This window comes from Methanococcoides vulcani, assembly GCF_900111645.1.
Classification (GTDB): Archaea; Halobacteriota; Methanosarcinia; order Methanosarcinales; family Methanosarcinaceae; genus Methanococcoides; species Methanococcoides vulcani.
Genome location: NZ_FOHQ01000001.1, coordinates 113,829 through 171,499, shown reverse-complemented (window position 1 = coordinate 171,499; position 57,671 = coordinate 113,829). Strand labels below are relative to the sequence as shown.

Below are 57,671 nucleotides of genomic sequence, written 5' to 3'. Positions count from 1 at the left end.
GACTGCATCCACCCGAAATGGCTCGATGACATTAAAACGGCAGCTACGGATGATGAGACAATTCTCATCAATGACACTTATTTTATTCCTACCACAGAGATCGAGGATAAGAACCGCGTCCACCATCTCCTGATCCTGCCATCCATCTCAAAAGCCGAGGAGCTGGCAGAGACCATGTCAAAATATGCCGACCTGGCAGTGGATGGCAGACCCACGGTCAAACTCGACGGCAGTGAGATCGCACAGATAGCAAAGGACGTCGGTGCACTGATCGGACCCTGCCATGCATTCACCCCCTGGACAGCCCTGTATGCATACCATGACTCGCTCAAAAGCTGCTACGGAGATCTGACAGACTACATCTCTTTCGTGGAACTGGGACTCAGCGCTGATACTGATTATGCAGACCGCATCAGTGAGCTTCACAGGCTCACCTTCCTGACCAACTCGGATGCACATTCACCCTGGTCCAACAAACTCGCACGCGAATTTACCCGATTTGAAGTCCCTTCGGTCGATTTTGAAGGACTGGAAAAAGCGATCCTGCGCAAGGAAGGTTACAAAGCCACCCTGAACGTGGGATTCTTCCCCGAAGAAGGAAAGTACAACGAATCCGCATGCATCAAGTGCTTCACCCACTACAACCTTGAGGAAGCTATTCAGAATAACTGGCGATGCCCCCAGTGCAGGGGACAGGTCAAGAAAGGCGTATCCGACAGGGTGAACGAGCTAGCAGACCTGGAAACCCCGGTACACCCCGACCACCGTCCTGACTACCTCCACCTGGCACCCCTTGCAGAGATCATCATGATGGCATTGGGCCATTCCAGCATCACGACCAAAGGCGTAAGAACAGCATGGGACACCCTTGTGGAAAAGTTCGGCAACGAGGTTGCGGTACTGCTGGATGCCAGACCGGAACAGCTCGACATAGTAAACCCGAAAATAGTCGATGCCATAATGGCATTTAGAAACGGCGAGGTCATTATCCACCCCGGAGGCGGAGGCCAGTACGGATGGATAGAACTTCCGGACTCAGAAAACAAGCCAAAGCAAAATCCGGCAAAGCCCAAGAACCAGAGTTCCCTTTTCGACTTCTGATCCGCTTTTTCGACACCTATATAACCCATAAACACCTTCAGAAACAACAATGCCGGGGTGGCAGAGCGGACTAATCCAACGGTGAATTTACAGCCGCGGAGTCTATACGCGGCAGGCTCGAGACCTGTTTCTCCTAACGGAGTGCTTGGGTTCAAATCCCAACCCCGGCGTGCTATTTTAGGGTTATAGGTATCTCGTAAAAATGCCACTTTTCTAAAAATTTAATTTTTCATGGGTTCGAATCTTACCCCTCGCATGATCTTCCGGGATATATACAACTGAAATTATGGCAACGGGGTTTTGCACATAGGTCGCACAATCACACAATCAGACAAGTTGAAACTTAGCTATTTTATTTCGCCAATCCATTTCAAAAACATTACTTCTGGATATCATTGATTTAGACAATGATACAAAGTATACTTGAAAATAAGATAAACAAAAAAAATTATGTTTAATTCAATTGGATAACTGAATTAAACAGATTCTAGCATGGTTCTTATGTTAAGATAAGCTCTTCCATTTTGTAAATCATTGTTTGAACTCTCTTTCACTTTTTCAAGAGCCTGCTTTAATACTTCACTTGTAGTATTTTCTTCTAAATTCGATAGAACATTTCTAAATCGAAGTGCTCGATCCGGGTCTTCAAATGCAATAGTAAACTCTTTGTCTTTTAATAGCAACAATAATTCGACAATTTCACTGTCATTGAACCTATCAATCATTTCATCATAATAAGTTTCAGCCCCGTAAGAGTATCCATACCAATTTCCTAATTTACAAGTTAAAATAGAAGAAACATATATTGAACGGACATTTTCAGGTATATTTGGATTATCACGTATGTAGAAAAAGATTATTTTCGCATGTGGTTCTTCATTATAGAAATTGTTACGGCTAAAATGCGCCGTTTGGAGTGCTTCTAAACATTCTCTTAATTCTATACTTCTTTGATCATCCGTTAAATATGATAACCCATCAACTAAAATTAAAAAATCGTTGGCTAACCTTTTTCGAGCAACTTGTGCATTTGCTGAAAAATGTGAATACCTTAAACCAATATTTTTTTTGCTTTTTAGGTCTGATTTCTGCCAAGCGGTTTTTGCAATATATGCAATATTTCTTCTTGCACTAGTTTCAACATCTTCTTTTGTATACATCCCAAATAATGCTGATAATAATGAATTTGCTAGATCCTGTGGAAGATGTTCAATATTTGCATTTATTGGGGCAGCATCTGATTCTGTCAATATCTCATTTCTAATACTCGGCAATAGCTTTTTGATTTGTAAAGCAGAAGTAGAGGGTTCTTTTGAAAGCACTTCCAAGATACATGTTTCTAGCCAAGCTGACAACATCAAACCAGTCAACTTAGTGTTATTTGGATGAGCAGCACTTGCAAAATTTCTCATATCTCTTATATAATCTAAATGTTTGTATCCAATATCAGAAAGGATACCTACTTTTTGGCAACCACTAATTAACTCCCAATCTTCAATTTCGTTAAATCGTCTGCATCATTATAATTTTCTTTATTTAATGCATCAAAGAAGTAATTTAGATCAAAAAGTATAATTTTTTGCCTTAAATTTACAATTGTTTCATTCCAAAGATAGTTCAAAGCTGCATCAAATAAACCAACACCACAAGAAGCAATAAATTTAGAAATATAATATGCTTCTTCCATATTTGAATTAGGCAATGATTCAATGACGTCAGGCATGTTTGCAATGACTTTTTGCCTTTGTTTAATTTCAGCAAGAACATTCTTGGCAGGCAATCCTAAAGATGTGAGATAGAATTCTAGTGCTTTGGAAAATCCATCAACATCTCTGTCGATTTCATAATCTTCAGATGGAACTATTTCAGCATTTACTTTGATTATTTCATTATCAACCATAAAAATCACATTTTATCTTAAAATATGTAAAAAGTATACACTAGATACTATAAATATTTTGACACTTTCAATAAAAAAGCAACTAGCAGAATAGCAACAAACTTTTAGATGAGAATTTTTGTTGAGTAATCAATCAACATCTTTACCGAACCTTTTTCATAATTCAATTTCTTTCCATTATGTATAACTGATAGCAAGAATCTTCTTTCTGATATCATCAGAATCCTGTCTTCAATCGTGTAAGTGGGTGCCTTGAAGTCAATTTTCCTCTTTTTTCTCAGGCAATTCATCGATTCTCTTTCTAATTAATCCTGCAAGTTTTAATGTTAATTTATTTAGTGTCCTATAGGATTCTGTTAAATCTTTAGATCCATATACAGACCAATGATAATCGCCACCTTTCGTCTTTTTTGAGTGAACTAGTTTATTTCGTATGGAGATTGCCTTGATAGCATCCTTTATCTCATTTGGTTTTAAAATCTCATCACCGTCAAAAAACAAAAATGGCAATGTAGTAGTAAGCAGTGTCACACCAAGATTCAATCCAAATTTATTAATACTTGTTTCAATATATTTTTCTGTCAATATTTTTTTTTCAGTATCATCTGTGAGCGAATCCTTGACTTTTAAAATCTTTTTTCTGAATTCGAAATCAAGAATCAACCAAATAGCACTTTCAAAAGCCATTGCCATTTGAATAAAGGCAGATCGCCAGTCCTGTGCTCTTGCTTTACAATTTGCCTCGAATAACAATTCATATAACAACATCCTATCTAAATACTTGGTGAGGATTTCCTGGACATCTTGTATGACTTCGTCGTTTTCCATCTGCACACTACGAGTCCAGCTATCCAATCGCTGCCTTCTAGTTGGAACAGAACTTAAGATAGTCTCGGCTTGTTTTGTGGATAACGAGGATCCTTTCGGAGAAATGATAATATATTCTGAATGTAAAAATTCGTTAAACAATTCTTCAATGGGTATTTTCTCATACATTCTTCCGCTGAACATGTGAGGGCTTGCGCCGTTGCAGGCAATCATAAGACGATCTAATGCCGAAATTGCTACTAGATACGTATACGTTTCTTCTATCTCTGATTGTGTCTGATTTGTTTTGACACACTCGACTATTTTAGTAAAATCTTCGTTCTCTATCGTTGGATTCTTAAAATGAATCAGCAATTTTGATGTTAATCGATTCAAGCCCGAATCTAATGGTTTAATTGCCTCAAGAAATGACTGGGAATCTGGAAGGTCAGACGATACCTCATTATATATCCATATATCAATGATATTTTTCCCAAAAGAACAATTATATTTAATAATTTTACCAATTTCGAATCTAAATGGGAGATAATAGATGGAAGCAAATCCAATATCCTCTCGGTTCTCTGGGCCTAGAGATATTCGGTTTTTCAGATTAATAATTTCTTTTGTCATCATTAATGCTCCAACAATGGTATCTTCTTGCACTTATGTACAGTTTAGAGAAACAAACAAAAATGCTCGTGGTCTTGAGAAAAAAGAAAATAAATAATTCAGTAATTTTAGTGATGGATCGGAATTTTATTTACCTGTTTAATGATAAATTTATGTTTTCTAATGGTGTATTTTTAAAAGTGTCACGCTCATCTTCATAATTGTCACCCTTGCTTTCATAAGTCACATCATAGGATTTTTCATGTCGATTTTCAATTAAGATCGTAAAACTATCTATCCACTCAAGTAGTTTCTTATCAATAGGATTTCCACTACAAATTAAAGAAAAATTGTAACCAAGTCCATTGGCAAGAATTTTATATTCCATATTTTTAGAACGATCATTTTTTAAATCACGTTTAAGTCTATATAACATTGAAGCAAAATCATCGATGATTAAACAAATTTCATTTCTTTTCCTACCATGACCTTCTAATTTTAATAGAAGACGATGTAAATCACCATCACTTAAAGTTTCAATGTTAATATATTTTTGAAATGGTTTTCTTTCATAAAGTAAATCAAAGTTTTCAATACTGCCATCATAAACTGATAAATCAGGAAATCCCCATATAGGACTACTCAAGCATAGACTTTTAAAACGATTAAATGAATCATTATCTGATAAAATCAAAACAGATTTTTCACATATGTTTGCATATTTTCTCACAAAATAAAGTTGATCATCGTTGGAAAAAGTCTGCAAATAAATGATTTTCGGTTTCAAATCACGATAATTCACTTCAATTTTACAATTTTCACGAGAGTTAAATATTTCATACATACATTTTTCATTACTCTCATAAGTATAAAAGCATATCTTGTATTTACAACAACTACTGATGAAAATGCTATCTATCGTCCCACTTGTTCTATCTTACACTATGACAGTATTTTACATTTAAGTAATAAGATAGTGAATTATCAATTAATGTCTCCCCAAATTTCCATCCTCTCCTTCACATGAGCATTGAGAGCAAACGGATTATCACTTCTGGCATTCTGTTTCATGTAATGTAAATTACCTTTGGAGAATCCCATCTTCTTCCATTCAGTGTGAGGCATGTCAATGATCTTCTTCCTCAAAAGATCTGAATCATCCCTTTCAGCCACATAAACAGATTTTGTGCAAATCTTCAAAATAACCAACGATTAGAAAACAGAAGTTATCCTCTCCTTACCTTCTCCGATTATTGGAATTGATTCTCCACAGATGGGACATTTTTTATCTTCGGTAATCCGATAGGAAACCACATCGAATATGGAGCGTTCAATCAAAGGTTCATTGCAATTAGGACAATAGGTATTATCATACCTGTGATCTGGAACATTGCCCACATAGACGTAATTCAATCCCTCTTCCTTTCCAATATGCCATGCCCTTTCAAGTAATTCCACAGGCGTCCTTCCCCTAAACAACCCGATCTCGATGGCTTTGTAGGCAGGATAGTACTGGGTTACATGCCACGGTGTGCTCTCGCCCAGTTCCCTCCTGATCCTGCTGGCAATGCTTCGCAAACACTCCTCATCCTCATTAACACCGGGGATGATCAGAGTTGTTATCTCAACCCATACCCCCTGTTTCTTTGCCTGCGAAGCATTCCTCCAGATTTTGTTGACATCCACACCGCCACAGTATTCCCGGACTGCCTCATCATCACCCTTGATGTCGATATTCATCGCATCCAATCCGTGTTCTATCAGCAGTTTCAGGGCTTTAGGCGTCATATAACCGTTTGTCACATAGGTGTTATAGAACCCTTCCTCCTTTGCAAGATCAAAAACATCCAGGGAATACTCAAGAAGCAAAGTTGGCTCGTTAAAGGAGATGCTGGTGCCCTGACAGTCATAAGCTTTCACCAGTCCGATGAAATCCTCAGGACTCAGGTAATTGCACCTCTCGGGATCAGGCGGACGTGTGCTCATATGATAGTTCTGGCACCAGGGACACCGGAAATTGCAACTCCAGGTACCCACTGTAAGGGCAAAGCTTCCTGGCCAGAAATGGTAGAAAGGCTTCTTTTCCATTGGATTTGCACTGATAAACGAACCCACATCACCGTATTCCAAAGTATAGAGTTTCCCATCGATATTCTTGCGTGTTTTGCAGAAACCAAGTTTATCCGGAGCAATCTTGCAGAGTCTTTCACATGTCTCGCATCTGACCCCGGAATCAAGTTTCTTGTAAAGCAGTGCCTCTTTAATACAAGGATTTGTTAGTTTCATACTCCCCATGAATAATGGGTTTGCCGGATTCTTAAAGCTTTTCTTGAAAAAGGGTTTGCCCAACAGTTTCTGAAAATTCAATCCAGCTTCCCGTAATGGTTCTTCCACCTGTCAGCTCTTTTAATGAATTCCCCGTACCCTTCCTTTCGGATGAATTCAATCGATTCCCTGCATTTACCGCGCTGGTAGCCTTTACTGTACCATTCCTGAACAATATCGCATGATTCCCATTCCGGGCAATCGGCACAGGTCTCATACTTCCTGTCCCTGAAACAGCACAGCTTGATCTTGCACTTCGCCCGATCGATGTCCCTTTCCCCATCCTCATAGCCCAGCTTGCATCCGCGGCAGTTCTTGTTCTTTAATTCGCGACAGGTCTTGCAACACGCCCCACAGCAACCGATCTCGATTTCAGACATTGATACCCACATACTAATTTTAGACCAGATGCTGCAAATAGCTTTTGGAAGAGAAAGTTGCTGTGATACAGACATCGCTCAGGAAATGTATGACTTTATCAGATGAGAACTCGAATGTTCCCTGAAGAAAAAAGAAGAGGAAGAAGAACGATCTATCTGAAAAAAATGAGGTTTTCCTTAAACCTCACTCGATCACATTGTCAACAGTAAACTCGAAAGTGTCCGTCACACCGTTCACATCCACCGTATAGACACCTGCTTCAAGACCATACACATCCAGAGGGATGTTCACTTCAAAGGGCACAAGTGCCTGGGTACACATGGCATCTGCCGGTCTTTTGGTCTTCAGGGCTACATTAAAGGTATTTCCATCCCTTATGACCTCGATGTTGTCCTCATCGATGACAGTGCATCCATCAGGAAGGTTTCCTACAGCATTCACACTTACCTGCAGTGGGAATGATTCCATTATGAAGATCTCGATGTCATCGACCACAGCATCACCAATGATGTACTCAGTGTCATCTTCATCCGCGATCGTATCATCTCCATCGGGATCAGGTTCACCTTCAGCAAGTACAGTTACTGTCATGCTGAAGGTATCTTCCTCGCCGGTAGTGTTTTCCCAGGGTCTCTTGTAGATCGCAGAGATCTCATAGGTCCCTTCGGTTTCTGCCTGGAGCTTCCATTCATGGATGCCACCTGCTCCCACCAGATCTTCATCCTCCGGAGCAATTACAAAATCATCTCCGACCAGGGTCAGACCTTCAGGAACTGTGAGATTCCAGGAATAGCCTGTTGTAGGGTTCTCTTTAAGCTTCAGCACAATGAGATCATTTTGTTCCATTGTAACCTCACTTGCATTTGCATCCTCAGTGAACACTGTTCCCGACTCGACAATCTCCACCTCGTCGGCAAGATCAATTTCCCCGTTTTCCGTGCAACCCATAGAAAAAGCAGCCATGGTAACTGCCACAATCGTTATCAGGACCAGAATGCCCATACCTGTATATTTTGACATGATAATTTATCTCCTGTATCTATACAAATGAATGGGCCGTAGCTATATAGCCATTACTTAAGCTACGAATTGATTTGAAGTCATCCAATAACGATTATACAACACAGGAAGCACAAACACTCATTTGTGCAGACGCTTCTGGACAGCTTCACTTGTAAGCTCTTTTAGTGCATCAGTGCCTATCCATCTGGCACTGGCCAGATTCGAGCCGGTAAGTCTTTGTGAAACTTCAATGGCTTTTTTGTTCAACTCGATATTGCGTTTGCCGATCTGCCTCAAAGCCCAGTTGACGGCTTTTTTCACAAAATTGCGGGCATCTTTGGATTCCCTTTCGATCAACGGGAAGAAGTCCTCGAAAACTGAATCATCCGCCTTCTTGTCCGCCACAGCCATCCTTGCCATAAGGACAAAACCCGAGCGTTTTACAAACTCCTCTTTGCGGGAACTCCACTCGATAGCTTTCCTGTAAGAGTGAGGGGTTTTCTGGAAGAGGTTCATACAGCACTGATCACATATTTCCCAGTAATCAAAGTCCCTGACCCACGCCTCCATCTGCTTCTCTGTGACCTGCTTTGGATCATCCACCATGGAAGCAAGTATCATCGTCTCCCTGTAGCCCGTATCCCACAGCATGAGAGCCAGTTTATGATCCTTACCGGTATCTTTTGCAAGGTGTCTCAGCTCCGGAATTGATACACCATAGCACTTTTCAGGAGTGATCCAGAAAGTTGCCATGCCTTCTATAGCCTCAGGATCGCTCAGTTCTTCCAGTTTAGTGATGATCTCATCAAAGATTTCTTCTGTTGTACCCACAAGAACAGTCCCCATGTTTTTAATTTGTTATATAGTACATTGTGTGGATGGTTTTTAAATATGATTAGAAGATACTTTTTTATTAAGTAAGAAGGGGAAACAACATGAAGAACGGAATAAATAAACTGGTTATCTTTGTTCTGATAATACTGTTCGCAACAACAGCCCTTGCATCAGCGAACACCGGGAATGATGCTGATACAATGATCGAGATCGAAGAGATATACAGCAGCATTGATTCCTGTGATATCGCACTTTCATCTTCTTCAACATTAGAAGACCTCATCCTTGAAGTGCAGCTTGTACGTGAAGACAGGATCATCGACAGTGCCACCATCCCTGTTGACAGTATCAGCGTGAATTCCAGGGTCATAAAAATTATCCAGTGGGAAACAAAGACCGCCGAGGATGGTGCCTATGAAGTACGTGTACAGGTCCTTAACGATGAAAAGGAGCTCAGTTCCACCGAATATGAGTTCGTTCACGGCAGGCAGGTAATTCCGGAGGTCGTAATAGAAGGTACTATCGCCAATTCCGAAGGTGTGACCGCAGTCATAAGACCTGTTGATGCAACCCTTGTAGATATAGAATACATGCTTGTGGACGGTTTTGATGTCATCTACATTGCAAAGGACGAGAAAGTATCCGTGCATACAACCCCCCTTACAGTTCATAAGAGATGGAACACCCTTCTTTTGAACAATAAGGAATACACCGGACTTGTAAAGGTCAGGCCATCCAATGAAAAAACTGCTATTGTGGTAACAGACGCATTCATTTCACGGGATGATGCAAAGATCACCGATGTGTACAAAGATGAGATCGGTGCAAGTGCTACCATTGCAGGAAATTCCCAGGTACCTTTCGACGGTTATGTACAATTCACAGTTTATGATGAGAATGGGGAGAATGTCGTCGAATCCGCGATCATGAGATCACCCATACTGCTCACAGATGATGACGAAACAGTAGAAGCCATCTGGGAGAACAGGCTCCAGGAAGGCAAATACAAACTTGTGATCGAGATCATAGGCAATGATGGAGACGGCCTCGACATCCAGGAAACCATTATCGATGTGGAAGAAAGTGTGACCATATCAAATGATGTTCCTGAAGAAGCGGAAGAGGACAACAGCATACCATCATTCCTGATCACACAGGCAGCATTTGTTCTTGCTACTGTGGCATTTGTGCTCCGCAGAAGAGATGCATGATAAAGGGTAATTCAAATGCCATACGAGCTGTTCATTGCCCTGAGACATCTCAAAAGCAGGCGTCGTCAATCGCTCATATCCATAAGTGCCATTGGGATTGCGGTCACGATACTCGTGATCTCGAACGCTTTTATGGCAGGATTTACAGAAGAGATCTATGATGTGACCGTCGAGAACCTGCCTCATGTGGTCGTAACTCCTGGTGAGGAACAGGAATATATCCATTTCTACAATAGCATCATTCCACGTATAGAAAGTATTGAGGGGGTGGTGGGAGCCTCGCCTGCACTGGATGGGGAAGCTACACTTCGATACAAGGAGCAGACACTCAACGTCTTTATGCGAGGGATAGAACCCGAGAAGGAAGATTCTGTATCCCACATCTCAGAGGATATAGTAGAAGGAGATCTCTACAAGCTTATCCACTCCAAGAATACAATTGTGATCGGTGACAGCCTTGCAGAGGATATTGATGTGAAGATTGGCGATAAGCTATCCGTAAACTTCCCCACAGCAAACCCGGCCTCTTATGAAATAGTAGCGATCTTTGATACAGGAACACCTGCAGATGATATCCTTACATACACATCCCTAAAAACAGCACAGGAATTCTATGATACTGGTGATGCCATAAATGTGATCAACATCCGTCTGGCAGACTATAACGAAGACAAAAATATCGCAAAAGAGATCGAAGCTCTCGGTTACGAAGCATCGGGCTGGACAGGGACAAATCCTGAGATCCTCCAGACCATCACCATTGAAACAACGTCCAATAACATAATACTCGCACTCATACTCCTGATAGCATCGTTCGGGGTGGTCAGCACACTGAACATGGTGGTAATGGAGAAGGTAAAAGAAATAGGTGTCCTGATGGCCATGGGAGCACCTGCTTCCGTCATACGCAGGATATTCATTCTGGAGAGCGGCATCCTGGGATTGATCGGTGCGGTCATCGGATCCATACTCGGAGCTGCCATTGCCCTGATGATAGGGAGTTATCCGGTTCCTGCTGAGTTTTATGGCATAGAGAAGATACCAGTGATCATCAACATATCAGATATACTTATAACTGTTGTCGTCGTATTTGCACTTAATCTCATTGCAGGTGTTTACCCTGCTCAGCGCGCAGCCGGGCTGGATCCGGTAGAGGCAATTTCAACACATTGAGAAGAAATAAATTATCAAGCTCTTTTTTGCCATAACATATTCTCAAAAGGTGTAGTCTTGATAAGAAAATACATTAAAAGAAACTTTTCTGCCGCAAAGTGTATATACAATTACTAAGTAGTACTCATTGCGTAATGAGCGGGACCCTAATTTCTTTTCAAGTACCCCCACTCCCCAACCCGCTCATACCACCTTTCATGAATTATTTATGAAATAAACTGTTTTTCTGAAGATGTTAACAGGGATACTTTAATGCATTATTGTATGCCGGACATTTATATAAATTTTAGATAGTATTGAAAATATCGATGATACTTTCTGCAAGATCCTTGCTTATATCCACCGATCTCATCAAAGTATCCTTAAAAAAGACTTCAATTCCCATGTCCTTTATGGCATCCCCTGCTGCTTCATCCCTTACATCAAGGACCATAGCATCAAGGATATCATTGTAGCACTCTGCAACTCCTGCTGAAGAAACATCGAGCCCGCATGCACTCATTAGTTTTCCTGCCGGGCCACTTATGGGTTCCCGTCCTATAATAGGACTTACTGCAACTACTTTTTTTTCTTTGAGGATCTTGCGCATACCAGGCAGGTTAATGATCGGACCAATACTTGTGATCGGATTGCTGGGTCCTATCAGAACCTCATCCTCCTTTTCAAGAGCTTCAATTACCCCCGGAGATATGGATGCGTCCTCGATGCCATCCTGTGAAACCTCTGACACATCTGACTCACCATGTTGTTTTACCCAGAAATCCTGAAAATGTATCCTGCCGGATGATGTTGTTATCATTGTAGATACAGGATCATCCGACATTGGCAATATACGGGACCTGATCCCGAATGAAGAGGTCATTTTCCGTATAGCTTCTGTAAGAGAGAGATCCTGCCTTAGCAATTCAGACCGCATGATGTGAGTGGCCCTGTCAAGATCGCCTATCATCATTCCCTCGTCATGACCGGCAAGCTTCATTGCTTCATGGGTACTGAAGGTATCATTTCTTACACCCCACCATTTCTCCTTATCGATCCTGTCAGATAGTAAATAGAGCACAGTATCAATATCAGGAGTGATCAGATTTCCAGATACCCACAGGTCTTCAGCTGTGTTCACGACCACCGTTATATCTTCTTCAGGAAGGACATGTCTTAAGCCATCAAGCAATTTGGGAGTTCCGGTTCCACCCGATAATACGATCATACAACAACCTCGGTTTCCTTCAAATAACGGAACATCATTATACAATGAACACTATTTAAAGCATATGAAAGTCATTCGGGATCCGGTACACGGGTACATAGAACTGGACCAGCTTGTATTGTCATTGATAGATACACCTCAAATGCAGCGTTTAAGGAGAATTCAGCAATTAGGTCTGTCCAATCTTGTATATCCCGGAGCTAACCATACTCGTTTTGAACATTCCCTTGGAGTAATGCACCTTGCAACTACCCTGACATCCCAACTAAACTCGATCGAGAAAGATGAAAAGGATGAGATTCGTGCAGCTGCACTTCTTCATGACGTCGGCCACGGGCCACTGTCACATGTCACAGAGAGTATCATAAAACAGTATACTCGCCAGAGACATGAAGATGTGAAACCCATCCTCAAAAAAGGCGAGATCGCAGAAATACTGGACGAACATGGACTTGATCCTGTGACCATTGCAGACCACATAAAGGGTGAGACCTCACTGGGAAAGATCGTGAACAGCGAGATCGATGTTGACCGCATGGACTATCTGGTAAGGGATGCCCATTACACAGGTGTTGCGTTCGGACTTGTGGACCATGCACGCCTGATACATGAAATGCAGTTCTATGAGGACAATCTGGTTGTCGGACTGGGAGGCCTGAAAGCTGCAGAATCACTTCTCGTCTCACGTTTCCTTATGCACCCATCGGTCTATTACCATCACGTATCCAGGATAGCCGAAACGATGTTCACGAGGGCGGTCCAGGACCTTATCAACAAGAAGACACTCGACCCGTTCAAACTGCGCCAGATGGAAGATGCCAGATTGTTCGAGATGATCAGGGCGGACGATGGATACGCAGGTGAACTTGGAAAACGACTTGATGAAAGAAGGCTTTACAAACGTGCCCTTCATGTCGGTATTGATGTTGTTGGTGAGAACGTCCTGCGTTACAGGGGAAAGGTCGACCGGGTGGAAAATGAGATCGCTGAGATGGTTGGTATCGACAGCAGCGAGATACTGATCGATATCCCAAAGAGACCAGAGATCGCAGAAATGAAGGCATTGATCAAGGTTGACGGGAAGATGCTGAGGCTTGATGAAGCCTCCAATATTGTGGCAACGATAGAGAATGCACATCAGGATAACTGGAGAATGGGTGTATACACTATTAAGGAACACAGGGAAACTGTCAGGAAGGCTGCACAGGAGTTCTTTGACACAAAGAAGGGAACAAAGCAGTTCAGACTTACAGACCTATGAGGTGATACTTTGCAGGAAATGAGAACACAAACAAGCAGAGGAGAACTTTTACTTGAACATCGGATCATCGGTGAAGACCTGGTGATAACACTTACAGGCGGTAAAGGTCACATTGGAGCAGTAGCGGTGGGATACTATGACAGAGTACCTGGACATGCATCCTCATCGGTGATCACCCTTCCATCCCACAGAGATGACGCTATCGCTCTTGATGCTGCAAGGCGTATAAGCTCGGTCACTCATAGCACAACAGTTGTTACCGTAGGAATAAATTTCGAGAATATTACAGTTGAAGAGATCGAAGAAGTGTTATCCGCTTCGAACGAACTGATAGATGAGTTCATGGGATCGCTTAAGGAGAAATAAGAATGGAGATCGTTATCGGGATAAGTGGAGCCTCCGGTGCACAATATGGTATCCGGTTGCTTGAGCTTCTGGCAGATATGGATATAGACACTCATCTGATACTCACAAAGGCTGCAGAGAAGATCATCGAAGTGGAGACCGACCTTACACCTGAAGGAATAAAGGAACTGGCAACATCGGTCCATGATGAGAATGACTTCACCGCACCCATAGCAAGTGGATCACACCCCTTCGCAGGCATGATCGTAGCGCCCTGCAGCATGAAAACACTTGCATCAGTGGCAAACGGAACCTCAGACAACCTCATTGCACGCACAGCGGATGTATGCCTTAAGGACAGGAGAAAGCTCATCCTCATGACCCGGGAAACCCCGCTCAGTGGCATCCATATCGAGAATATGCTGAAAGCACATAATGCCGGAGCTATCCTGCTACCCGCCTGTCCTGCATATTACAACCGGCCGGGATCCATCGACGACCTCATCAATTTCATGGCAGGACGAGCACTCGACCTCATGGATGTCGAGAATGATGCCTACAAACGCTGGAAGTGAATTTTCACATATCCGGCCCAGGTAAGGGATATTGATCGAACATGACATCCGCATCAATAACAACTAAACAACATTCGTACAAAGATCACTGAAATTAAGCAATAAATTGCCAAAGATTCGCCCACGGATAGTTAAGTATATCTACTATGACTTCTATTTAGGGGAACGTGCTTCCAAAGGCACTGCATGCGAGGTATTTTGCATGCAATGAACATGATGGGATAGTAGGGTAGCCTGGTCGATCCTCGAGCGTTTGGGACGCTTGGACTGCGGTTCAAATCCGCGCTATCCCACCAGATTTCAAACTTTTTTAATTAACACTTATCATTAACATTTACAACATGCTACTGAGAAGTCATTTTTGACGTATTTGGATTAGTTTTATTTAATATGCAGTAGTCAGAAATTCTCATGGTTATGGCAAAAATAAAGTTATTTGCAAATCTCAGGGAATCAGCAGGAGAATCTGAAATGGAGATGCAAGGAGAGAACGTACAGGAGATCCTTGATGGCCTTCTCACAAGATTCCCACAGCTTCAGGAACTGATCTTCAACGATGTCGAAGGGAACAGGGAACTTCGAAGCTACATCAACATACTCATAAATGGAAACAACATCCTGCATCTTGAAGGGCTGGATACCATTGTCAATGATGACGATGAGATCGCAATATTCCCACCGGTATCAGGTGGCTGATCTTCTTAAGACGCTTCCTGCATTGAACTTCAATTTCATAAATGACACTCCCGGAACAAACACAGGACCTGGCAAGTATAGCATTCGGAGGATTTTTAGGTGCTGTATCCAGATATGCAGTTTCATCCAGCACCATTTCACCCAATGGAACACTGGTTGTGAATGTATTTGGAAGCCTTCTTCTGGGAATGATGATGTATGATTATGATTACCTTGGCCACATAAGCCAGAGAACACGACTGACATTTGGCACAGGTTTTATGGGGGCTTTCACGACCTTTTCTACTTTCGCCGTTGAAACCTACACGCTTGGAGGGACCTCTGCGATCTTTAATATCGGAAGCAATCTCGTACTGACCCTATTGGCAGTGTTCCTCGGAAGAGGCATTATCGTCTACCTGTTCAGGAGGAAAGGACATGGCCATAGGAATTGAAGCATTACTGCTGGTGGGGCTTGGAGGTTCCATAGGAGCCTGCCTCAGGTATCTTGTATCAGGGACCGTACCGCTTCTGAAAGGGCTTCCCACAGGAACCCTTCTTGTGAATGTTATCGGAAGCACAATATTATCCACACTGACATTTCTTTCGGAACCATACGCCAGCTTTCACCTTATCAACATAGGGATCCTCGGCTCCTTCACAACGTTCTCAACCTTTGCATATGAAAGCTTCAAGCTGCTCGAAGAGGGCCGCACAGCACTATTTGTGTCCAATATCACACTCAACCTGTTGCTTTGTCTTTCAGGGGTTTACATCGGACAGCAGATAACAAGTTTAATCTAATTTGAAAATAGAGATTGATATATGACATCAGCTATTCTCAGGATATACCTTAGTGAGAACGATTGCTGCAATGGAAAACCTGCACATGAGGAGATACTTGAATTTATGAGGGATTCAAAGATCGCCGGCGCAACCGTTCTTCATGGCATCGAAGGATACGGAGTTCATAGCAAGATACATACAACAAGCATCCTGAGACTCGGCACAGACCTGCCAATTATTGTGGAAGCAGTCGATTCCGAAGAAAAGATAAGAAGGATTCTCCCTGAACTTTGCAGGATGGTTCCAAAAGAACTTATCACCTTGCAAAAAGTTGAGATCATTTCAGGAGAGAATGTCTGAACATTAGCGGTAAAGTACTACAGAATGACCTCTTACATCAATGATGGTCGACCTTGTGGCATCTGCAAGCTTTTCAGCAATGCCGTCAATTCCATCCTCTTCCTCGTAAGAAGCACTCTTTAAGACCTTAACTTTGACAAGATGCCGATCTTTAATGAGTTTTTTCAGTTCGGTTATCAGTTGGTCGGAAACCCCGCCTTTGCCTACATTTATTATAGGTTTTATGTGGGTTGCTTCGGACCTTAGTTTGTACAGCTTTTCTTTATCCATATGAACCTACACAAAATTTATGTCAATTATACCTTGCGGCAGTATTTGCATATGATAATGCAAAATAGCCGACTTTAATTAAGAAAAGGTTTATTCAGGCTTCTCGATACGTACATTGCTGCCATCGACCTCAAACTCATACCACGGAGTAGGTTTTGGAGTAATGCCCAATATCCTGATAGAATAACCGGAATCAGTTTCCTTTATTTCTATCATCCCATCAAAAAGCTGTTTCAGGGTCGCTACTGTCTGTGGATCATGCATTTCGTCTTCCACAATGAAGATACCAAAGGAATTTGATGCTTTAACACGACCTGTGAAAACATGTAAGAACCTGAACAATGTCTGAAGATTGGAATACATCAATATAGTAGAAAGGGAATTGATACAAAATCTCAAACCAGGGCCTTCTTTCTGAACAAGGAACTCCTCGAAATACTGACCAATCCTTACCCCGATCCCTGTAAGATCCACAGGACTCGCTGCCCTTTTTATGTGGTCTTTGTCCAATGCAGGGATACCAAGTGTTTTCGTTACACAATCCACAACACCGAGATTGGCAGTGTCAGTATCCAGGCCGTTATTCGAGAACCAGTCCAGTACACGTTCCCCGGTCTCACGGGTAGAGACAATAATGGAAGAATCGCCCTCTTTAAGCCCGTTGTATATGATAGTATTAACAAGATCATCTTTTCCACTCATAGGAGGACCGATAAGCATCAGGTTGGTGCCCTCTTTAACACCACCGATCAGATCGTCAAGTTCTTTGATACCAAACAAATATTCAGTCATGTAAACCTTCCTACGACGGATTAATTCCTGTCAACACATAAATCACAGGTATTTGATTTGACTTTGCATTACCTCACAGTAACTTAAGTGGAATTTAATCCACATTCCAAATCGTACCTATTAAACCATATGTATTATGGATACATCTAAGGGATAATCATATTAATAATATATCTTTTGCATGGACTATGCAAATATATTGAGTGCATTATCCCGGAAATTATTAAAGATTTACCTTATGTGTTTTACAATATGACCTGCTTCCGGAAGGATGATCTCTGAGAGTGCAAGTTCCACTGCACCTGGTGATCCGGGAAGACAGAAGATCGCTTTATCCCCTATAGTTCCAGCAGCTGCACGGGTCAGTATCACTGCAGAACCGATCTGATCAATGCTCTTATATCTGAAAAGTTCCCCGAATCCGGGCATCTGTTTCTCGAACATAGGTGCCAGGGACTCGAGGGTAACATCAGCGGGGGTCAGACCGGTACCACCAGTGGTAACAATAACATCTGCTTCTTTTTGCAGGGCATCCATAACAGCCTTTTTTATATATGAGGGTTCATCGGAAACAAGCTCATAGCCCAGTACATGATGACCATTCTTTTTCACAAGTTCTTCCATCAATTCCCCGGATATATCCTCAGCATCTTCAGGTGACCGGGCTGAGCCATATTTGGCAAACCTTGAAGTAGATATTGAGATCAAATAAAAATCAAGACTTTTTCTGGTATCTTTCCTGTGCTTCTGAGTAACAGAGTCCATATGGGAAATTATACACATACAATATATATTGATTTCCAGAAGGTGTCTGTTATAATATAAATACGTAAAATACTCCCAAAACCCGGATATATAAGATGTAAGTTAGAACTGCACAGGAAAAAATGAAAATAGATTTTCTATTGATAAGACTTATAAACCCCTAAGTAGTAGGGGGATGCACCATTGACACATTTACAACTTAAAGATTTTCAAGACGCGTTGCCAACATATCCAGAACAGCGATCTGGCGACCAGATCAAAAAAGCAGGAAACTCAATGCGTTCTTAAGATCACACTGATCATATTAAGGAGGTTCAATCTCATGGTAAGAAAACCAGCAAGTATGTACAGAAACGTAAAATCACGCTCAAACACAAGACGAAAATATATGGGCGGTGTTCCAGGCAGCCACGTAATCCACTACGATGATGGAAACAAGACAGCTGAATTCCCGGTGAAGATCACATTGATCTCAGAAGAAAGATGCCAGATCAGGCACACAGCTCTCGAAGCTGCACGTATCACTGCAAACAGAGCAATGACAACAGCAGCAGGTCGTACCGGCTACCACATGAAGCTCAGGGTATATCCTCACGAGGTTCTCAGAGAGAACAAACAGGCCACAGGAGCAGGCGCAGACCGTGTCTCAAGTGGAATGAGAGCAGCATGGGGCAAGAATGTAAGTACTGCAGCAAGAGTTTCTGCAGGACAGAAGGTATTCACAATATCTGTGAACAAAGAGCACTTCCCTAGCGCAAAGGATGCTCTCCGAAAAGCTGGCCAGAAATTGCCAACCCCTGTAAGGATCGTTGTCGATCAGGGTATGGAACTGGTACAGTAAAAAGAACATAGATCAACAAGAGGGTATCAAAATGGATGATTACGAAGCGCTATTGGAAAGGGCAATTGAAAACCTGCCAGATGTGGAAACTACGGATGTTCGTTTCGTAATTCCCGAACCCAGGATATTTGTGGAAGGTAAGACCACCGTCCTTGAGAACTTTGGGAACATTGCGGACGTACTGAACAGAGATCCGGACCACCTTATGAAATTCCTCACAAGGGAAATGGGAACTGCCGGAAAGCTTGATGGAAGTCGTGCAATATTCCAGGGAAAATTCCCAAGAGAGAATATCAAATCAAATATCGACGCCTACGTTGAAGAGTATGTCATATGCTCCGAATGTAATCGCCCGGATACCGAGCTTGTCAAATCAGGTAGGATACTTATATTAAAATGCGCAGCTTGTGGTGCACACCGTCCTGTTAAAAAGAGGAGGACCACAATTGCAACACCCCGCGATGCAGTCGAAGAAGGCGAGGAGTACGAGGTCAGGATCGATGCCGTTGGTTCAAAAGGAGACGGAATCGCTAAACTTGCCAAGTTCACCATATTTGTCCCAGGCGCTGCAAAAGGCGATGTCGTAAAGATCAAGATCAAGAGGATCAGCGGGAACCTTGCATTTGCAGAACGCGCTTAAGCAGCGTTCTTTGATCAGAACATCATTGATCTACACCCTTTCCGAAATGTCTGCCCGGAACGATCCTATCTAAGGGCAGATAACGAAGGAAACATGATCTAAAAGAGGGTTTAGATGGACCGGGAACCAATTTCAAGGCCAGAGTTCGATGGACTTATTGAAAGCGGTTTTCCAAACAATGATGTTATATTCTTTACAGAACGAAACTGGCAAACCCGGTTTCGGAGTTCATTTTTTGCACATAATAAATATCAGCAATGCCTAACCGATGGTTTATACAAATGTAAAAGAGATTTTTTAAAGATCATCAATATAATACATATCCAAAAGGCATTCCATAAAACATGATGCAAAAGGTTGTAAGACCTGACATAGAGAGGAGTTTGAAATGGCTAACACTGACAGAAAAACAGATTCGGACCAAAGTGAAGAAGACATTACAGTACTTTCGGTTCCAGGCCTTACCATTGACCTGAAGCATCAGAACGGATTTTTACAACTGGAAGCAAAAGGACATTTACGTGGTGTTTGCTCTCCTTTCCTGAAAAAGTTCAATTCCACCCTTGAAGCTGAAAAACCAGCCCTTGTTGAGAAAGACAGGGTCATAGCATCCACATGGTTACCACCCATACCGGGTAAGGTATTCAAAAGACTTCTTTTTGCAGAAACACAGATCGCACTTGGAAAATATATTCCCGAAACGGTCTCTTTTGAGATCACAAGGCAGTGTAAATGCAACTGTGACCATTGTTTAATGAGTGGCGGTGAAGGAGACCTTGATGTCGATACTGTAAAAAGGGCAATCGATGAAGCCCTTGACATGGGCGCTGTGGTCATCACATTTACCGAAGGGGATCCCCTTCTTCGAGAAGATATATTCGAACTTATTGATTACGTTGACAAGGACCGTGCCATTGTCAACATGTACACACCAGGCACAGATATGACACCGGAAGTTGCTGAACGGCTAAAGGAAGTCGGACTTCACAACCTTTTGGTGAGCATATATTCCACTGTTCCTGAAGAACACGATGATGTGCGAAAGCTGGAAGGCGCTTTTGAAAAGGCGACCGATGCGATCAGATACGGACTCGACGCAGGCCTGCTCGTTACAATGTGCACCCATGTTTCCCCAAAGAACATTGAGAAACTGACATCCATGTACCAATTCGCAAAAGAACTCGGAGTACATGAGTTCTCATTATGGGAGTCCGTGCCAAAGAAACCCGAAGACCCCATAATCACAGATGAGGACAGGGAAATCATAATGAAAATGTACCGCAGGATAAATGCCACAGAGGACGGACCCCGAATATTCGCAAATACATATTTCGAAGGGGAGATGCTGGGATGTATGGCTGGCCAGCGCTGGTTGCATGTCTGCGTGGAAGGATCAGTAAAACCCTGCCCCTACATACCATTCAGTTTCGGGAACATCAAAACAGACCCTCTCAAGACGATCTGGAGCAGGATACGCAAGGTCAGTGACTTTAAAGGAGAGAGGCACTCCTGTCTTATGCAGGAGAAGGATTACCTGAAGCTTGTGTCGAGGATACCGGAGGATGCCGGAACACCATACGACTTTGATCTTATCAGGTAACCGATATATACGTTTAAGCGATTCAAGGATAATAACAATATTTAAGCGGAATTTGACAGAGGCAGCACATGAATATGAAACTTGACCCCTGGGGTTCAGTCAATATTGACGATTACTCAAAATTGTTCGATGAATTCGGAATCCTTCCATTCGAGGATATTTGCTCTGAACTCCCTGACCCACACAGGTACATGCGCAGGAAGATAATCTTCGGCCACAGGAGCTATGACCTGATCACAGATGCAATGAAGAACAAGGATCCTTTTTCGGTCATGAGCGGGTTCATGCCCACCGGAGGCGGACATCTCGGACACAAGATGGTCATGGAAGAGATCATCTGGCACCAGAAAATGGGAGCTGATGCTTTTGTGGGCATCGCAGACAGGGAAGCCTACTCTGTAAGAGGAATTTCATGGGAAAAATGCCGTCAGATCGGAATTGAAGATTACATCGTTAGCCTGATAGCCCTTGGTTTTGAGCCGAACGGGCACATATACTTCCAGTCAGAATCCGACAATGTCAAGGAACTTACGTTCGAACTCGGTTCAAAGACAAACTTCTCCGAGCTCAGTGCTATCTATGGATTTAGCGGAGAGACAAGCGTATCACACATGACAAGCACACTTTCCCAGAGTGCGGATATACTCCAGCCACAGCTTTCAGAGTATGGTGGCCCAAAGCCTACGGTCATTCCTGTGGGTGCTGACCAGGACCCACACATGCGCCTGACACGTGGTATCGCACACAAGATGAACATGTTCAGGATCGAAGGACGCGAAGATAAGAACAAAGACAAGTATTTCAGTGTTCGTAGCAAGGCTGCTCCTGAAGGTGCACTTGCAGATGTCGCGGAAAGACTGCCATGGGATACAAAGCTTTTCGAAGGACATGTCGATGTCTTTGGAGCTGATGACTACAGCAAGCTCCTGAACACCGTAAGGGAAGTTGAGATCGAGTACGGAGGCTATGCTTTTGTGCCGCCTGCTTCCACCTACCACAGGTTCATGTCAGGACTGCAGGGAGGTAAAATGTCCAGCAGCGTTCCTGAAAGTATCATTTCACTAAAGGACGATCCAAAGGCCGCTGCAAAGAAGGTAAAACGTGCCAAGACCGGCGGCAGGATGACACTTGAAGAACAGAAGAAGCTTGGAGGAGATCCAAATAACTGTTCTGCCTATGAACTCCTTATGTTCCACCTCGTCGAAGACGATAAAGAACTGGAAGAGATCTACGATGAATGTGTTTGCGGAAAACGTATGTGTGGCACCTGCAAAGCCCTTGCTGCAGAACTGATGACCGAATTCCTGACAGAACACCAGGAAAAGCGTGAGCTGGCAAAGGACCGGCTGGATGATTACGGATTATAAACCCAAAAAGGACCCTGACCGACATGAGCAACTATAAACTTACTACGAATGAAAAAAATGTGCTGCTCGCACTGGATGAACTTGCATCCACAACCCCGGAAGATCTTGCAGAAAAAGCATCCATGAAAGTGGAAACTGCAATGCAATCCGCCTTTTTGCTCTCAGAGAACGGACTGGCAGAAGTAAATGACACAATTACTGAACTTTACACACTGACAGACGAAGGTCGTACCTATGCAAAGGAAGGGCTTCCTGAGCGCCAGCTGATCAACGCGATCCAGGAACCAACCCCTATCGATGAGCTAAAAGAAAAGCTCTCACCAAAGATGGTGGGTATCGCAACCGGGTGGCTCCGCAGGAAAGACTGGGCTAACATCGAGAACGGTATGATAGTCCCATCCGGCGATGCAGGTGAGGCAGAAGACGAAAAAGTGCTTGCAAGATTTACAAAGGAAGCACATACCCTTGAAGAGCTTGGAACCGATAACAAGATCATAAAGGACCTGATCAAACGCAAGCTTGTTTCAAAGACCGAGGATAAGGACCGTACGGTCTCCATCACAAATGACGGAACTGAACTTGTAAAAGCAGGCATCACCATTGAGGAAGAGATCAACCAGATCACATCCCAGTTATTGAAGAGCGGTGAATGGAAGAACAAGAATTTCAGGCCTTACAATATCCAGACTCCCCCAAGACCAGTGTATGGTGCAAAGGTACACCCATACCAGCGCCTGATCGACCAGATGCGCCAGATCTTCCTTGAGATGGGATTCACCGAGATCAAAGGAGATGTTGTACAAAGCTCATTCTGGAACTTCGACGCATTGTTCCAGCCACAGGACCACCCTGCCCGTGAGATGCAGGACACGTTCCACCTTTCAAGCCGTTCAGAGCTTCCTGAAGACTACACGGAAGGAATCAGGGACATGCATGAACATGGCGGTGACCTCCCGTCCACCGGTTGGGGTGGAAAGTGGAGTGAGGATATTGCAAAACGCGATGTATTGAGAACCCACACAACCGCTGTTACCATCAAGTACCTTGCAGACAACCCGAACCCGCCGGTAAAGGCATTCTGTATTGACAGGGCATACCGCCGTGAGACCATCGATCCTACACACACACCTGAGTTCGAGCAACTCGAAGGTGTGATCATGGACGAGAACATGTCATTCGCAAACCTGCTTGGCTGCCTTGAAGAGTTCTATCACAGGATGGGATTCGAGGATGTAAGGTTCAGGCCGGGATACTTCCCATACACAGAACCAAGTGTGGAACCTGAGGTATACATTGACGGACTCGGGTGGGTAGAACTCGGTGGAGCCGGAGTGTTCCGCAAGGAAGTCACCGAACCTCTCGGGATCAAACAGCCTGTTCTTGCATGGGGTCTTGGTGTCAGCCGTGTGGCAATGCTTAAGCTCGGGCTCAAGGACCTGCGTGAGCTGTACCAGTCAGACATCGAATGGTTACGCAAGAGCCAGGTCTGCCAGCTAAAAGATTGAAAATAAGAATTAATATTACATAAGCGGCCCTGTGCCGCTTAACCCTTTTTTAAGCATATCATATATTAGTCCCTGTTCCTTATCTTAAGCAATAGCTTTGCAACAAGTGAACGTTTCATTTCCACAGCACCTGAAGGACAGAGCTCACGGCAACAATAGCAGAGAATACATTTATTGTGGTTGATCTTCAGCCGACCGTCTTTCTGTTCGATAGCATGTGGCGAGCAGTTCAAAACACATGTGCCGCACAAAGTGCATTGTGAAGTATTGATAAAAGGCTTGATAGTGAAAAGTTTCCCAAGCCTGCTGACAAGAAATGGTGGTAACCTTCCCACATGAGTCGTACCTGAGAGCTTGAACTTCATACGTACATCATCCAGAGGAACTCCTGATACTCCCGGATTTGGAGTACCATATCCACGCTCAATTGCTGCCTTGTTGGTCGGGACATCCATCGGATCAAGACCAATGACCTTTGATGCTACAACATCCAGGGATACGCAGTCATAACTTGCCATCACTATACCCACATTCACAGGCGTGCCTCTTGCAGGACCATTACCTTCCATTCCCACAACACCATCCATTAACGCAAGATGGGGGACCCTTGCGGAATATATATCCACCACTGCTTCTGAGAAAAGGTCCACTTTCCCAAGCAGATGGGCTTCCTTCCTGAGCTTCAGGGGGATCGCACCGAACATATTCTTTACAGCACCTGTATAAAGGGTCAGTTCATGGGTCTTAAGTTTTGGAAGTGATATTACCACATCTGCATCCAGTACAGGCTTTGCAATGTAGAGCTTAGGGAAATGTGATGAGGCGGGAACATCAACAACCTCATAGCCGGATGTCTCAAAGCTCAGGACTTCAGCACCTGCTTTTTGGGCTGCTTCCCTTATACCGGAGATCTCCAGGGCTTCCTCGGTAACTCCCGGATGGGTTATGCCTGCACCATCGCCTACAATGGGGATACCTCCTGCCTCCACAACAAGTTCACACATTGCAGATACAATGGCAGGATGTGTAGTGACCGCTTTCTCAGGAGGTGTTGCAGCAAGCAGGTTAGGTTTGAGAAGTACCCGTGCACCCGGGAATATAATAGCCCCAAGCCCGCCGATTAGGTCAATTGCTTCCCTGACAGCTTCTTTAGCGTGCGAATAATCTTCACAGCGCACTATGGATACCTGAGTCCCTGAACCCATGCCTTTTAGTAACCCCTGTCCTTGCAAGTATTTTTCAGCTTCTTTCTGGTGTTAACAATACCCATTATGTAGGAGGGGATCGTGCCGATGGCAGTGCATGTCTCAAGAGAGATCCCTTCACCGGTAATGTCAAGATGGTGATCCGAAAATGAGAACAATTTTTTGGGCAGACCTTTCCTGCCAAGCCCGACAAGCAGAAGATAGGACTGATTATGCTCCACTCCATCCGCGATCTCTTCAGGAGTTACAGCGTATTTTTCCTCCGGCTTTGAACTGGTTATCACAGCAGTTCCGAACTGGGACTGGAAGCCTTTCTTTGGAAGGTCGAAAACGAACAAGCGGTTGCTTTCATGAAGCAATTTCAGGTATTTCCCGGACTCACCGATGGTCGTCTTGTCCATCACATATTCCACAAGTTCTTCCGGGGTCATCTTGAAAGGAAAATCAAAAAGACAAAGGGTAAAACCATAAGCATAGCAAATTGGCGCAGCCCTTGCAATTGCGCGGTAATGGGCATCCAGCACCTTAATTTTATCATAAGTATTCACAATGCCAAGCGTTAACACAGTTCAGACCTCATCCGTTTGAATGCACATCACGTGCTGTTTACATCTGTCAAATCTATCGCATTCCCGACAATCATCCCATAAGTTAGCTTTCTCGGACATTGGAAGTTCTATAAAACCTAATTTTCTGAAAAAGATAGGCGAAGTGGTCCTGACGTAGACCCTGTCTTTTTCTACATTCTCAAAAAGGCAGGAAATCATCTTTGAACCGATCCCGTTACCACGATAATTGGGATGTACCGCTATAGAGTGGATCTCACAGCAGCTCCTGTCCGCAACAGCTGCAACACCCACGATCTTGCCACTGGCCTCTGCAACAATGAAATCATCGATCGGAACTTCATCCATGTCAAGGAAATATGTTGAAAGAAGACACTGGACCGACTCACCATCCTTTTCACTAGCTTCCCTGATCGCCACGTCAATGTATTCGGACATTCTTATAGCACCTCATCCATGCTTCCACTTCTAAATCCTTCCATGTCAAGCGTAGTGTAGGAATACCCCAGTTCTTTGAAACGGGACAGCAATTCCTCCCTTTTTTCATGAACAACAGGAAAATCTACCGGCAATACCTCAATACGTGCAATGTCATTATGTTCACGTACCCTGACATGCATGATCCCAAGAGACAGAAGGAACTCCTCCGCATGTTCTATCCTCCTGAGGGATGCATTTGTTACTTCTGCACCATAAGGCAATCTTGATAACAGACAGGCATTAGAGACTTTATCGGCAACTTCAAGTCCCAGATGGCGCGCCATCTGACGCACTTCCTTTTTTGTGATCCCGAGCTCCGTATAAGGCGTAAAGACCAGATCTCCCGCTTCATTTATTGCAGCCCAGCCCGGCCTGCGACCGGTGATCTCGGAAGCATTGGTTCCTTCAAGCAGGACATTCAAGCCTTCCTGATCCATCACATCCTTCAATGTTCTCATGAAGAGCTTCTTACAATAATAGCATCTGTCCGGGTCGTTCTGCCTGATCATTTCATTGGACAGCATGTCGTGTTCCAATACAATATGACGGATACCGATCTGTTTTGCAGTCCTCTTTGCATCCTCCAGCTCACTTTTGGGGATCGCACAGGAATCAAGCGTCACTGCAAGAACATTATCCCCCAGAACTTCAAAAGCAAGGGCTGCCAGAGTTGTACTGTCCACACCTCCGGAGAATGCAACCAGTACTTTTTCTTTTTCAGCTATCGCTCCTTTGATCTTTTCGATCTTTTCTAACAGGGATGGATCTTCAGGTATGCTCACAACAGTTCCAAAGTTCCATATGGATAAATAAGTAGTGCAAGCTGCAAAATAAGGTAGTATACGGATAAAGTTTTATTAATTCAACAATATAAATGAAGTAAATTACTGATAATTATGATGATGGCTCGATGGATGAAGAGCTCATTTACAAACAAGAGAGAAAGGTGAAAAAGTGGAAAATGAATGGCAGATCGACTTGAAATTGCCGGATATCGGAGCCATGGCCACACTTCTGGCAACCTCCATATGCTCTGCGATACTGGGTGCTGCAGAGATCGCGTACACTATGATGTGGATAACCTCCGCCTATGAACGCCACGGAAAGAGCTTCTTCATAGACCTGATAAACGCAAATGACCTTACATGGACCGCTGAATTCATAGTCGTGGCAGGATCTTTGCTGCTACTTTCATCGATAGTGTTCCTGATAACCATGTTATATTCCCTGATAGAGCTAAATGCATTGAGCAAACCGGAAAAGACTGTCAGGATGAAGATCGTATTCATACTGTTCATCATTGGGCTGATACTGCTGTTCATAGCACTCACTTCTGCCCTGATCCTGAGATACATGTGACCAGAATAACATCTATGCTAAAAATTCACAGGATGGAAATATCATGAGCTTTACCAATATCACAGGCAGCATAAAGGAAGTCCCGAAGCCTAAAGAAGTGAAAAGGACCAGATTTGAGGACATACAGAGAACAGCGACCAAAACAAAGAGGGTAATGTATCCCATCTCTGCCATTGTCGGGCAGGAGATGATGCTTCGTGCACTTATCCTGAACGCCATTAACCCTTCTATTGGCGGTGTGCTGATAAGAGGACAGAAGGGGACAGCAAAATCAACCGCTGTAAGGGGACTGGCAGAGATCCTTCCGGAGATCGAGGTCATTGGAGGATGTAAGTACAACTGCGACCCCCTTGACCCGGAAAAGTTCTGCTGGGAATGCAACGATAAGCAGAAGAAAGGGATGATCAAGATAGAGAAGGCACCCATGAAAGTAGTGGACCTGCCGGTAGGTGCCACAGAGGACAGGGTAGTAGGCAGCCTTGACATCGAAAAGGCGGTAAAGGAAGGAGTGCAGGCCTTTGAACCCGGTATTCTGGCAAATGCTAACAGGAACCTCCTGTATGTGGATGAGATCAACCTTCTGGATGACTTCGTTGTGGATGCCTTACTGGACGCCGCAGCAATGGGTGTGAACACCGTTGAAAGAGAAGGGGTCAGTGTCAGCCATCCTGCCAACTTCATCATCGTTGGAAGCATGAACCCTGAAGAAGGGGAACTTCGACCACAGCTTCTGGACAGGATAGCCCTGCAGGTGGAAGTTGAAGGTATTGCTGATATCGAGCAGCGCATAGAGATCATTGAAAGAAGGAACCAGTTCAACAAGGACCCGCAACAGTTCAGAAGGGACTTTGAGAACGAACAGGAGAAGCTGCGAACCAGGATCATCAAGGCAAAGCAGTTGCTTGGAAGGATCACGACCACACGTGAGAACCTCAGGACCATCGCACAGATATGCGTGGCATTCAATGTTGATGGCCACAGGGCTGACATCATGATCGAGCGTACTGCACGTACAAATGCAGCTTATGAGAACCGTGAAAGGATCACTAATGAGGATATTATCGAGGCTGCCGAGATGGTTCTGCCTCACAGGATGCGAAAGAAACCTTTCGAAGAAGAGGAGTTCAGTGCAGAACAGCTTCGCGCTGTGGTAAACGGGACTGTCTGATAAGGGTATAACGGATGAAGGACAAAGTTACGGCATCGCGTATGCGAAGAGGTCTTGACCGGGATTATGATATAAAGGTCTTCAACCCAGGGAGACCTGTTCTCAGCATCAGATTGCCGCTGGAAGAACTTTCACAGATCAGCGGAGAGAATACATTAGCAGTGCATGAGAAATTGCTCTCCATGGCGGAAAAACTTCATCCGGAAGATGTGGAAGACGTTTTTATTATTTCGGATAACGACCATGTTGTTGTAGACCCGATATCTTTTTTCACTTCAATTGAAGATGAGGTCAACGTCCGGATCACCCCTGATGAAGAACTAAAAGAGGAAGCTGAATTTCTCCCCATTGCTAACCCTATCGAAGTTATGAACATCAAGCTCACCGAAGAGGTTGAAGAATGCAGTGATAAAGATATCCAGGTTCATCTCGTTCCAACAGAATACGAACCATGCGTAGAGAGTGGACCGAGAAGGATAAGGAAAAAGGCTCCGGTACTTGTCAAAAAGGCCAACAATAACAACAACAATAACGACACAACAGCTGTAATCCAGGCTCCTGAGACCGCATTACAGACAGTTTCGAAAGACACTATGCAGATTGAGGTCCGACCGCCTAAAGATAAAAAAGAGGAGGAGCAAGTACAGGCTGTTCCGGATGCAGGTATAAGATCAGAAGTGGAAAAACTTTCCGTAAAAGGAACACCTGAAAATGGAAACAGGGAAGACTCCTTTGAGGATGAGAAGGTCGTTAGCAAGATACTCACCGATTTTGCCAGGAACAAACAAAAGAAGAAGGTCGTGACAGGAAGGCTCAAATCGGGCAGGCGTGCGGAAGTACTTACCAAAAGCAAGCGTGGCAGATATGTAAGATACCGGATGCCCGGTGACAAGATAACTGATATTGCTATTGCACCCACCATCCGTGCAGCAGCACATCGTGCTGTGGACGGGAAGATCGTTGTCAAAAAGAGCGACATACGGGAGAAGATAAGGCGTCGGAGAATATCCACGCTCATTAACATCGTCTTTGATACGTCCGGCTCCATGGATGAGAGCGAGAAGATAAAGATCACAACTGATGTTGTACTTGCATTACTAAAGGATGCATACCAGAGAAGGGACCGTGTTTCACTGGTCACGTACAGCGGAAGGTCAGCAGAACTTGTGCTGCCGTTCACATCATCGGTGGAAGCTGCAAAGAGGTATCTGGAAATGGTCCCGTTCGGAGGTACGACCCCAATGGCATCAGGAATGCTTACCGGGCTTGAGACGCTGCTTCAGGCGGTTAAACGTGAACCTGCTGCAGTCCCTATTATGATACTTGTCACAGATGGTACGGCAAACGTCCCGATGCACCTTGGAGGCAACATCAAACGGGAACTTATGCAGGTGTGCAGGAGGGTCGCAGACCACAAGGTCAACATGCTGGTCGTAGACATCAGCAATAGTGGCAGCGTACTTGCCGAAGGTCTGGCAGAGGTTGCCGGTGGCAGGTATTACCATCCAGTACTTTTAAGTAAGGAAACCCTTTATTCTGCAATAAAAGAGGAACGTGACGATCTGACGGATATTGCATCTTCTGCTTCGTCTGAAGTGACGAAAGCATGATCGTAGCGGTCCGGGGCTGTAATTGGCCTGACCTAAATTGAAAGGGCACGATAATATGTTAGAAGTTCTTCAGGAATCACTCCGGAAAGCACCTATTGTGAACAGAGGCGAATACCCTTATTTCATTCACCCGATATCAGATGGCGTACCATCACTCGAGCCCGAACTGCTCGATGAGATCGCCGAACACATGATCAGCATCGCAGGTACCGATTATGACAGGATAGTTTCCATCGAGGCAATGGGCATCCCCCTTGCAACGACCCTGTCCCTGAAGACAGGCATCCCATTTTCCATTGTAAGGAAGAGGCAATACGGACTCGAAGGAGAGGTCATCCTGTCCCAGAGCACCGGCTACTCAAAGGGAGAACTGTACATCAATGGTGTGAACAAGGGCGAAAAGGTGCTTGTGGTCGATGATGTGATCAGTACTGGAGGTACATTAAAGGCACTTCTGCCAGCCCTTGAGAAGATGGGAGCACAGATCACTAACGTGATCGTTGTTATCAGCAGGGGCGATGGTGCCATTCAGATGCGTGATATGGGCTATGAGATCGACACCCTGGTCAAGATCGATGTTGACCAAAACGGAGTCTCCATTCTGGAGGTGGCTGGTGAGCAGCAGTGAACCCTTCGACTTCAGGATCGAACATATAATTGATATCATAAAGGATGCACAACCTGCAATTATCGGATTGCAGTTCCCTGAAGGCTTTAAAAGACGTGCACCTGCTATCGCATCACAGATAAGTGAAGCTACCGGTGTTGACATACTGATCTCTGCAAACCCCTGTTATGGTGCATGTGATCTTGATGTTGCTATCCTTGACAATGTTGACATTTTGTTCCATTTCGGCCATGCTCAACTTGATGATAACAAATACAGTGAGAAGGTCATTTTTATCGAAACACGCTCCGATACAGACGTGAAGGAAGTGGTCAGGAAAGCCGTTCCTGAGATAAAAGGCAAGCGTGTCGGAGTGCTCACCACGGTACAGCATATACAGAAGCTGCCGGATGTTTGCGAGATCCTTGCATCCGAAGGAAAGGAGTGCCTTATCGGAAGAGGGGACAGCAAGATAGCCTATGCAGGCCAGGTTCTCGGATGCAATTTCTCAGTTGCTGACGGTCTTGACTGTGATGAGTTCCTCTACATCGGTAGCGGGGAGTTCCACCCCCTTGGAGTTTCACTGGCTACCGGAAAAAGGGTATTGGTCGCAGATCCGTTCTCAAATGAGGTGCGCGAGGTCGATCCCAGAAGGATACTAAAACAGCGCAGTGCGGTTATTGCCAATTCCCTGGATGCGGAAACCTTCGGGATACTGGTGTCAACAAAGCCCGGCCAGGACCGGATGGCTCTTGCCAGGCAGCTGAAAGAGCTTGCTGAAAAGAGAGGCAAGACCGCTTATATACTTACAATGGACCTGATAACACCTGACCAGATGCTGCAGTTCAAGGTGGATGCTTTTGTGAGCACCGCCTGTCCAAGACTTGCAGTTGATGAAGTTGGCAGGTTCTCTGCACCTATGCTGACCCCGCAGGAGTTCGAGATAGTGATCGGAGAGCGCGAGTGGGAAGAGATAACCTTTGATGAGATAAGGGGAGAGTAAGGAAGCAATGAAACAACGCAAGCTGGAGATACTTCTTGAAAAGGTGAGAAGTTTTGATTCCCCGGATGTCACACTCGAACAGTATTCGACTCCGTCCGTACTTGCTGCGGAACTGCTTCATTTCGCGTTCATGAAAGGCGACCTTGATGACACCGTCTACGACCTGGGCTGCGGCACAGGGATGCTGGCAATTGGTGCTAAGGTCCTTGGTGCAAAGAGGGTGGTCGGCTTTGATTCCGACCCTGCTGCCCTTGATATTGCAAGGGAGAACGCAGAAAAGCTCGGGGTTGAAGTGGAATTTGAATGTCTTGATATAAGACAGGTCAGGGGACATGCACATACCGTTGTGATGAACCCGCCATTTGGAGCACAGGTCAAAGGCAGTGACAGGCCGTTCCTTTCAACTGCCATGAAAGTTGGGGATGTTACGTATTCCATACATAATAGTGGAAGTCTGGCCTTTGTCAAAAAATTTATAGAACCTGCTGTTATTACAGAATGGTATAATACAGGGTTTCCAATAAAACGAACCTTTAAATTCCATAAAAAAGATGTAGAAAGAATTGAGGTAGAAATCTACAGGATAACAAAGGAAAATGACCAGGACAATTGAGCAAAATAACCTGGCATATCTAATCTACAAGAGGGATTCCTATTAGAATAAGAAACCGTAAGAAAACGACCAGAAGGAACATCAAATCTTCAACTGAAGAGACCAAGGTCGAAGAAGAAACAGTAAAGGCTGCCAGCGAAAAGGTAGAAGTGGCAGAGAAAAAGACCGGGGACAGGGAAAAGAGCAGGGCTCCTAAGAGAGACAGCGCCCCCAGGAAAGACAACCGAGATTCCAGAAGGGACAACAGAGGATCCAGGAAGGACAGCAGAGACTCCAGGAAAGACAACAGGGGCAGATCCAGACCTAAACCGGAACCAGAAGCAGAGCCTGAAATTGAGGAACTTGAACACATATCTCCTGAAGAGAAGACCTTTGTACTGCCGGGAGACCTTATCGGTACTACAGAAGAGTTCGAAGGCGGAGACAACACATTTACGGTCAGGGGAGATATCCACTCACTTGCTACCGGACATGTAATGGTCAACAAGAAACGCAGGAAGATCTCTGTCAAGCCAACCACAAGCACACCTCCAACCATTAGCAGAGGAGATATTATCGTCGGAACGGTCATGAACGTGCGCGACTCCATGGCACTTGTCCAGATCGGCGGGATCAAAGGAAATGATGACCGAGAGTTCATCAATCCGGGCATCGCTGCGATCCACGTGTCCAATGTGAAGGAATCATACGTGAAGGAAATGTCACAGGAGTTCTCCGTTTCAGATGTTGTTAAGGCAAAGATCATCAATACTGAGAACATGAGGATGACCACTGCCGGAGATGAGCTTGGAGTAATGACCGCACGATGTGCCAATTGTGGCACCACACTTAAGGTCGATGATAATAAACTGAAGTGCCCTGAGTGCGGACATATTGAATCACGCAAGTTGTCTTCAGGCTATGGCACAGGTGTAATTTGATCAGATCACATAATTGCAGGAGATCATTTAATGGAACTTAAGATCTTAGAGAAATCAGAAGATGAAATGAAACTTGAGATCGCAGGAGAAAGTCATACCCTCCTGAACATGCTCAAGATCATTCTTCTTGAAGACGAACGTGTCCATACGGCATCATATGACATGAAACACGTTACGATCAGTGAACCGATCCTGTTCATCAAGACAGAGAACGCTGATCCTATAGCTGTTGTCAAAGATGCTGTTGCAACACTGATCACAGAGTGCGACGAGTTCATCTCAGTCTTTAACAAGGCTGTTCAATGAACCTTTTTTCTTTTTGCAACTTACAGCAATAGTTGAGACTTTACAAAAAAATACTACTGCATTAATAGCCTGACCCTGATGTGAATATATGACACTTGATGATGCATCATTACAGAAATTTGGATTTATCGAACGCCCGGCCAAGGGTTTGATCAATATCGACCCCCTGCAGACCGGAGGAATACTTACAGAGGATGCCAGACGCGCACTGGTCGAATGGGGAGATGGTTATTCCATCTGTGATAACTGCGGAGGCGTCCTTGACCTTATCAAGAAACCACCGGTGCAGGACTTTGTGCACAGCGCCCTCCCGGAGTTCCTGGGAGTGGACGAAGCACGGGTCACCCACGGCGCTCGTGAGTCAAAGTTCGCTGTGATGCATTCGGTGGGATAGGAAGGCGACACGGTGGTCATGGACGGCCTTGCACACTACTCCTCAGTGGTCGCTGCACAGCGTGTCGGCATGGAGATCAGAAAGGTGCCACACACCGAGCGCCCGGACTACTACATCGATCCTGAAGGCTACGGCACCACCATCGAGGAAACCATCAGTGAGACCGGCAAGGCCCCGGCACTGGCACTCCTGACATACCCCGACGGCAGTTACGGAAACCTTGCAGATGCTAAAAAGATCGCATCAATCTGCCACGAGTACGGCGTCCCTCTGCTCCTCAACTGTGCATATTCCGTGGGAAGGATGCCGGTAAACGCCAAAGAGCTGGGCGTGGACTTCATTGTAGGAAGCGGACACAAGTCAATGGCAAGCTGCGGACCTATCGGAGTCCTCGGTGTCAACGGAGACTATGCCGAGACAGTGTTCAGGAAATCCCCGACAAACAAGAACAAGGAAATAGAGCTTCTGGGCTGCACCGCCCGCAGCGCTACCCTGATGACCATGATAGGATCTTTCCCCGAGGTCGTCAAACGAACCCGCAACTGGGACAACGAGGTTGCAGATGCTCGCTGGTTCTCCGAAAAGCTCGAAAACCTCGGCCTGATCCAGATGGGAGAGAAGCCCCACAACCACGACCTGATGTTCTTCGAGGCCCCCAACCTCTATGAGATCTCCACAAGGGTCAAGAAAGGCAGATACTTCCTCTACAAAGAGCTCAAGAGCAGGAACATCCACGGCATCAAGGCCGGCCTCACCAAATTCTTCAAGCTCAGCACCTTCGGTGTCGGCAGGGAAAAGCTCTCCTACATCATAGATTCTTTCGACGAGATCATCCAGAAATACGAGTGAGGGTAGCCTCACTTTCTCTTTTCTTTCTTTTCTTCTTCTTTTTTCACTTAACCGCCAGTCACAACACCCCACAAATCGCCACCAGCAAACCAAAACAGCTATAATCTAAAAAGAATAAAGAAAGATAGTACAGTGTGCGGCTGTGGTTTAGAGGCTATGACCTGAGCTTCCCAAGCTTAGAACCCGGGTTCGAATCCCGGCAGTCGCATGGGTTTCTGATAGCGATTTTAGTTGTTGTTCTAGTGAAGCTACTCTTTTTTCGAGGTCGGATTGGGTAGTTGGTTGTACAACTACGTTTTCATCGAAGTTTTCGTCCAAAGATATCAAAAATAAAGGTTTTCCGTTGTTTTCAATTTCAAAAACGTGTGCAACATCACCAGTAATATTTGCATAAGATTGCGGCAACCTAATCATTGGGTACACAACATTTGCTTTTGGTTTATGCTTTATAACTTTGAATTTACCTATAGATTTCATTACTTAGCGCCTCAGTATATTGAAAGATACAATAGTTGTACAACCATTATTATATACTTCTTGCAGATATATAGCTTTCGCCACAAATTTGAAATTAATATAACCTCTATTGATACCGTTTTAATCAACACACATATATGCGAGTCGCTCTTTCAGCCCCTATAGTGAGGTGTTTTGTGTGGTCGCGTGTTCCTTTTTGTTTCTTTGTGCGGCTGCCCTTGTGGTTGATCAATGATCGATCGCAACACCTCTTTCTTAAATCCTGCATGGTTAAGATGCAGCGAGGGAGGATTGTATCAGTAGCAGAAATGCTGAAAGTGCTGGCGGAAATTCCGCTGACATTCTGGAAACAGTAGGTATTTCATAGCCATGCTATTGCCCTTCAATCCGTGCGAACTTGCGAAGTTGCAGGTGTCAGTGAAGACAACACTGACTATAGTTCTGGCGTCATGTTGAGAGACATGCGACAGTGTGTGAGACGCCTTAATCTGCCTGAAGGATAAATTGACTACTAGAAGGCAGAAGCCGCTTGGCAACGGGTTACGGGTGGACTTACAGTAACAAAAAAACACTGTATCGATTAAGAGCAAGAATGCATTGCTCATAAAACAAAAGTCCTCAAATTGCTTAAGTGAATTGATCTTTCTATCCACTTAAGCAATTTGAGGCATTTGCCAAAAAAATGGCTCTACTTATTGAATTAGTGTTATTAAATTAAACCCCCCTCATTCTAGATAAGGTTCATCATTTTAAGAAGGGCGGTTCTCGTTACTATTCGTGGAACTCAAGATTTGTTAATATGAATCAGAAGCATGAGCTTTGCTTTTGGCAAGACCCAACTTTAAAAAATATAAGGAAAAGTTATTATGAAAGAAATCAATTTTGAAAATATTCCACAAGAACTCAAAGATTGTAATCAATGGGTCTTGTGGAAACTAGAAACTAGTACCGACAAGAAAACAACAAAAGTACCATACACAACTAAAGGATACAAAGCAAATCCCATGAATCCATCAACATGGTCGACTTTTGAAGATACATACGCAACGTATACTAAGTTCCCTGAGACATATTCAGGATTGGGATTTGTATTCTCAGATTCCGACCCATTTGTTGGTATTGACTGGGATCATGTAAGGGATAATTCATCTGGCTTTTGGGATCCAGAAGTGTTGAAGGAAATCCAGCAACTCGATACTTATGCAGAGATTTCTCCCAGTGGTACAGGTGCACATGCAATCGTCAGAGGAGAAAGAGATCAAAATGGTAAAAACAAATCAGAGACTCGCGAAATTTACGACAGCAAGAGATTTTTTACCGTAACCGGAAATATCATTGATGGCATACCTGATGAAATAAATGACACTAATGAATCATTTGATTCTATACAGGCGAAAATTGGCTATAAACAAACAGATGACCCCTCCATTGATTCGGACCCCATCAGCAGCACAATTGAAGATGATGAAATAATTTCAAGATGCAGAAATGCTGCAAACCGAGAAAAGTTCATCGAATTATTTAAAGGAAATTGGGAACAATATTACGAATCTCAAAGCCAGGCCGATATAGCTCTGTGCGGCATCCTGGCTTATCGAACCCAAGATGAAAGCCAGATTGACCGTCTCGCCAGGAAATCCGGGCTTAAGAGGGCAAAATGGGATCGAGAAGATTATTTATCTATTACAATCCGGAAAGCCATTGAATATGTAAATTCCAGAAACATATGGAATGGAATTGCACTGCCTAATAAATATAGGATTGATGGTAACGGCCTTTATTTTTGTAATGAAAGTCCAAAAGCCAACACACTCATCTGCCGTACGCCTGTAGTCGTTTCTGCAATTGGAAATGATATAGATAAAGATGAGTTCTGGTATCGAATAACTTTCAAAGATCCACTTGGAAAACTTAGAGAGGAGTATGTTAAGCAGGAAGATCTAACCAAAAGAAGTCCATTATTGACTTTAGCAAATAAAGGCATTAATGTAACTGAAAAGAAAGCTGCAGATCTCTGCGAATACTTCGCTGAATCAATACACAGTAATGCAGAGGATCTACCATGCATCACCTTTGTGCAGAAAAATGGCTGGAAATATCAGAATGAAATGTTTGTACTTGGAAATCGATATTATTGCAAGGACTCTGGCGGTTCAGTTGTACAGATTAACAATGAAGAAGTGAAGGGGTTGGCAAAAAAAGGTACCCTCGATAATTGGGCGGAGGGTGTTGAGGAAATCATTGCTGAACCCATCACTCGATTTAAATGCTATTGTGCAGCATCCTCGATCATTTTAAGGTTATTAGGTGTACAGTCTTACTTTGTAGATCATACAGGCGACACAAGCACAGGAAAGACGATAAGCAGCAAAGTAGCCTTCAGTATGTTAGGAAACCCAGATGCACTAAAATTAGCAGGCAATTCAACAGCGGCCTATCTGGAACATGTAGCAAGTATTTTTTCGGACTTACCTCTGTTCATTGATGAAACTAGTACTCAGACATCTGATAACATGAAAGCGTTGGTATACATAATTTCAAATGAAGTCAGCAAAGGCCGAGCTAAAAAAGATGGTGGTGTGCGGATGCTTGATCGATGGAAAACTGTTGCATTTACGACAGGTGAAAAACCTGTTACCGATGCAGATGGTTTTGGTGGTCAGCAGGTGCGAGTCATTGAAATTCAAAAAAACATGCCATATATGCCAGATAGTGTTGAGAAAGTTGAAGATTCTATTTCAAGAAATTATGGCCATATCGCTGACCTGTATACTAAAAAAGTGTTTAGCCATAAGGATGAGCTTATCTCAAAATTTGCGGACTATCGTGAGCATTTCACAAATAATGAATCAGGCACAATGAACCGCGCGGGCAATAATTTTGCAGCGATTGCCGTCGCCGGGGACTTGTTAGAAGAAGTGTTTGATGAAATAGGAATAGAAGTGCAAGATAATTTGCAATTAACTGAATCATTCTTTAATGAAACTGTAAAAGAAAAACCAATTATACCCTACCCAGTGAAAGTTCTTCGTGCTGTAAACGACTGGGTTGAAGAAAATCGAGGCTATTTCATCATTAATGAGAATGTGGAAAATTACAGATTTTCTAAGAAGTATGGATGGATTACAGAAGATGGCTATCTGGACATAATTCCATCTGCTGTAAAAGCTGCAATGAAGAATCAAGGCATGAACATTTCAAGTGCTATTGATAGATGGATTGAAGATGGTATTTTGAGTGTAAATCAGGGTAGAAAAGACTATAAGTCAACTCATTTTGATGAAAATGGGGATAAATGCCGTCCTAGTGTTTATCGTTTTGATTTGAATGCAATGGAAAAATTTATAGATTAATATTAAAGGCGGTCGCAGGTGTCGCATTTGTCACAGGTAAAATATAATATATTATAATAGAGTTTTTATATCTATCAAATCAAAAAATGTAATTGTAATATATTATACTGTGACATCTGTGACTATTGTGACAAATGATTAAGGATAAAGCAGGCAGATACTTGAACATTGTTGATTACAAATTAAAATAAGGCACTTCTATTCCACTTCTTTGCAGAAACAGATCCATTGTGTATTTTCTGCTATGTTAATAAGAATTGAAAAGATAGTACGCGTATGTTGCAGTAAGGCCTCAATTTTCCAATACACTGGTTCGAATCTTACCACTCGCACAATCTTTCGGGGATATATATAACGTGAAAAAAGTGTACGCTTTGAAATTTTGATTTTTAAATTAGAATTTTGCCTTTTGAACAGTAAGCTAGGGTAATAGCATCTGGATAAATAGACACTTAAAATTTAGATAAGTTCCTTTATAATTTTGTAGTTGAATTCTTAATTATTGCATAATATTTTTATAATGTTGGAGTATATTCTTTAAAAATTAACATTCTTCACTTTCGATATAATAAACATAGTTGTATTAATTAATATAGAGTATTTCTACAAGGCAAATTCAAGTTAAATCTTATGGTGGCGCATTAGTTACCGAATAATACCTACAAAATAAAAATGAGGCAAAATTATGGAAGCGCTGATTCGAAATATAATTGAGCAGCACAAGAAGAAGAAGAAGAAAACGATTGAAACAAAGTACATCGTTTCTGAACTAAAGGCACTTGGAACCAACCTTTATTCTGATTCTTCGCTTGCCAAACCTTTTGCAGCGGCAATGCAAAAGCTTGTTGACGATGGAGCAGTGAAACCATTCGGTAATTCATCATCTATTCCACAATACGGTGGAGCCATGAGCAAATATTACATCAATGTCAACTATTTTGAATCGGATGATGATATACTCCCGTCTAGCGTGCTGAATGACCTTCACCCAAAACTCAACATGAGCTATTACGTAAAGCACGCATCCGAATATTATGAATTGGAAGGCATCATACACAGGATCAATGATATCCTGTTTGACAACGATTCCGAGATACTCACTGCAAATGAAAGGTCGTATTTGATATTCGGAGATGAGAAGGCCATCATGTATCCAGCCGATGCATCCATTGATGGTGCAGATATACTGAAAAAGCTCGGTAGACTTACATTAGAAGACATCAAGGCAAAACGAACATTTGAGCCATTTTTCTATCTGGCAACAAGCGGATACCACAACCTGACCGAAAAAAGAAACGTTCTCATCGTGGAGAACCAGGATACATTCAACACTTTCATGGATGCGGTCATGGAAGGTCAGCTACCTGACGTACATCTCCTGATCTATGGGGAAGGAAATGCAATCACACGAAAGTTCGAGTTCATACAGAGTATACATGGTAAACTGGATGACAACTATTATTATTTCGGTGACATTGATCCAGTAGGGATATCCATTTACCATCGTCTGAAAAGCACATTCCCAGATTACAACATCATTCCTGCAGTATCATTGTACAGTTACATGATAAACAAGGTCAATCCAGCTGATGCACGGAAGCTACGAAAACCACAGAAAGTGGACGATACTTCAGTATCGCAGTTCATTGCTACATTCGATACTGAAACAGGTATGGTAATTAAGGACATTGTCTATTCGGAACGGTATCTACCACAGGAAGTCATCAACAAAACGGATATGGTGAGGTTAAATGGAATCGGAATACATTAAGCAATACCAGGATACCAATGAACGATTCGGGCATTTGAGCAACTATTACCCATTCTTCAGGATATATGCATATACCTCAAAGAACAAGCTCAACTATGATGCACCATATCTCGCAATTGAGGTCCTATCATTACTGATAAAGAAAGGAAAGCTCATGGGCAGATCGGTCATGATAGATGAGATCGAGGAATATATCAAACTGGTATTGAAGCATATTTGCCCAGACCTTGAGCTTGACAGCAGGGAAGTTACACAGACAATATTAAAACTGCTTGAAACTGACAGGCACGGGAAATCATATTGTTTCAAACATGTGGATCCTATCCATAATAAAGAAGATCCACAATATGTCTACTTGATCGAATACAACGTAAAAAGCAAAGGATACGACATTAGTAATGCTGGACTTAGTTTCATGCTCAGTACCAAGGAACTGCCCGAAGAATCAAAGATATCCGTTAGCCTACTCTTATTCAAACAGCAGATCAAGAACAGGTCATTTGTAACAGCATTGAACACGGTCATGGAACTCAATCTTGATGTTATTCGCAAAAAGGAGATGAAACAACATCTGCTTGACAAGATGATGTATAATGCATCGGACATCACCGATGATTTCACCGTGTTTACCCAAGGTATATTCAGCCAATTGCAGCAAGAAAAAGAACTATTCAATCAGGTAAGGATCACCCTGATGGAATTCACGGACGGGCAATATGATTTTTCAAATTCCAGTACCCGTATCGATGAGAAAGATTTCATAATCCTTAAACAAATATCAACCGAACTCGAGCGTGGATACAACTTACATTCAAGCCTGCTTAAAGACTATACCGATCTCCCACAGGAATACGAGAAGATCTGTCAGATCAAGGTCAATTCATTGTTCGATAAAAAATGGCATTTCAAGGAAGTACTGGAAAACAATGTCAAGAACAATAGACCAAATGATGCACATATCATCAGCCTGCAGCCAATGCTAAAACCCAATGTCCCAAAGTTCTTCAGTCTATTCAAAGCATTTGAACCGCAGGTTATCAGCCACAAGAAGGAAAATATCACAGAGACCAGACAGGAAGAAGATTGGACTGGTATCATCATTTCTGGTGACCAATATGATGCAACGCTGGTAAGCAATTTTAAAACATATGCATATGCACTACTGAATTGCATCAATATCAATTCAAATCAGACAACACTGGAAACGTTCATTGAAATGGTCGATACCACATACAACCATGAAGCTGTCAGGAACATTGATCTGATACCATTCCTGCTATCCCTGAATAACCATGAACACGATGAAGACGAATATGTAAGCAGCAGTGACAAAACTGAAGCATATATCACCAGATTTAACTTCGACAGGATCAATCGATCTGATATAGAAACCCGTAGTTTAATGGGCAATACTCTGATATGGGCACATCAGAAATTGGATTTACCGTATACCAGACTATGTATCCAACCTGACCCAGACAATTCACTGAATATAATCGAGGATGACAGTAGGATCCAGATTTCCAACATGACGTTATGGCTGGAGTGATCAAATGAACTATGATAAAGAACACCTGGGAATTGCTCTTGAAATGATGTACTGTATGTTAACGGATGGTGTGATCGAAAAGAAAGATTACCCTAACCACTTCATGCAATACGAAAGAGAAAGCGATATACGGGAAGCACTCGATTTCTGTGCCGAAAAGTTCGGGTTATACGTATGTGGACGAGGAGATGCAATCTTCCTGAGTCCAGGTATTGGCAATAAGGTATTCGGGATGACAAACGAAGAAATAAAGAACGACATGTTCCGTGGTGGTAAGAATGCCCATATGTACACTGCATTCTTTATCATGCATGTTATGGTAGGAGAATTCTACACGGAATCGATGTATGATTCTCCCCGACGCAACCTACCTATCACATATCTCACGGATACGGTAGATGCAAAAATAAAGTCATTGGCGGATTTCGAGGACATCGACGGGATCAGCAAGGAGTATAAGTTCAACTTCAAAGAAGTGAAAGATCTATGGGATAGTTTACTCAAAGCTGATGTGGATATAGAAACGGGTCAGGAAAAAAAGAGTGGTATTAGTACAAAGGTTGGATTGATATACGAGACACTGAAGTTCATGAAAAAACATCAGCTTATAGATCTCAACGCTGGCGCGGTTTATCCAATGGACCGTTTCAAAGCGATGGTTTCGGATGCGTATAACAATACCGAGGTCCAGCTCGATATACTGGAGTTTATTGAAAACCTAACGTATGGTGGAGATGATACGAATGCCGAGGATTAAAAATGTCAGAATAATCAATGCTCAATACAACAACGGCACACAGATGTACCAGGATTTTGTAATGCCGTTGAATGGACTTAGTGCAACATATCTACTCGGTAACGGTGGTGGTAAATCTGTACTCGTGATGCTGATAATGCAATGTATCATCCCAAACTACACACTCAATGCAGACAAGCCGTTCAAATTAATGTTTAAAGGTGGTGAGCCAAACAGGACAACCCACGTTCTCATTGAATGGGAACTTGACAGCGGACTATCTCCACACAAAACATTGCTGACAGGATTCTGTGCTAAAAAGAAAACCAGTTCAGATGAAAATGACACCATCGACGGTGTGGAATATTTCAACTACACACACCTCTACGATAGTAGCAATGATATGGACATTCTCAGGATACCACTCTGCCACATGGACGGGAATACGTTCGTCACCAAGTCGCTCAGTGATACGAGAAAAATGCTACATGAAAATCGTGATGAGTATGACATCTGGGTCGGCAGGATGAACGGTAAGGGTGAGTACCAACAACAGATCAAGAAATACTGCATACTCGGAGCCGAAGGCAGGTTGATGGGATCCATAAACGAAAGTGAGAACCAGTTGAGAACACACTTCAAGAAATCATATGGCACATCAAGGACCGTGATCGAGAAACTATTGCTCAACACCACGATCGAGTGTTTGAACGATAAACGGGCAATCGGTGGACATGAACATGATGAAACAAACAGTGAGCTGCTTGCAGATACGTTGATTCAATCACAGGAAGACATCAAACGTCTCAATGATGAACTGGAGAATATGCAGGAAACACATGCATACCATGCCGAGATACTGAAGCTCACTGATGCAAATGGCAGGCTTATTAATGCACATACAGAACTCGAGGATACCAAACACCAGACAGCAGTACAATACACTGCACATAAATCAGCTGTTGTTGACAAAAAGAATCTTATTCAGGACATTGAGATCAGGCTAAACGATGCAAGGGGACAACAAGAAGCAGTTGATATTGACATCAGCAAGCTGAAGGTAATGCAACAGAATGCAGTAGTAAACAAAGGTGTAAGCAACATATCCCATCTGGAAACAGAAAAAGGCAGCATTGAAACTACATTGGGTGGTCTGGAGCATACATCAAAGCTGGCGATTGCTACAAACAAGTTCATTGATATTCAGAAGTACGAAACAGAGATACGGGAATACCAAAGCACCATTGATAACATAAGCAAGGACAATGAGACCGTATTCAGTACATTCAATACATACGGGAAGACGCTGCATTCGGTCTTGTCCGAAGAACTCGCCGACGTAACGATACAATACGAAAACGAGAAATCGGCAAAAGAGGAACTCAACAATGAGTCCCAGGAACTCCAGAGGAAGATTGGTGGAATAGATAATGACATAGGAAACACTAATGATACGCTTGCCAAATTGAACATTGAAATCGACAAGGCACATTCAGCTGAAACCGAACTGGTCAATAGATGTCAGACATATCCACAGCTTAACAATGGTCTGATGATACCAGAAGATGAGCTCAATGCTACAAATGCTCATCTGGAAACCCTGAGAAACAGGGAGACCACATTAAACGAAACGATCGATGAACTCCGATCCTCCATTGCAAAAGATACAGCAGAGGATAGCAAGTTTACGGAAAAGGTAAACAACGTAAACGACCAGATCAAGCAAACGAACGGTGAGATATCAAAGTTCGAAACACAACAATCAATTGCCATAGATATTGTCAATGTACGTAAGAGCATGGACATTGGCACATGTCTTTATGAACTGGATGCCGAAATAGCATCGACATTCGATAGCATATCATCAAGCAAGCGTGGTCTCGGGCAATTGCAACATGAGCTACGTACCGTCGAAGAATATGGTTTCGTGTTAACAGAGGATTTCGAGAATGCACTTATATGGCTCACGGACAAGTTCGGATTTGCTAAAAGTGGTGCCGAATATCTGAAAGACCTCTCGGTCGACAAGCAAGAGATAGTGTTAGAACAAGCACCATGGTTACCAAAAGCAATCATCTTGACAAACGATAATTTCAGTCATGTCCTCGCTAACCCAACAGGCAGATTGACCAAGGCAATAATGGATTCATCCATAATACTCGTTAGTTTATCGAGCCTCCAGAAAAATGAGAAGATCTCTCTTGGTGATGTGTTCGTACCATCCAGAGACACTGAACATTATATCAGGATACTGGATAAGGACAATACAATAAAACGCATCCATTCGGATATACAGAAAGTCGAACAGGAGATCACGAAACAGGAAAGTTCGCTCACTGTTACAAAACGTGATTGGGGTACACTGAAAACCTTCACTGAACAGTATCCAGAAGGACGCGAAGCAGAACTGCATAACCAGCTTGAACAACACCAGGCAAATCTGGATGAATATACCACCATTCTATCGGAGATAGCTGGTAGGATCAAGGACAATAACAGAACCCTTGAACAAACAAGGACGGAACTATCCGATACAAAGAACAAGCTGGTTACATTCGGTGAAAAACTTACAGCACTTACCGAATTGATACAGATAATCGAAAAGATCGGTGAACTGCAGACAAGTATTGATGAAAATACCACACGGATCAAGGAGCTTTCAGAACTACTGACCAGCACGAAGAACGAGAATAACCAAATAAGAGTGAAAATCAGTGAAAAAGAGGAAGCAGTTACATCACTTTCCAGGCAGAAAGATAAACTTGAATCTGACATAAATGGAGAGCTCAACGATTTCAAGACGATGGATGTTGAAATACTGGATGAAAGAGACACCTCTATACTATGGGCAGAGTATGGATCTGCAAAAAATATAATCAAAGAAGTGGCTGGCAATGTCACACAATTACAGGAAAACATCCAGAAGAACAGGGGATTCGTCAATAGTCTGTATAATGAAATAAACCGCGATAAAATAACCATCGAGGAAATCAAAGCAGGTGGTCGCAGTCAACCATTCAGTGAAGAGTACATCCGTGATCTGGGAACACAGATCGAAAATATAAAGGAAACACTCAAAACAGCGGAAGGAAAACTATCGGAAGCACGTGAAAAACAGGCACTCCTCAAAGCAACGTTCAATTCGATGGTAAGCAAGTACAATGCACGTGTACCTGAAGCATACGTACCAGATCCCAGTCTTATGGACGAAACCCAGTTCCGTGGTGATATTAACACTAAACAGATAGAACTCAACCGTCTGGTCGAAAAAATCACTGGTATTGAAGCATTACACCAGTCAAACTCTGAAAAGCTTGAACATCTCGAGTTCAGTCTTCAGAACTATGAGATATTGTGCAATCAATATCACATTACCACTACCACCATAGACACACATGTCGAGCTCAAAGACCACAGTGAACTAATGTCATTGTTAACGAGCAGACATTCCAACGTCGAACAGAATAAGGATAGGTTCAGACGCACTAAAGACAAGGTCATGACCAATATCGGTAACATCGATATGGGAGAATATTTCAAAACCCCTATCCGAGACAGGCTGTCTGTTGCAAATACTCTCGAAGATGCAAAATTCAATGCAAATGCCCTCGAGAAATACTCAAGTATACTTCTCAAGAGGATGGAGGACCAGCAGGAACAGATCGATGCACTCAAGAACATCGAAGAAAATGTTGTGGATCAGGCATTGGGAATCGCAAAGATGTATAAAGACCACATCAAGAAGTTCCCCATGTTATCAAGGATCAAGTTCAAGGACGAAACCCATGACATGATTCGAATAAACTTTAACAAATGCGAATATGCAGATGAACAGGCTGAATTGGAGATGCAACATTATATCAGAGACCTGATACGTGACATCGAAGACAACAAGATCGATAAGATGAAACTGGTTGATTGCTTAACCCCAGCACTCCTGCTAAACAGGGTATTGGATATGAAGGCCATCCAGATGGAAATGCGAAAGATCGATCAGAATGGTATACAGAGATTCTTAAGATGGGAACAGATCGAAGCATCTGACGGACAAACAAATGCGATATTCATCGTATTCCTTGTCGTACTGATGTCATATATCAGGGATATTGTCATCGACCGAAAAGATATGAACACGTCCAAGATGATGATCATTGACAATCCGTTTGGATCCACCAGTGGTTCATATCTATGGGAAGCAATCGGTTCAATCCTTGAAAAGAACAATGTTCAGCTGATATGCCCAGGACACAACATCAAAGCAGATGTACTGAAGTATTTCCCCATACACTTCACCCTGACCACTGAACCATCTGCATCAGGACGAACGAGAATAGGTATTAAAGTAAAGGCAAAAGACGAAACACTGGACGCAATTAAACGCCAGCAGCGGTTTGGGCAGATAACCTTAGATATTTGATAAAATTTGATTGCTGCCCTTATTTTTTCGTTTTAATGTCGCTTTCCACTTGTCGCATTTGTCTCCTGGAATTGTCGCCTAATTTCTATAGGAAAACGACAAAAGCAACAGAAAATCCCCATAAAATTAAGCATTTGCGACAAGTTTTTTCTCCAATATATGAAGAGTGAGCCGATCGTCCTTTATAGCCAGTCCAAACTTGAAGTTGACATACACAAGCAGATTATCACAAGTTGTAACAGGGATGTACATTATGCCAGCCCCATTGCTGCAAGCTGTTCGGCTGGCACTTCAACGAGTTCAGGCTTCCTGCAATGTGTACATATCACATTTCTTGTTTCCTCGTCTACTGAAGGGTAGTAGACAGTCTTTCCACAGTTTAGGCAAATCCATCTTGCTCTTGTTGTCATATTAACAATTCCCTGTAACTCTCTAGTATATACTACTGTATTGCAAACGTTTAACCCTGTTGGTATATACAGTAGTATATACATGAGTCCGAAAACTGACAACCCAAAAGCTCCACCCTCCAAGTCATATAGGCTGACCAATCGCACAATTGACAACCTCGTCTATCTTGTAAATGTTGGTGCAGCAAAGAATCACACAGATGCAATTGAAAAAGCAGTTGAGCATATGGCAACTGAAGAACGGACAAAAGAAAAGTTAAAAGAGAAAATGTAATCCAGAAATAAAAAGCAGGGGATGGAGGTTCAGAGTTTTAGAGAATATAATCACTTGAACCTTTTTATAAACCGCAAGTAATAGCTTCCAAAAAGGGGGTCCTTGGTATAAATTTGATATCTAACCTTTTTCCCTTTTTTTATCTTTTTCGATTTTAGGTATGGGATATCAGCTTCAATTAAATCGATTATCACTTTTATGCCATCTGGTGGGATTATTGTCAACTCGTCTTCATCTAACTGGTTAACCACTCCATCTCCGATGAACACATGCGATTTCAACTCATTTTCCGGCTCGAGGCAAATTTTATTTAATCCGTAAGGATTCATAATCATCTTTGTATAGTCCACTCCACTTAGAATCTTACCGTCTTGATATTTTCTCGTTGTAATAACGTTTCCTTTTTTGAGCTTTATCTCTTGCATTGGTCTATCGTCAGAATGTTCACAAAATCTTTCGGAGTTAAATTGTGTGAAAGGTATTACCTTTATACCCTTATATTCGTTTATTGGCTCGGGATGTAGCGTCACCATATAAGCATCTATAGTTTTGTCTTCAGTTAAAAAATTGTAATTGCCATCTACTTTTAGTAATTCAATTTTATGGTGGAATTTTTCTAATTGTTTTTGTAATTCTCTCTTTCTTTTTTCAATTGATCTTCTCTTAAAGAAGTTATATCCAATATCCCAATGCTTACATTCAACTATTACAGATTTTTTTTCATTGAATCCAGCTACATCTAATTCAAAACTACGTGTTTTTCCATTTATTGTATCGTTTTCATCAACAACATCAAAATTAAGTAAAGGATTGTTGTCGTTTGGGTTATTCACGTCATATCCAAATAAATTAAGAGACATAAAAACAAGTTCTTCAAATTGAGTCCCCAAATTTGTTTTTTCTAGAATAAGTTCATTGTCATATTTTTGTGAATATAATAATTGAAGATAATATTTGCATGTATTAGGAAGTACAAAACATAAGTTTTCGACTTCGACAATCAATGGAAATTCTATGTTCACTAATTTATCATAAGTTTCATCTTGATTATAATCAATTTCTGATAGCGAATTAAGTATTTGATTTTTAGTTGTTGGTATTATGTTTCCCGAATTTTCACTTTTACTTATTAATTCAGGAACAAAAAGATGTGAAAAAATACTAGCTATATGCTCAATTTCGCCAATGAACTGAACATTTGATTTTAGGCCTGTTGACAACTTAGAAGTGCCTGCTGCAAATTGGAAGCCATATCTAAACCGGTTTAGATCACTATTCCAAAATGGTTTTTGTGACCATTGCTTTGGGCCACCTTCTTCCAGCATTATTTCTCTATCTGAGTATAGACCATTTCTAATAGCTACAAGTCTATTAAAGTTCCAATCTTCGGTGAATCTACCTACAGCAATTTCTTTTTGCTGCTGCAAATCATGTTCATTCATTGCATATTCTGATATTTTGTTTTTAGGTATTTTTATACCAACTACATAATCGTCTTGTATTAAAGAATGGTTAACAAACAGTTCTTGGAATTCAAACTCATAAATGTGAAGTAATTCTTGAAGGTCTTCATAACTAATTTTTTTATGACCAAAGTTATTTGAATTTTTAGATAGCACATCTTTAATGGCATAGCTTGTTGAGCAGATATGTCGGAGATTAGTTACCAACATTGTCGCTACTTCTAAAGTAGCACACAAAGAACCAATTATTGATTTCTGAGTATATGATTTAAACAATTTGTTTTTCTTAACTGACTTTTCTGATAGGGTTTTTCCACTATCACTTAACGATTCACTTTTGCTCAGTAATTCTATACCTTCACATCTGGGGCACCATAATGCCGTATCATCTATTCTTTTACCTACGAGCAATACGTGGCCACATTTTTCGCATGGGATGAAAACCCTCTCCTACTTCACATCAAATATACATTGAAAACATCTTAGAATAGACAACTGTATTTTTAATGATAAGCTTTTCGATATTTCAACTTTCCTTGTTATATCCCGGTGTGACAGCTTCATGTATGTCACAAATTCAATCTACTCTTCTATCCGAGAAACCACTCATCAAAGGCAACTCCATCATACTCCTGATTGTCAAAGTAGGTACGAAGACTTATACACTGACCAAATGTGCATTATCAACAGTTGTGGCCGAGCGATCTTGAATGAAGCTAGATACACTTTCAGTAATAGACAATAAAAATAGAACAGTTGGTACGCATGGAACACTTACTAGATGTACAGTAAAGTAGAATGCATGGTACACTTTTACCTTTATATTAATATCATTTTTTGATAATAATACATTGTACTGGTGAATGCACTGCATCATACCCCATACATAAGAAGTGTTCCAACTGATCCAAGTGTTCAAGCTTTGGAAACTGTGAATACCATACATGAATCATATCGAAAAGTCCCCCATAATCCTCCTGTACTCATCTTTTGCCTGCTGCACTTTATTTAGATAATGAGCACTTCCAACGGTCATAGAACCCCGTCCTTGGATGAAGTCTGCGAGGCTCTCGTTGACTCCTTCCTTTATTATGACGTTGAGATTTTTAAATTCAATTCAATTCAGTTTTTAATCAATTGTGATCAAAAAAAATTAAATCTTGACTTTTATACCATATTTTTGACTACGTTTTTGGAAAGCTTCAGGACCACCTTCAAGTACTTTTAAATGTTTCATTATTTCTTTATCTTCTAAACCCCTAGCTCTTTCAACAGTACAGGTATTTTTTCTTGGTATCTTTTTTACTTTTATCACTAATTCGGCATCTCCAATTACAGGAATATTTGGATTATGAGTTGAAATTATGAGCTGACGATTATGTTTTATTTTGCGTATAGTCTCAACAATATTTTCAATTATGAAGGCATGATCAATTTCATCTTCAGGTTGATCAATAATTAATGGTTTCTCCTTGTTTAACATAACAATTGACAATATGGCACTGCATTTCTCTCCGAATGAAAGTTCGTTTAAAGGAGTAAAATCATATTCTCCTTCTTTTTTAAGACAAATTTTTGGGACATCTTCCATCTTTATGGTTTGAATTTCATATAACTGTTCTAATTCTGGATATTGAATTAATTTAGAAGTTGCATCCGATGTAATCCCCAAAGCTTCTATAGCTGCATTGTCTTTCAATAAAATTAAATCAGCTAACTTCATGGGAGTAATCTTATTGTCAATTAAATTTGCCCACAATCTATCTCGATTTTTTATCCCTGATCCATCATATATTTCATTCAATTTCATAATAAATTGATCAGGATCGGATGCAACATCGATAGATATTTTAACTCTATTTTCTAATTGATCATTGAAATTATTAGCCAACTCTAACCGTTTTTTACTGAGGGCACTTCTATTTTGATCAAGTTTTTGGATTAGCTCATCTCTATTCTTTTTATGCTCTTGAATTATCCCTCCCAGTTTTTCAATCTTCGGTTTTATTTCTTCAGTAATAATTTTCAAATCCATTTTCTTTTCTTGTAATTCCTTAAAAATAACGGCTCTATCAGTCACTCCGAGTTCTTTTAATTTTTCGGCCAACTTGTCGTATTCACCATCATATTTTATTTTCCAATCATCTCTAATTTTTGTTAGCTTAATTACCTCTTCCACCAAAGATTTGTGTAATGTTTCTTCCATGTCTTTAATAGAGTCTTTCAGAGAATTGAATAATAGAGAATATTGTTTAATATCATCATTGTTGGGGGTTTGACTAGGAAGGTTGGGGAGTGAATTCAACTCATAAATAATATTTTTAGATAATTCGCAAATCTCTTTTTCTCTTTGTTCAGATAAATCAAAGAATCTCTTCTCATCTTCCCATTTATCTTGGTGTAAAAAAATGTCATCTTCTGTATGTTTTACAAGTTCCGAAATACGTTTTACAATTTCTTCCTCGTTAGAAGCTTTTGTAATTTCTCCATTTAATGTTGTTTGAGTTTTAATAATTGATTCGGAATTTGTCTTTAATTTCGACAATATAGCTTCTTCTTCTTTGATGTATGGCTTTGTCCCGATATACTCATCTATCAATTTCCTTTGTTCATCAACTCTTTTTGTTAAGCCGAACACTTCCCCTTGGGCAAAAATTTCAATTGGAAATAATTCAATTGGGGACTTTTCTATACGCAAAGGCTCAATAGGAGTTACTTCAAAAATTTGGGGTTCAGAATCTAGTTTTCTAACTAATTTACTTTTTGGACCACTCTCTGAAAAGTCCATGGTTCTTTGAATAATATATTCTTTGCCACTAAAGCAAAGGAAAACTTTGACTTTATCACCTATGTTAAGAAAGCTAGTAATTCGATCAATGAATAATTTTTCATCTTCCATTAACTTGGGCTCAAATCCAAAGGTGAATCGAATTAAGTCGATCAATGCGGATTTACCGGCCCCACGCCCACCAATAATGACATTTAAGTTGGGATTTAGTGAAATTTGTTCACCTGAATAAAGCCCTCCCATTATTGAAATACCTGTTAAATGCAGAAATGAAGGCTCTGTAGGGGTTAGATAAGAACATCGTAGATTAGGTTCAAAAACAAGCTGTTGTATTCCTGTGAAATTACATTCATCCATCTTAAGCCAACAAGTTTTCGAACAAATGTCATCAGGTTTATGCGAATCAGATGAAAAGATAAACGGAATATCTGTAAATTTAAGGTTTTTTCTTACGTATTCAATGGTTTTCTCTGGTGATTCAGAATCAGCATTTAATTCTAAAATATCAATTTTTTCAAGTGTTTTTAATCGATCTTGGCCAGTTAAACCCCCAATTACTCCTTTATCGGATTTACAGTGCGCTCCAACCACTATTCCATTAAAAGGTTCATTATGGGCTATATCGCATACAGAAGAAGGACTTAATTCGGAAATAGGTTCTGGATTCCCCCAATTATCCGGTACTATTTTAATTTGAGATAAAAAATGTCCAACTTTTTTTGAATCAGTGTCTTCAGGGAATAGTACAGTTAAATGAATATTTCCAGTTGATACTTCCACACCTGGTATAATTCGAATTTTCCAATTATTTCTCTTCCTTTGATTTTTAGCTGCACTTATTAGTTTATCAATCCACTGCCCACTATTATGGTCCGTAACAGCTATCATTTCAAAATCTTTATCTTCAAAATATTTTAAGAATTCATATTCATTTATATCTCCCCAACCCCCATCTTTAGAAGCCGGAGAATGAACATGTAGGTCAACCTTTCTGAAACCGTTTCCGCAATGGTGAGATTTGATATCTTGAAGTTCTTCCATCATATAAATTACCTCGAGATTAATTTTTAAAGAGAGAGTGACAATTCAAGCTTTTTAACCATTCCATTAAAATCATTGGTTAAAAGGCTATACGACAATATTAACTTTACTAAATTATATTAAACAACAAAATGTTTAATTAAAAAGAAGAACTCAAAAATAAACTCATTTTCATCATGTATCTCAACCTTCCTACTTAACATGAGATGAACATTAAAATCAGATGTCAGACGAATCTCAGTTAACAGTATGCCTTATCCAACGACTACATAATGCCATCCCTGTCAAGTAGTGGTCAACGATCGTATCATCGAGCTGATCATACTTCTTCAGATGCGAGGATAAATTAATCCTTAGCTTTCCTTGTAATAAAATGATGGAACCGTAGACAACAATTAACATCCATCGTCCGAACACTGACCTAGGTGCCCAATGTCGTGATTAAGACTTCGTACACCATCTGCATCACCAAAGCCCTCAGACGTCTAATGACAAACGTGAGGCACTTTTGTAGAAATTAATAATATGAGTGCAAGAGGTGCGATTCGAATTCACAACCTCCTACGAGAATGAATCCTAAGATCCAAAATTCGATTATATTGAAAAGTCCCCCATGATCCTCCTGTACTCATCTTTTGCCTGCTGTACTTTGTTGAGATAATGGGCACATCCAACAGTTGCAGGTGCGCGGCCTTGTATGAAATCAGCTAAACTCTCTCTCTAAATATTTCAACATAACAATTAGTTTTATCTATATTGTTATCCCATTAAACTTATACTGATAATCACAAAACAATAGATTGATGGATTCGTTCCAAGACACTACAACATTACAGACTTATGGAAACAGATATAATAGTTGCAATAATTTTAACTTTTGGTACAGTTTTAGCTGCTGCTATAGGCATTTATAAGAAGAAATCTACTGAACTTGAAATGCAAAAAACGAAATCTTCCGCTACAACGGCGGCAGCAGATATAAGTGGGACAGTAGTGACACTTTCAGGTTCCAATCATAGGGTAACGATTGCCAACTCAAAAAAGCAACCTTCTAAACTCGAACTTGTATCAGTAGATTTTGATGAATCAACGGACGAATATGCAAAGTTAGACATAAAAATAAGAAATGTTGGCGATGAACCGGCTTACATAAAATCAGTTCGGTTTGTCGTATCAGATGTATTTGTTCCTATTGAATTCAGAGAAATACAATACTCAATGCAACCAGTTACATGGGAGTATGATGTTATGTTTGGAAGCAATCCTGGCATTTTAAAGTGTAATGTTTCACAGGTTGTTGAGCCAAATGGAACTGATCGATTTACTATTAAAATGGCACAAAATGAGAGTCCACCTCTGCTTTTTATGCTTGCAAGATTTCGTTTAGAAATTGTCTATAACGAAAATGACAATCACCTTGACAGTGAGAATTTAATTTGCTTAATCAATCCAGGTGTTCAAGTCGATGGCTGCTTCATTGCCGATACTGATACAAAAAAGCTACAATGGAATATTGAAAAAACAAAAGAATTTAAAAAGCTCACGGGAACGCGAAGTTCTGCAGCTGATAAACTGTTTGAAGAAATATAATGGATCTAATGATATGAAAACAAAAAAACTTAAGTTATTCATATACCTCGGACTTACATTTTTCTTTTGAGTACTCTCTGCTTACCTAGCTATTAATCTTTTTGTTCTACTTGTGATGTGGCTTTTCAAGATGTACGATGTGATTAATGTTAGTGACATTTACATTTTATACAATCATACCAACCTCTTCACAGCACGAGTATTCAAAATCAAATTTCTACTTTTTCTTATCCTTTTTTTAATGCCCTAAAACGTACTCCTGCCAACTCCAAGCCTCTCCTTCACATGAGCATTGAGAGCAAACGGCTTATCAGTCTTTGTATTTTGCTTCATGTAATGGAGAGTACCTTTAGAGAACCCCATCTTCTTCCCCAGCAGAGGGAATCATAAATGGAACGGTTGGTACACATGGAACACTTTCTAGAGATACAGAGAAGTAGAATACATGGTACGCTTTTACCTTTCTATTAAAATCATTTTTTGATAATAATACACTGTACTTGCAAATACCATGCATCACACTGTATACATGAGAAGTGTTCCAACTGTTCCATGTGTTCAATCTTTGGAAACTGTGAACATCACACATGAATCATATCGAAAACTTCCCCATAATCCTCCTGTACTCATCTTTTGCCTGCTGCACTTTATTTAGATAATGAGCGCTTCCAACAGTAGTAGCTGCACAGCCCTGTATCCAGTATTTTTAAATTCATATAGCTATGATTTCCATTAAAGAAGGAATGACTTTTTTATAATTTAAAGTCGAATTATTTAACTTATCCAAATAATTTGTCATCAAAACAGAACCATTAGAATGTCCAACCATGTATTTAATCAGAGATTCTTGGATCCCTGCTTTTACACATTTATCTATGAAAAAATTTCGTCCGTATTTAAGTGGAAGTCCTCTTTCCCGAATGTATCTTCTCGCATAACCTTCATTTATGTTTACCTTCATCAATTGCCCTGCAAAATCTGTAGGCATAAATGCTTTGAAGGCCTTTTTGTTGCCGCGTTCCCAATCAAGATCATAATATGCAACACCTTCTTCATAGTGTAATTTTTTATCGTCAAATTCAGTTAATATTTTGATTGCTTCTATAATTCTGATTCCACTATAGTAGATGAGTTGCATAAGTAACTTCATTTCTTCTTTGTCGCATTTATCTAAAACAGCCCTAACCGTTTCGTCTTTTGGTACGAAGGTATCGGTTCCATTTTTCTTGATTTTAAGTACTTCCTTTAATTCGATGCCCCATTCTTTTGATATCAAACGTTTTTCTATAGAATAATTAATGAGATTTCTTATGCTTTTAGCAAAGGAATTCCAACCTTTGTTAACAGTGGTTGAAATGTTAATTAAATCCTCTATATTTTCTATCACTACGCCTTTCAGATATCGATCTAAATATCTGATATATGATTTTGCAGTGGGTTCACCAATTCTATTGTACACCCATTTTTCAAAATCTATTTTTATAGATGTGTAATCAATTTTAGGAACTCCAACAGAAACCATTTTTGACGAGTTAAATGAGTCAACTGACCTCGTTTTCGAGGAGCTTCCCAAGCTTAGAACCCGGGTTCGAATCCCGGCAGTCGCATGGGTTTCTGATAGCGATTTTAGCTGTTGTTCCAGTGAAGCTACTCTTGTTTCGAGGTCGGAATTGTCAGTTTTTTGTATAACTTTTATGTCGCCATCGAAGTTTTCGTCGAGGGAGATTACGAACAAAGGCTTTCCGAACGAAAAGTATTTAGGTCAAACCCGCATAAGAATTTAATAGAAGTCAATAATCGGTGTTATGCTGCTGTGTAACACATTGTTAATAGATTATTTTACTGAAAGGGGTGAGAATATGTCAAAGTTTGAGATATATACTGACAAGAGTGGAAAATACAGGTTCAGGCTCAAAGCAAGGAATGGAGAAATCATAGCAACAGGTCAGGGCTATTCGACCAAAGCAGGCTGCTTGAATGGTATAGAGTCTGTCAAGAACAATGCTATGGATGCCGAGATAGTTGAGATCGAAACACCCTCTGAGGAAGAATAAGTTTTCATTCCGGATATTCGGAATGGATTTTTAAACATATATAAACTTTTTAATATTTTAATATGTTGTGACTGCCCACATTTCCACTGGAAATCAAAAGCAAATCATTCGAATGCGAGTCCTCCAACATCGGCTTTGTTATTGTATCCACCAATAAATATGGGGGGAGGAATCCGAACCTCCTATTCCTTCAAAATCGGAAATGTCAAACAGATGCTCCTTCTACTGTAGCTATTTTCCATCACCCCATCAAACTCCCCACATGCTGCTTAATAAAGTCTCTTTCAATATCCGGTGTAATCCTCGCACAATACTTCGCAGTAGTCATCGTAC

Annotated in this window: 54 protein-coding genes, 3 tRNA genes and 2 pseudogenes (2 of these 59 cut by a window edge); 35 read left to right on the top strand and 24 right to left on the bottom strand. The window is 41.8% G+C overall.

What is annotated here, in order from left to right; genetic code table 11:
• Together BMX02_RS00920 and BMX02_RS11730 are read left to right on the top strand one after the other, a co-directional pair.
• A protein-coding gene (locus BMX02_RS00920) for a TIGR00375 family protein (RefSeq protein ID WP_091688243.1) crosses the window boundary here: on the top strand, positions 1-1,101 show its 3' portion. 123 nt of this gene lie to the left of the window's left edge; 1,101 of the gene's 1,224 nt are visible here — the last part of the coding sequence; its start codon lies beyond the left edge, outside the window; it ends in the stop codon at positions 1,099-1,101.
• A gap of 51 nt (positions 1,102-1,152) precedes the next feature.
• Positions 1,153-1,271 (top strand) — tRNA-Ser (locus tag BMX02_RS11730).
• A gap of 306 nt (positions 1,272-1,577) precedes the next feature.
• Here the strand turns inward: BMX02_RS11730 and BMX02_RS00915 are convergent.
• From BMX02_RS00915 to BMX02_RS00875, 9 genes are all read right to left on the bottom strand, one after another.
• Positions 1,578-2,513: a hypothetical protein gene (locus BMX02_RS00915; RefSeq protein ID WP_091688241.1), complete on the bottom strand. Its 936-nt coding sequence runs from the start codon at positions 2,511-2,513 to the stop codon at positions 1,578-1,580.
• Positions 2,514-2,581: 68 nt separating this feature from the next.
• Positions 2,582-3,001, bottom strand: a complete 420-nt coding sequence (locus BMX02_RS00910; protein ID WP_091688239.1) for a hypothetical protein — start codon at positions 2,999-3,001, stop codon at positions 2,582-2,584.
• Between the two features lie 258 nt (positions 3,002-3,259).
• On the bottom strand, positions 3,260-4,474 hold the full coding sequence (locus BMX02_RS00905) for a hypothetical protein (RefSeq protein WP_135644021.1): 1,215 nt from the start codon (positions 4,472-4,474) through the stop codon (positions 3,260-3,262).
• Between the two features lie 97 nt (positions 4,475-4,571).
• Positions 4,572-5,264 (bottom strand): hypothetical protein, encoded by a 693-nt coding sequence (locus tag BMX02_RS00900; protein WP_091688235.1) that lies wholly within the window; start codon positions 5,262-5,264, stop codon positions 4,572-4,574.
• Positions 5,265-5,404: 140 nt separating this feature from the next.
• Entirely contained in the window at positions 5,405-5,593 is a 189-nt protein-coding gene (locus BMX02_RS00895) for a hypothetical protein (RefSeq protein WP_244625110.1), read from the bottom strand.
• A gap of 39 nt (positions 5,594-5,632) precedes the next feature.
• Complete coding sequence (gene amrS, locus BMX02_RS00890; protein WP_091689047.1) at positions 5,633-6,706, bottom strand: AmmeMemoRadiSam system radical SAM enzyme; 1,074 nt, start codon at positions 6,704-6,706, stop codon at positions 5,633-5,635.
• Positions 6,707-6,783: 77 nt separating this feature from the next.
• A complete protein-coding gene (locus BMX02_RS00885) occupies positions 6,784-7,125 on the bottom strand; it encodes a hypothetical protein (protein ID WP_091688231.1) in 342 nt (113 codons plus the stop codon).
• A 184-nt stretch (positions 7,126-7,309) separates the two neighbouring features.
• Complete coding sequence (locus tag BMX02_RS00880; RefSeq protein WP_091688229.1) at positions 7,310-8,146, bottom strand: protease inhibitor I42 family protein; 837 nt, start codon at positions 8,144-8,146, stop codon at positions 7,310-7,312.
• A 120-nt stretch (positions 8,147-8,266) separates the two neighbouring features.
• Positions 8,267-8,974, bottom strand: coding sequence for a DNA alkylation repair protein (locus BMX02_RS00875; RefSeq protein WP_091688227.1), 708 nt, complete (start codon positions 8,972-8,974; stop codon positions 8,267-8,269).
• An 89-nt stretch (positions 8,975-9,063) separates the two neighbouring features.
• On the opposite strand from BMX02_RS00875, the gene BMX02_RS00870 reads away from it, so the two are divergent.
• Together BMX02_RS00870 and BMX02_RS00865 are read left to right on the top strand one after the other, a co-directional pair.
• A complete protein-coding gene (locus BMX02_RS00870; RefSeq protein WP_091688225.1) occupies positions 9,064-10,173 on the top strand; it encodes a hypothetical protein in 1,110 nt (369 codons plus the stop codon).
• 15 nt (positions 10,174-10,188) lie between these two features.
• Positions 10,189-11,346, top strand: a complete 1,158-nt coding sequence (locus tag BMX02_RS00865) for an ABC transporter permease (RefSeq protein WP_091688223.1) — start codon at positions 10,189-10,191, stop codon at positions 11,344-11,346.
• 286 nt (positions 11,347-11,632) lie between these two features.
• On the opposite strand, the gene cofD is transcribed toward BMX02_RS00865, so the two are convergent.
• Positions 11,633-12,553, bottom strand: coding sequence for a 2-phospho-L-lactate transferase (cofD, locus tag BMX02_RS00860; protein WP_091688221.1), 921 nt, complete (start codon positions 12,551-12,553; stop codon positions 11,633-11,635).
• 64 nt (positions 12,554-12,617) lie between these two features.
• Between cofD and BMX02_RS00855 the strand changes: the two genes are divergently transcribed.
• From BMX02_RS00855 to BMX02_RS00820, 8 genes are all read left to right on the top strand, one after another.
• Entirely contained in the window at positions 12,618-13,814 is a 1,197-nt protein-coding gene (locus BMX02_RS00855) for an HD domain-containing protein (RefSeq protein ID WP_091688220.1), read from the top strand.
• Positions 13,815-13,832: 18 nt separating this feature from the next.
• The gene (gene lpdD, locus BMX02_RS00850; RefSeq protein ID WP_091689045.1) at positions 13,833-14,180 is read left to right on the top strand and encodes a prenylated flavin chaperone LpdD; all 348 of its coding nucleotides are present in this window, start codon (positions 13,833-13,835) and stop codon (positions 14,178-14,180) included.
• A 2-nt stretch (positions 14,181-14,182) separates the two neighbouring features.
• A complete protein-coding gene (locus BMX02_RS00845; protein WP_091688218.1) occupies positions 14,183-14,734 on the top strand; it encodes a UbiX family flavin prenyltransferase in 552 nt (183 codons plus the stop codon).
• 218 nt (positions 14,735-14,952) lie between these two features.
• Positions 14,953-15,030, top strand: a tRNA-Pro gene (locus tag BMX02_RS00840).
• A 121-nt stretch (positions 15,031-15,151) separates the two neighbouring features.
• Complete coding sequence (locus BMX02_RS00835) at positions 15,152-15,430, top strand: ubiquitin-like small modifier protein 1 (RefSeq protein ID WP_342707183.1); 279 nt, start codon at positions 15,152-15,154, stop codon at positions 15,428-15,430.
• A gap of 41 nt (positions 15,431-15,471) precedes the next feature.
• Positions 15,472-15,864, top strand: coding sequence for a fluoride efflux transporter CrcB (gene crcB / locus BMX02_RS00830; protein WP_091688214.1), 393 nt, complete (start codon positions 15,472-15,474; stop codon positions 15,862-15,864).
• The gene (crcB, locus tag BMX02_RS00825) at positions 15,848-16,213 is read left to right on the top strand and encodes a fluoride efflux transporter CrcB (protein ID WP_091688212.1); all 366 of its coding nucleotides are present in this window, start codon (positions 15,848-15,850) and stop codon (positions 16,211-16,213) included. Before crcB (BMX02_RS00830) ends, crcB (BMX02_RS00825) begins: the two co-directional genes overlap by 17 nt.
• Before the next feature lie 21 nt (positions 16,214-16,234).
• The gene (locus BMX02_RS00820; protein ID WP_091688210.1) at positions 16,235-16,555 is read left to right on the top strand and encodes a DUF190 domain-containing protein; all 321 of its coding nucleotides are present in this window, start codon (positions 16,235-16,237) and stop codon (positions 16,553-16,555) included.
• A gap of 3 nt (positions 16,556-16,558) precedes the next feature.
• Here the strand turns inward: BMX02_RS00820 and BMX02_RS00815 are convergent, their stop codons facing one another.
• From BMX02_RS00815 to BMX02_RS00805, 3 genes are all read right to left on the bottom strand, one after another.
• Positions 16,559-16,825 (bottom strand): YhbY family RNA-binding protein, encoded by a 267-nt coding sequence (locus BMX02_RS00815; protein WP_091688209.1) that lies wholly within the window; start codon positions 16,823-16,825, stop codon positions 16,559-16,561.
• 90 nt (positions 16,826-16,915) lie between these two features.
• On the bottom strand, positions 16,916-17,617 hold the full coding sequence (locus tag BMX02_RS00810; RefSeq protein ID WP_091688207.1) for an RAD55 family ATPase: 702 nt from the start codon (positions 17,615-17,617) through the stop codon (positions 16,916-16,918).
• Positions 17,618-17,848: 231 nt separating this feature from the next.
• The gene (locus BMX02_RS00805) at positions 17,849-18,382 is read right to left on the bottom strand and encodes a MogA/MoaB family molybdenum cofactor biosynthesis protein (protein ID WP_091688205.1); all 534 of its coding nucleotides are present in this window, start codon (positions 18,380-18,382) and stop codon (positions 17,849-17,851) included.
• Positions 18,383-18,704: 322 nt separating this feature from the next.
• On the opposite strand from BMX02_RS00805, the gene BMX02_RS00800 reads away from it, so the two are divergent.
• The 5 genes from BMX02_RS00800 to pheS all read left to right on the top strand — a co-directional run bounded on the left by BMX02_RS00800 (position 18,705) and on the right by pheS (position 24,335).
• Positions 18,705-19,223 (top strand): 50S ribosomal protein L16, encoded by a 519-nt coding sequence (locus BMX02_RS00800; RefSeq protein ID WP_091688203.1) that lies wholly within the window; start codon positions 18,705-18,707, stop codon positions 19,221-19,223.
• A 31-nt stretch (positions 19,224-19,254) separates the two neighbouring features.
• Positions 19,255-19,863 (top strand): translation initiation factor IF-2 subunit beta, encoded by a 609-nt coding sequence (locus BMX02_RS00795; RefSeq protein ID WP_091688201.1) that lies wholly within the window; start codon positions 19,255-19,257, stop codon positions 19,861-19,863.
• Between the two features lie 388 nt (positions 19,864-20,251).
• Positions 20,252-21,463: a radical SAM/SPASM domain-containing protein gene (locus BMX02_RS00785; RefSeq protein WP_091688197.1), complete on the top strand. Its 1,212-nt coding sequence runs from the start codon at positions 20,252-20,254 to the stop codon at positions 21,461-21,463.
• Between the two features lie 68 nt (positions 21,464-21,531).
• Positions 21,532-22,830: a tryptophan--tRNA ligase gene (locus BMX02_RS00780; RefSeq protein ID WP_091688195.1), complete on the top strand. Its 1,299-nt coding sequence runs from the start codon at positions 21,532-21,534 to the stop codon at positions 22,828-22,830.
• Positions 22,831-22,853: 23 nt separating this feature from the next.
• Positions 22,854-24,335 carry a phenylalanine--tRNA ligase subunit alpha gene (pheS, locus tag BMX02_RS00775; RefSeq protein WP_091688192.1) on the top strand — a complete coding sequence of 494 codons (1,482 nt, stop codon included), beginning with the start codon at positions 22,854-22,856 and terminating at the stop codon, positions 24,333-24,335.
• A 65-nt stretch (positions 24,336-24,400) separates the two neighbouring features.
• Here the strand turns inward: pheS and BMX02_RS00770 are convergent, their stop codons facing one another.
• From BMX02_RS00770 to larE, 4 genes are read right to left on the bottom strand one after another with little or no spacing between them, the layout of a single operon-like run.
• On the bottom strand, positions 24,401-25,540 hold the full coding sequence (locus tag BMX02_RS00770) for a DUF362 domain-containing protein (RefSeq protein WP_091688190.1): 1,140 nt from the start codon (positions 25,538-25,540) through the stop codon (positions 24,401-24,403).
• Positions 25,541-25,545: 5 nt separating this feature from the next.
• Entirely contained in the window at positions 25,546-26,106 is a 561-nt protein-coding gene (locus BMX02_RS00765; RefSeq protein ID WP_091688188.1) for a DUF531 domain-containing protein, read from the bottom strand.
• 3 nt (positions 26,107-26,109) lie between these two features.
• Positions 26,110-26,544, bottom strand: a complete 435-nt coding sequence (locus BMX02_RS00760; RefSeq protein ID WP_091688186.1) for a GNAT family N-acetyltransferase — start codon at positions 26,542-26,544, stop codon at positions 26,110-26,112.
• Positions 26,545-26,546: 2 nt separating this feature from the next.
• Positions 26,547-27,368 (bottom strand): ATP-dependent sacrificial sulfur transferase LarE, encoded by an 822-nt coding sequence (larE, locus tag BMX02_RS00755; protein ID WP_244625107.1) that lies wholly within the window; start codon positions 27,366-27,368, stop codon positions 26,547-26,549.
• Positions 27,369-27,540: 172 nt separating this feature from the next.
• Here larE and BMX02_RS00750 point away from each other — a divergent pair, with 172 nt between their 5' ends.
• The 15 genes and pseudogenes from BMX02_RS00750 (at position 27,541) to BMX02_RS00680 (ending at position 47,718) form a co-directional block, all read left to right on the top strand.
• Positions 27,541-27,945 carry a hypothetical protein gene (locus tag BMX02_RS00750; protein WP_091688184.1) on the top strand — a complete coding sequence of 135 codons (405 nt, stop codon included), beginning with the start codon at positions 27,541-27,543 and terminating at the stop codon, positions 27,943-27,945.
• Between the two features lie 43 nt (positions 27,946-27,988).
• A complete protein-coding gene (locus BMX02_RS00745; protein WP_244625098.1) occupies positions 27,989-29,113 on the top strand; it encodes a magnesium chelatase ATPase subunit I in 1,125 nt (374 codons plus the stop codon).
• Between the two features lie 14 nt (positions 29,114-29,127).
• Positions 29,128-30,723, top strand: coding sequence for a VWA domain-containing protein (locus BMX02_RS00740; RefSeq protein ID WP_091688182.1), 1,596 nt, complete (start codon positions 29,128-29,130; stop codon positions 30,721-30,723).
• Between the two features lie 55 nt (positions 30,724-30,778).
• A complete protein-coding gene (gene hpt / locus BMX02_RS00735) occupies positions 30,779-31,351 on the top strand; it encodes a hypoxanthine/guanine phosphoribosyltransferase (protein ID WP_091688180.1) in 573 nt (190 codons plus the stop codon).
• Positions 31,338-32,333 carry a diphthamide biosynthesis enzyme Dph2 gene (gene dph2, locus BMX02_RS00730; protein WP_244625090.1) on the top strand — a complete coding sequence of 332 codons (996 nt, stop codon included), beginning with the start codon at positions 31,338-31,340 and terminating at the stop codon, positions 32,331-32,333. Before hpt ends, dph2 begins: the two co-directional genes overlap by 14 nt.
• A gap of 7 nt (positions 32,334-32,340) precedes the next feature.
• Complete coding sequence (locus BMX02_RS00725; protein WP_091688176.1) at positions 32,341-32,946, top strand: METTL5 family protein; 606 nt, start codon at positions 32,341-32,343, stop codon at positions 32,944-32,946.
• A gap of 149 nt (positions 32,947-33,095) precedes the next feature.
• A complete protein-coding gene (locus BMX02_RS00720) occupies positions 33,096-33,866 on the top strand; it encodes an exosome complex RNA-binding protein Csl4 (RefSeq protein ID WP_244625088.1) in 771 nt (256 codons plus the stop codon).
• A gap of 30 nt (positions 33,867-33,896) precedes the next feature.
• Complete coding sequence (locus BMX02_RS00715) at positions 33,897-34,172, top strand: DNA-directed RNA polymerase subunit L (protein ID WP_091688174.1); 276 nt, start codon at positions 33,897-33,899, stop codon at positions 34,170-34,172.
• Between the two features lie 88 nt (positions 34,173-34,260).
• Positions 34,261-35,415 (top strand): annotated as a pseudogene (gene pscS / locus BMX02_RS00710) (O-phospho-L-seryl-tRNA:Cys-tRNA synthase).
• A 136-nt stretch (positions 35,416-35,551) separates the two neighbouring features.
• Positions 35,552-35,623, top strand: a tRNA-Gly gene (locus BMX02_RS00705).
• 1,135 nt (positions 35,624-36,758) lie between these two features.
• Positions 36,759-39,245, top strand: a complete 2,487-nt coding sequence (locus BMX02_RS00700) for a phage NrS-1 polymerase family protein (RefSeq protein ID WP_091688172.1) — start codon at positions 36,759-36,761, stop codon at positions 39,243-39,245.
• 685 nt (positions 39,246-39,930) lie between these two features.
• Positions 39,931-41,016 (top strand): Wadjet anti-phage system protein JetD domain-containing protein, encoded by a 1,086-nt coding sequence (locus BMX02_RS00695; RefSeq protein ID WP_091688169.1) that lies wholly within the window; start codon positions 39,931-39,933, stop codon positions 41,014-41,016.
• Positions 40,997-42,565 (top strand): hypothetical protein, encoded by a 1,569-nt coding sequence (locus BMX02_RS00690; protein WP_091688167.1) that lies wholly within the window; start codon positions 40,997-40,999, stop codon positions 42,563-42,565. The genes BMX02_RS00695 and BMX02_RS00690 overlap by 20 nt, the downstream gene beginning before the upstream one ends.
• A 4-nt stretch (positions 42,566-42,569) precedes the next feature.
• A complete protein-coding gene (locus BMX02_RS00685) occupies positions 42,570-43,322 on the top strand; it encodes a DUF6063 family protein (RefSeq protein ID WP_091688165.1) in 753 nt (250 codons plus the stop codon).
• Positions 43,309-47,718, top strand: coding sequence for a coiled-coil domain-containing protein (locus BMX02_RS00680; protein ID WP_091688163.1), 4,410 nt, complete (start codon positions 43,309-43,311; stop codon positions 47,716-47,718). Before BMX02_RS00685 ends, BMX02_RS00680 begins: the two co-directional genes overlap by 14 nt.
• 251 nt (positions 47,719-47,969) lie before the next feature.
• Here BMX02_RS00680 and BMX02_RS11725 read toward each other — a convergent pair whose 3' ends face one another.
• The gene (locus BMX02_RS11725; protein ID WP_167879295.1) at positions 47,970-48,128 is read right to left on the bottom strand and encodes a hypothetical protein; all 159 of its coding nucleotides are present in this window, start codon (positions 48,126-48,128) and stop codon (positions 47,970-47,972) included.
• Between the two features lie 82 nt (positions 48,129-48,210).
• Between BMX02_RS11725 and BMX02_RS00675 the strand changes: the two genes are divergently transcribed.
• Complete coding sequence (locus tag BMX02_RS00675) at positions 48,211-48,402, top strand: hypothetical protein (protein ID WP_091688161.1); 192 nt, start codon at positions 48,211-48,213, stop codon at positions 48,400-48,402.
• Positions 48,403-48,452: 50 nt separating this feature from the next.
• Here the strand turns inward: BMX02_RS00675 and BMX02_RS00670 are convergent, their stop codons facing one another.
• The 4 genes and pseudogenes from BMX02_RS00670 to BMX02_RS12330 form a co-directional block, all read right to left on the bottom strand.
• Positions 48,453-50,276 (bottom strand): hypothetical protein, encoded by a 1,824-nt coding sequence (locus tag BMX02_RS00670; protein WP_091688159.1) that lies wholly within the window; start codon positions 50,274-50,276, stop codon positions 48,453-48,455.
• A gap of 538 nt (positions 50,277-50,814) precedes the next feature.
• The gene (locus tag BMX02_RS12335; RefSeq protein WP_394328876.1) at positions 50,815-50,955 is read right to left on the bottom strand and encodes an integrase; all 141 of its coding nucleotides are present in this window, start codon (positions 50,953-50,955) and stop codon (positions 50,815-50,817) included.
• A 63-nt stretch (positions 50,956-51,018) separates the two neighbouring features.
• The gene (locus BMX02_RS00660; protein ID WP_091688155.1) at positions 51,019-53,697 is read right to left on the bottom strand and encodes a TrlF family AAA-like ATPase; all 2,679 of its coding nucleotides are present in this window, start codon (positions 53,695-53,697) and stop codon (positions 51,019-51,021) included.
• Positions 53,698-54,288: 591 nt separating this feature from the next.
• Positions 54,289-54,399 (bottom strand): annotated as a pseudogene (locus BMX02_RS12330) (integrase); the annotation flags it as partial.
• A 135-nt stretch (positions 54,400-54,534) separates the two neighbouring features.
• On the opposite strand from BMX02_RS12330, the gene BMX02_RS00650 reads away from it, so the two are divergent.
• The gene (locus BMX02_RS00650; RefSeq protein ID WP_091688154.1) at positions 54,535-55,284 is read left to right on the top strand and encodes a hypothetical protein; all 750 of its coding nucleotides are present in this window, start codon (positions 54,535-54,537) and stop codon (positions 55,282-55,284) included.
• A 712-nt stretch (positions 55,285-55,996) separates the two neighbouring features.
• On the opposite strand, the gene BMX02_RS00645 is transcribed toward BMX02_RS00650, so the two are convergent.
• Complete coding sequence (locus tag BMX02_RS00645; RefSeq protein WP_091688152.1) at positions 55,997-57,019, bottom strand: integrase; 1,023 nt, start codon at positions 57,017-57,019, stop codon at positions 55,997-55,999.
• 124 nt (positions 57,020-57,143) lie between these two features.
• Here BMX02_RS00645 and BMX02_RS00640 point away from each other — a divergent pair, with 124 nt between their 5' ends.
• Positions 57,144-57,338 carry a YegP family protein gene (locus BMX02_RS00640; RefSeq protein WP_091688150.1) on the top strand — a complete coding sequence of 65 codons (195 nt, stop codon included), beginning with the start codon at positions 57,144-57,146 and terminating at the stop codon, positions 57,336-57,338.
• Positions 57,339-57,579: 241 nt separating this feature from the next.
• On the opposite strand, the gene BMX02_RS12205 is transcribed toward BMX02_RS00640, so the two are convergent.
• Positions 57,580-57,671 carry the 3' end of a tyrosine-type recombinase/integrase gene (locus tag BMX02_RS12205; protein ID WP_210409172.1) on the bottom strand. Its footprint extends 193 nt past the window's final position, so only the last 92 of its 285 coding nucleotides appear in the window; its start codon lies off the right edge, out of view; its stop codon occupies positions 57,580-57,582.

What these genes read in the sequence shown, in the direction of transcription:
- BMX02_RS00915 (WP_091688241.1), bottom strand. Translation starts at nt 2,513, where the DNA reads ATGAGAAATTTTGCAAGTGCTGCTCATCCAAATAACACTAAGTTGACT.
- BMX02_RS00910 (WP_091688239.1), bottom strand. Translation starts at nt 3,001, where the DNA reads ATGGTTGATAATGAAATAATCAAAGTAAATGCTGAAATAGTTCCATCT.
- BMX02_RS00900 (WP_091688235.1), bottom strand. Translation starts at nt 5,264, where the DNA reads ATGTATGAAATATTTAACTCTCGTGAAAATTGTAAAATTGAAGTGAAT.
- amrS (WP_091689047.1), bottom strand. Translation starts at nt 6,706, where the DNA reads ATGAAACTAACAAATCCTTGTATTAAAGAGGCACTGCTTTACAAGAAA.
- BMX02_RS00885 (WP_091688231.1), bottom strand. Translation starts at nt 7,125, where the DNA reads ATGTCTGAAATCGAGATCGGTTGCTGTGGGGCGTGTTGCAAGACCTGT.
- BMX02_RS00880 (WP_091688229.1), bottom strand. Translation starts at nt 8,146, where the DNA reads ATGTCAAAATATACAGGTATGGGCATTCTGGTCCTGATAACGATTGTG.
- BMX02_RS00875 (WP_091688227.1), bottom strand. Translation starts at nt 8,974, where the DNA reads ATGGGGACTGTTCTTGTGGGTACAACAGAAGAAATCTTTGATGAGATC.
- BMX02_RS00870 (WP_091688225.1), top strand. Translation starts at nt 9,064, where the DNA reads ATGAAGAACGGAATAAATAAACTGGTTATCTTTGTTCTGATAATACTG.
- BMX02_RS00865 (WP_091688223.1), top strand. Translation starts at nt 10,189, where the DNA reads ATGCCATACGAGCTGTTCATTGCCCTGAGACATCTCAAAAGCAGGCGT.
- cofD (WP_091688221.1), bottom strand. Translation starts at nt 12,553, where the DNA reads ATGATCGTATTATCGGGTGGAACCGGAACTCCCAAATTGCTTGATGGC.
- BMX02_RS00855 (WP_091688220.1), top strand. Translation starts at nt 12,618, where the DNA reads ATGAAAGTCATTCGGGATCCGGTACACGGGTACATAGAACTGGACCAG.
- lpdD (WP_091689045.1), top strand. Translation starts at nt 13,833, where the DNA reads ATGAGAACACAAACAAGCAGAGGAGAACTTTTACTTGAACATCGGATC.
- BMX02_RS00845 (WP_091688218.1), top strand. Translation starts at nt 14,183, where the DNA reads ATGGAGATCGTTATCGGGATAAGTGGAGCCTCCGGTGCACAATATGGT.
- BMX02_RS00835 (WP_342707183.1), top strand. Translation starts at nt 15,152, where the DNA reads ATGGCAAAAATAAAGTTATTTGCAAATCTCAGGGAATCAGCAGGAGAA.
- crcB (WP_091688214.1), top strand. Translation starts at nt 15,472, where the DNA reads ATGACACTCCCGGAACAAACACAGGACCTGGCAAGTATAGCATTCGGA.
- crcB (WP_091688212.1), top strand. Translation starts at nt 15,848, where the DNA reads ATGGCCATAGGAATTGAAGCATTACTGCTGGTGGGGCTTGGAGGTTCC.
- BMX02_RS00820 (WP_091688210.1), top strand. Translation starts at nt 16,235, where the DNA reads ATGACATCAGCTATTCTCAGGATATACCTTAGTGAGAACGATTGCTGC.
- BMX02_RS00815 (WP_091688209.1), bottom strand. Translation starts at nt 16,825, where the DNA reads ATGGATAAAGAAAAGCTGTACAAACTAAGGTCCGAAGCAACCCACATA.
- BMX02_RS00810 (WP_091688207.1), bottom strand. Translation starts at nt 17,617, where the DNA reads ATGACTGAATATTTGTTTGGTATCAAAGAACTTGACGATCTGATCGGT.
- BMX02_RS00805 (WP_091688205.1), bottom strand. Translation starts at nt 18,382, where the DNA reads ATGGACTCTGTTACTCAGAAGCACAGGAAAGATACCAGAAAAAGTCTT.
- BMX02_RS00800 (WP_091688203.1), top strand. Translation starts at nt 18,705, where the DNA reads ATGGTAAGAAAACCAGCAAGTATGTACAGAAACGTAAAATCACGCTCA.
- BMX02_RS00795 (WP_091688201.1), top strand. Translation starts at nt 19,255, where the DNA reads ATGGATGATTACGAAGCGCTATTGGAAAGGGCAATTGAAAACCTGCCA.
- BMX02_RS00785 (WP_091688197.1), top strand. Translation starts at nt 20,252, where the DNA reads ATGGCTAACACTGACAGAAAAACAGATTCGGACCAAAGTGAAGAAGAC.
- BMX02_RS00780 (WP_091688195.1), top strand. Translation starts at nt 21,532, where the DNA reads ATGAATATGAAACTTGACCCCTGGGGTTCAGTCAATATTGACGATTAC.
- pheS (WP_091688192.1), top strand. Translation starts at nt 22,854, where the DNA reads ATGAGCAACTATAAACTTACTACGAATGAAAAAAATGTGCTGCTCGCA.
- BMX02_RS00770 (WP_091688190.1), bottom strand. Translation starts at nt 25,540, where the DNA reads ATGGGTTCAGGGACTCAGGTATCCATAGTGCGCTGTGAAGATTATTCG.
- BMX02_RS00760 (WP_091688186.1), bottom strand. Translation starts at nt 26,544, where the DNA reads ATGTCCGAATACATTGACGTGGCGATCAGGGAAGCTAGTGAAAAGGAT.
- BMX02_RS00745 (WP_244625098.1), top strand. Translation starts at nt 27,989, where the DNA reads ATGAGCTTTACCAATATCACAGGCAGCATAAAGGAAGTCCCGAAGCCT.
- BMX02_RS00740 (WP_091688182.1), top strand. Translation starts at nt 29,128, where the DNA reads ATGAAGGACAAAGTTACGGCATCGCGTATGCGAAGAGGTCTTGACCGG.
- hpt (WP_091688180.1), top strand. Translation starts at nt 30,779, where the DNA reads ATGTTAGAAGTTCTTCAGGAATCACTCCGGAAAGCACCTATTGTGAAC.
- BMX02_RS00725 (WP_091688176.1), top strand. Translation starts at nt 32,341, where the DNA reads ATGAAACAACGCAAGCTGGAGATACTTCTTGAAAAGGTGAGAAGTTTT.
- BMX02_RS00715 (WP_091688174.1), top strand. Translation starts at nt 33,897, where the DNA reads ATGGAACTTAAGATCTTAGAGAAATCAGAAGATGAAATGAAACTTGAG.
- BMX02_RS00700 (WP_091688172.1), top strand. Translation starts at nt 36,759, where the DNA reads ATGAAAGAAATCAATTTTGAAAATATTCCACAAGAACTCAAAGATTGT.
- BMX02_RS00695 (WP_091688169.1), top strand. Translation starts at nt 39,931, where the DNA reads ATGGAAGCGCTGATTCGAAATATAATTGAGCAGCACAAGAAGAAGAAG.
- BMX02_RS00690 (WP_091688167.1), top strand. Translation starts at nt 40,997, where the DNA reads ATGGAATCGGAATACATTAAGCAATACCAGGATACCAATGAACGATTC.
- BMX02_RS00685 (WP_091688165.1), top strand. Translation starts at nt 42,570, where the DNA reads ATGAACTATGATAAAGAACACCTGGGAATTGCTCTTGAAATGATGTAC.
- BMX02_RS00680 (WP_091688163.1), top strand. Translation starts at nt 43,309, where the DNA reads ATGCCGAGGATTAAAAATGTCAGAATAATCAATGCTCAATACAACAAC.
- BMX02_RS11725 (WP_167879295.1), bottom strand. Translation starts at nt 48,128, where the DNA reads ATGACAACAAGAGCAAGATGGATTTGCCTAAACTGTGGAAAGACTGTC.
- BMX02_RS00675 (WP_091688161.1), top strand. Translation starts at nt 48,211, where the DNA reads ATGAGTCCGAAAACTGACAACCCAAAAGCTCCACCCTCCAAGTCATAT.
- BMX02_RS00660 (WP_091688155.1), bottom strand. Translation starts at nt 53,697, where the DNA reads ATGATGGAAGAACTTCAAGATATCAAATCTCACCATTGCGGAAACGGT.
- BMX02_RS00650 (WP_091688154.1), top strand. Translation starts at nt 54,535, where the DNA reads ATGGAAACAGATATAATAGTTGCAATAATTTTAACTTTTGGTACAGTT.
- BMX02_RS00640 (WP_091688150.1), top strand. Translation starts at nt 57,144, where the DNA reads ATGTCAAAGTTTGAGATATATACTGACAAGAGTGGAAAATACAGGTTC.